Genomic DNA, 57548 nt, shown 5'->3' with positions numbered 1-57548 from the left:
ATTATCCTCTCGCAACGGTTACCTGAGCGCCGAACAACGGGCTATTGCGCCGATTCTGCAGCGGACGTTGCAGCAGATTGCCGCCGAGGTTCAGGGTGGTCGGAACGACTATGCCCAGATCATCACTGAGGCTAGCCAACGCCTCAGTGACGCGGGCATGCGTCCGGACTATCTAGACCTGCGCAACGCCGAAAACCTGGCACCCGTCAGCGACGATACGGCCGAACTGGTTGTGCTGGCAGCAGCCTATCTCGGCACCACCCGCCTGATCGACAACCTCGAATTCAGCCGCTCCTGAGCGGCTGAACCCTTCTCCTGCGGCGTTGCGTTGCTTGCCAATAGGACCACTATTGGCTGCACATCGCGCCTTGCATCTGCACCCTTGAGCACTCGCAGAGGGCGTGTGGAATTGATCAGCGCTTCCCTAGCGGCCCGCCAATTTGACGCCCTCCTCTCATACCAAAGAAGGGTTGTCTTGCCCCCCTCTGATGGCCGACGCTAAATAGCCTAAACTGACCGACCAACCCCAAGCGGTTTCGCCGGTCTGGAATCTCTGCTGCAGCACCGGACAGACCCTCTGCAGGGCCGGCTGACAAGAGACTGCCTGATTCAATAACAAGAGGGGAATACCCATGTACGCAATCGAAAACCACAAGGTGTCCGAGTCCGCTCGCGCGCACACGCATCTGGATGACGCGACCTATCAGCGTATGTACAAGCAGTCGCTTGAGCAGCCCGACCAGTTCTGGGCCGAGCAGGCCGAGCGCTTTCTGACCTGGGACAAGCGCTGGAGCAAGGTTCATGAAAGCGACCTGAGCAAAGGTCAGGCTGCCTGGTTTATCGACGGCAAGCTCAACGTTAGCGTCAACTGCATCGACCGCCACCTTGCCGAGCACGGTGACGAAATCGCCATCATCTGGGAAGGTGATGATCCGAGCGAAGATGCCCGCATCAGCTACAACGAACTGCACGATAAAGTCTGCCGTCTGGCCAACGTGTTGAAGGAACGCGGTGTCAGCAAAGGCGATCGCGTTTGCCTGTACATGCCGATGATTCCCGAAGCGGCCTACGCCATGCTCGCCTGCGCACGCATCGGTGCTGTCCACTCCGTAGTGTTCGGCGGCTTCTCGCCAGACGCCCTGCGTGATCGCATTCTCGACGCCGACTGCCGCGCGGTGATCACCGCCGACGAAGGTGTGCGCGGCGGCAAGACCGTGCCGCTCAAGGTCAACGTCGAAAAAGCCCTGAAGGACTGCCCCGACGTTCACACCGTGGTAACCGTCAAGCGCACCGGTGCTGACGTTGCCTGGGATGAAAAGCGTGATGTCTGCTACACCGAAGCGACCACCGCAGCGAGCAACCAGTGCGCCCCCGAGCCAATGGACAGCGAAGACCCGCTATTCATCCTCTACACCTCCGGCTCCACCGGCAAGCCCAAGGGTGTACTGCACACCACCGGCGGCTACCTGCTGATGGCGGCAATGACCCACTACTACGTGTTCGACTACGTACCGGGCGAAGTCTACTGGTGCACCGCTGACGTCGGCTGGATTACCGGCCACTCCTATATCGTCTATGGCCCACTGTGCAACCGTGCCACTACCGTGCTGTTCGAGGGCGTACCGACCTACCCGGACGCGTCCCGCTGCTGGCAGGTGATCGACAAGCACCAGATCAACATTTTCTACACCGCTCCAACCGCCCTGCGCGCGCTGATGGCCAAGGGCGATGCGCCGGTCAAGTCGTCCTCGCGCGCCAGCCTGCGCCTGCTCGGCAGCGTCGGCGAGCCGATCAACCCGGAAGCCTGGGAATGGTATTACCACGTGGTCGGTGAGCAGCGCTGCCCGATCGTCGATACCTGGTGGCAGACCGAAACCGGCGCAGCCATGATCACCCCGCTGCCAGGTTCAACCATGCTCAAGCCGGGCTCAGCCACCCGTCCGTTCTTTGGCGTCGAGCCCGCACTGTATGACCCGGAAGGCAACGAGCTCGACGGTGCGACCAGCGGCAACCTGGTAATCAAGCGCTCCTGGCCGAGCCAGATCCGCACCGTCTACGGCGACCATCAGCGCCTGATCGACACCTACTTCAACACCTACAAAGACGTTTACTTTACCGGCGATGGTGCCCGCCGCGATGAAGACGGTTACTACTGGATCACCGGCCGCGTGGACGATGTGCTTAATGTCTCCGGTCACCGCATCGGTACCGCCGAGGTGGAAAGCGCGCTGGTACTGCACGACGCGGTCGCCGAGGCAGCCGTGGTCGGCTGCCCGCACGACATCAAGGGCCAGTGCATCTACGTCTACGTCACACCAATGAACGGGATTACCCCAAGCGAGGAGCTGGTAAAAGAGCTGAAGGCCTTTGTTGCCGATCAGGTTGGTGCCTTTGCCCGCCCCGAGTTCATGCAATGGGCACCAGGCCTGCCGAAGACCCGCTCGGGCAAGATCATGCGTCGTATCCTGCGCAAGATCGCCTGCAATGAGCTGGACACTCTGGGGGATACCTCGACCCTGGCCGACCCGGCAGTGGTACAGGACCTGATCGCCAACCGGATCGCCCACGCCTGAGGGTGATCCAGCGTTCTGGTGCAGCCGAAAGGTTGTACCAGTGACGAGACAGCTTGTTCTGAATAGAGCGCCCCTCTATGCTTGTGCACTCGAAAAATAGTGCCTGCATAGAGGAGCCTGTTCATGCAAGAGGTCGTGATTGTTGCCGCCACCCGTACCGCCATCGGCAGTTTCGGGGGCCAGTTTGCCAAGGTGCCCGCCCACGAGCTGGGAGCCACCGTCATCCGCCGCTTGCTGGACGAGACTGAAATCGACCCTGCATCCGTCGACGAGGTCATATTCGGACAGGTGCTGACCGCTGGTTGCGGCCAGAATCCCGCTCGCCAGGCTGCCATCCACGCAGGCCTGCCGCACAGTGTTCCCGCTCTTACCCTGAATAAGGTCTGTGGCTCCGGCCTCAAAGCCCTGCACCTCGCCGCTCAGGCGATCCGCTGCGGCGATGCCGAGATCATGATAGCCGGTGGCCAGGAGTCCATGAGCCTGTCACCGCACATCATCCCCACCTCGCGCACCGGTCAGCGCATGGGCCACGGCCAGATGATCGACACAATGATCCAGGATGGCCTGTGGGACGCCTTCAACAACTACCACATGGGCATTACTGCCGAAAACCTGGTCGACAAGTATGGCCTCAGCCGTGAAGAACAGGACGCTTTCGCCGCAGCGTCCCAGCAGAAAGCCGTTGCCGCCCGCGACGCCGGCGTCTTTGACAAGGAAATCACCCCGGTCAGCATCCCTCAGCGCAAGGGCGATGCCCTGCTGATCACCCGGGATGAGCAGCCGCGCGCCGGGACCACCGCAGAAAGCCTCGGCAGCCTCAAACCGGCCTTCAGGAAAGAGGGCAGCGTTACCGCCGGTAATGCTTCTAGCCTTAACGATGGCGCCGCCGCCGTGCTGATGATGAGCGCCAGCAAAGCCGCCGAGCTGGGCCTGCCGGTACTGGCTCGCGTCGCCTCCTATGCCAACGCGGGCGTTGATCCGGCGATCATGGGCATTGGCCCGGTCTCCGCCACCCAGCGCTGCCTGGCTAAGGCAGGCTGGCAGGTTGCCGACCTGGACCTGATCGAAGCCAACGAAGCCTTCGCCGCCCAGGCGCTGGCAGTCGGCAAGGAGCTGCAGTGGGATGCAGACAAGGTCAACGTCAACGGTGGCGCCATCGCGCTGGGCCATCCGATCGGCGCCTCCGGCTGCCGTGTGCTGGTTACCCTGCTGCACGAAATGCTGCGCCGTGACGCCAAGAAAGGCCTGGCTACCCTGTGCATCGGTGGCGGCCAGGGCGTGGCGCTGGCATTGGCCCGCGACTGATCCCCGCCTCCCGCGGCGCCAATCACGGCGCCGCGCTTTTGTTTCTGTCTAGGCCCCCAGCTTATCTACACTGAACTGATCCGGGTCGGTCCGGTCATAGCCTGCGCAGCGCTCCTATTGCGGGAGTTCGCTCGGGCCTGCACCGCGCATCAGCCTGAATTGACGTTCAACCACATGAGCCCAGCATGGACAGCCAGATCAATCACTCTGCCTCCACGCCAGCCGATGTTCTTCTCATCGACGGCCTGCGTACCCCACAGATCAACGCCACGACGTTGCAGAGCAGCGGCTTCGGCCTGCTCGACCTGGCCGTGCAGTGCAGCGCACCGTTGCTGCTGCGCTGCGCAGTTACCCCGCATCTGCTCGACAGCCTGATCCTCGCGGCTGAAGCAGAGCCACAGGTACGGGATCTGCGCAAACGTCTGCGGCTGGACACCGATACCGCGTTATACCAGTGCGACCATGGCCTGTCTGCCGTTGCGCTGGCCAGCCAGCAGATCCGCAGCGGCGATGCCGATCTGGTGTTGGTACTCAGCAGCGACCTCAAGGCTACGCCTCAGAACGATCTGCTGACATCGGCTCAACGCCTGGCCCGGCTGTTTGATGTACAGGATGAGGACGCCAGCGCCTTTGCCGAGGCCAGTCGGCTGCGCGCCGACGACGCCGAACAGGGCGGCCTGACGAACCGACACCGTACAACCCTGTTCGACAGTCAGGGCCACGCCTGCACCGAGGACCAACCAGATGCGGTGGCCGGAGCCTGCGCCCTGCTGCTGGCCTCACCCAGAGGACTGCAGCGCCTGAAACGCACGCCGCTCGCCCACCTTGGTGCCAGCAGCCATGCGCAGGCACCCGCCGAGTACCCGACATTGGCCCCCTTGCTGGCCGCCACGCGCCTGCTGGGCCAGCAACAGCTGTCGCTGGCTGATATTGATCTGTGGGAGTTGCCGGAATCGCCTGCGCTCGCGTTGCTGAGCCATCTGGCCGCCTGGCAGGACGCGGATTTCTGCCACCGCCAGCTCGGACTGGAGCAGCCGGTCGGCCGCCTCGATCCCTGCAGCCTGAACGTCCACGGCGGCAGCATTGCCCTTGGCGCACTGAGCGCCACCGACGGCTGCCGCCAATTACTGCAGCTGGCCGACAACCTGCAACGCAATCACCTTCCGCGCGGTATCGTCTGCGAACAGCACGCAGGCGGCCACGCGCTGGCCTTGCTGATCACCCGCCCACAGGAGACCAGCGAATGACTCAAGCACCCGACACGCTCACGCTGCGTGAACGCGAACTCGGACCGTTCAACCACCTCGAATTGCAGCAGCCTGCGCAGTCGCCGTGGCAACACTGGCGCCTGCGCCGGGACGAACGTGATGTCGCCTGGCTGCTGTTCGACCATGCGGACAGCAGCGCCAACCTGCTGTCCTCAGTGGCGCTGATCGAGCTCGGGGACGTGCTGGCCAGCCTCCGCCGCGACATGCCAACCGCGCTGGTAATACGCTCGGCCAAACCATCAGGATTCTGCATGGGCGCTGACCTGAAGGACTTCCGTCAGCTCGACAACGAAGCCGATGCGGTACGGCAGCTGGTCGACGCGCACCTGCTGGCCCAGCAACTGATCGACCTGCCCTGCCCGACCCTGGCCGTGCTGCACGGCGAGACCCTCGGTGGCGGCCTGGAGCTCGCACTGTGCTGCGACATGCGCCTGGCGACGCCGGACACCCGCACCGGCCTACCGGAAATTCTGGTCGGCCTGCATCCCGGGCTGGGCGCCACAGCGCGGCTACCTGACCTGATCGACCCGCTGCTGGCGATGCGCATGATGCTGACCGGCAAGGCGTTGCAAGCAGAGCAGGCTCACAAGGCCGGCCTTATTGATCACGTCGCGGCAGAGCACCAACTCAGGCCGCTGATTGATGATGCGCTGGCCGGACGCCTGCCTCTGCACCGACGCAACCTTAAAGGCCGCCCCTTCCGGCTGGACTGGGTACGGCGCCTGGCTGCGGCAAACATGCGCCGTCAGGCCAGTGCCAAGGCCGATCCACGTCACTATCCGGCGGCAGAGGCCCTGATCGAACTCTGGCAGCGCCACGGCGGCAAGCCCGACCTGTTGCTGCATCGCGAGATCTACTCGTTCGCCCGATTGATCAACAGTCCGACCAGCCGTCACCTGATTCAGCTGTTCTTCCAGCGCCAGCGGCTCAAGGATTTGGCCGTTGCCAAGGAAAATCGCCGGCTCACCCACCTGCACCTGCTCGGCGACAGCGAAGACGGCATTCAGCTCGCGGCACTGGCCGCACTGGCAGGCCTACGCGTGAGTGTTGGCGGTTCGACCGCTGGCATGACGGCCTGTATCAAACAGATCAGCCAGCGGACCCGCAACGAGGAGCAACGACAACACGCACTGGATGCCCTGATCTTTGATCCGGAACACCACGGCGTAGCCGTGGCCGATGCCCTGATAGACGCCCAGCAGACTGCTTTAGAGCAACGGCGCGAGCAACTGCAGAAACTGGAGTCGCGGCTGCGGGCACAGGCACTGGTGCTCAGCTTCGCCGAGCCAGTCGAGCCACTGCGCGCCGCACTCGGCGATGCCGGGCGCCTATTGGGGCTGCGCTTCGCCGCGCCGTCCTACGGCGCGCTGGTCGAGATTGCCGCGCACAGCACCAGCCGCAATATCAGCCAGCAACAGGCCCGCCAGTTGGTCGGCCAGCTTGGCTGTCTAGCGTTACCGGTCAGCAGCCAGCCGGGGCTGCTGCTGCGCCGGGTCCTGGCCCCCTGGCTGCTGGAAGCCATGCTGCTACTGGAAGAAGGGATCAGCGCCGATGCCATCGACCAAGCGGCGCTGGCGTTTGGCTGCAGCCGCGGGCCGCTGGCGATTGCTGAAAGCTGGGGGTTGGGCGACTGCCTCGCTCTGTTCGAGCGTTTGCACAACGAACGCGATACGCCGTTGGCAGAACCGCCCTTGATTTTGCGCAACGCGGTCGAGCAGGGGCGCACATCGTTACATGCAAAAAAACGCAGCCACTGGAAAGGCAATAAGGGCAGAGCCGCAAAACTGAACGCGGAACAGGCTGACCGGTTACTGCTCAGTCTGCTCAACAGCGCCGTACGCGCCTGCCGCCAGGGCATTGTCAGCGACGCCGACATGCTCGATGCGGCACTGGTCCTGGCCGGCTATTTCCCGCCCTTTCGCGGCGGCCCTTTGTGTCACGCACGCGAGACAGGGCATGCGGCGATCATGCAGCGCCTGCAAAGCCTCAGCACCGACCTCGGCCCCCGCTTTGCGCCGGACCCCGGCTGGCAGCCGGTGACCGAGGAAACGGACGCAGGCCAACCCTTACAGGCCGGGTAGCGGCTGGGTCTGCTGCTCAGCCCTGACGAGCTTCTGTTCCATCTCCGCACGCATCTTCTCGGCCAGCGGTGCAGCCAGCAGGCGGCGCAGGAAGGTCGGGTTCAGCCCCTTGCTGTGACAGTAACGAAAGACTTCGTTAATGCTGGGGTAGGCGCTGTCACCCGGAGTCACGACCACCGTCTGCCCAGCGCAGACGGTACCTTCCTTCAACACCCGGGCGTAGGCTCCGCAGCGCTCTGCCTTGACGAAAGCCTTGGCAAAACGGCTGTCACCAACCCGTGCCGCCAACGTTGAACAGGGAATACGCGGCGCGGTGATTTCCAGCACAAGGTCACCCAAGTGCAATTGATCGCCAATCCGCAGCTCAGGCCACCAGTGGGACAAGGTCAGATTCTCGCCAAAAAAACCGGGTTCAAGCGGACGCTGCAACTGTTCGCTCCACCAATCCATGTCGGCCTTGCTATAGAGGTAAAGCGCCTGATCCAGCCCGCCGTGGTGCTTCATGTCGGCGATAAAATCACCGGCAATACCATCGATACCGATCAGCACATCACCGCTGCGCGCCCGCTTGAAATGCCCGGTGCGGGTAAGACGCTCACCAATACGAAGCGCCTGCGGCTCGGCAGCATTGATCGACAATAGGGTAACGGCAGCTTCAGTCATGGCGGGCATTCATCCAGAGAAGAGGAAAGCCGCCAGTCGACCGGATTTAGCCCGCAGCTGTCAACCACGCCGGTTACGCTGAACCAGATAATCCCGCGCCAGAAACAGAAAATGGGCACTGCCAATCAGCGGCAGCACCACCAGCATCAGATTCGCGGCTGGCGAGAGGCTCCACTGAGTGTAAAACGTCAGCAGGCTCGCTACCCCGAGCAGCAACATGATCACGATAGCGCGTGGTGACGCTACCTCACGCGCCGGTAACGCAACCTTGGACACCAACTGAATCAACGCCCAGATGCCGCACAGCCCGCCGAGCAACAACACGGTCAGTAGCCAGGCAAATGGCGTGTCCGCCTCGTCCGCAAAGGCCATCGGTAGCATCAATACACCCAACCCGATTAGCACTACCAGACTGCCGAAACACACCACCGCCTCCAGCAGATAACCCCTGCCGCTGGAGCGCAGCAGACGACGAAATGCGCTCTCTCTCATCCCCAAAAAACCTCCGCCAGCGCGAGCAGTGTCATGGCCATCAGCACCAGCGCACCCACACTAAAGGCGCGCCGACGGGTCGGCACATGGTTGCTGCCGGTTTGGACCCTTGCATGTATCACCCGGCTGGCAACGAATAACCAGGCCAGCAGTTGCGCCAGCACACCCGCAGCGCCCACACTCCAGAGCAACAGTACCAGCACGTAGAACAGCACTGGTAGTTCAAACTGGTTGCGGATGCAGTTGTTGATCTGCTGCACGGGCTCAGGCCAGGCATCATCATAGAGAGCACGACGCGCCTCATCGACCTCGCCGGCCGCCTGCGCGCGATTCTTGGCCCGGGCAAGGGTGATGTAGAGCCAGAATGTCAGGGCAATCTGCGCCAGTACGGGAAGGAAAACCAGCTTTTCAGGCATAAGACCGCTCTACTCGTTGTTGTGCTCAGCGCTGCGGAGCACGGTAACGCTGTCGCGCCTGCCTGTCGACCCGCGCCACCGACGCCATATCGCAGGCACCGAACGCCTGCACATTCTTGCGGCCATCAGCCAGGGTAAGATGGTTCGGCCCGCTGACCTCCGTGGGGTCGCGTACACCGTCATCCTCCCAGAAACACACCGCGCAGATTTCGTAGCCACCCTCACTGCTGAGGCTGAAATAACCGCAGCAGGGGCAGGCAAACATCGGTTCAACCTCGTCGTCGATCCGCTCGATCACCAGTCCTCTTTCGGTCAACGCCTCAAGTAGATAATCGTTGGTCACTCCATACAGGTCTTCGACCAGGCTGGCCTGCACCAGCGGATCAAGCTGACTGTCATTCGGATCGGCGGGCTCGACACCGCGGCAGACCAGAGTACGCAGCGCATCAGGCAGCGCCGCGACCTGTGGATCAGCTTCAGAGAACCCGCAGAAGAACCAGAAGGCAACGACCTCGGCGCGCTCAGACGCTTCCATCTCCGCCATCATCAACCTGGCCAACTGCTGTTTTGCCTGCGCCCGCTGCATTCGCCGTCTCCCTGAGAAACATTTTCTCCAGCTCAAAGCGTAGCAGGCTGACGCGGTGGAGATAATTCACGGGCCACGTCGGTCGCGACAAACGACTTATGGCGCCCCACCATAGAGTGTGTCGACCCCATGACGCAGCTCCATCCCCTGCCGCACAACCCGCGGCAACCGTCGAACCACCAGGGCGTAAGAGCGATCAATCATTCGTTGCAGCTCCCCTACCGGCACGCTGCCGTCGTTACGCACGGTATTCCAGTGCCGTTTGTTCATGTGATAACCGGGGCTGACTGCAGCAAACAAGTCACGCAGACCGACAGCCTCTTCCGGGTCGCATTTAAGGTTGATGCACTCACACCCATCGCGCCGGAATACCAGTGCAAACAACTTGTTCTGAACTTTAAAGACTTGGGCGTCCGGCCCGAACGGATAGTCCTCTAGCGCCTCAGGCTTGCTGTTCAGATAGCGCTGCAGATCCATCTGCACCTCTCAGTTGACCAATTTGGGAATATGCAGGGTGAAGCAGGTACCCTGCGATGAGGAAACAAAGTCGATCTCGCCGCCCATCTGCTGTATCAGGCCACGGGCAATGGCCAATCCCAGGCCGGTACCGCCGGTTTTGCGTCGACTGGAACCATCCGCTTGCGTAAAGCGCTCGAACACCCGGGGCTGAAACTCTGGCGCAATCCCCTCGCCCTGATCAGCAACAGCCACACACCATGAACCGCCGCCATCCTCGGCATAAACGGAGATGCTGACCGTCGCACCGACCGGGGAGAACTTCACGGCATTGGACAACAGATTATCCAGCACCTGACGGAAACGGGTGGCATCAACCCTGACCCAGGCCTCAGGATGAGGATTGTCATAGACCCAGCTGATCTGCTGGCGGGAGGCAAAACCGTGGTTTTCCTCCATAGCCGCCTGTAGCAGGCTGTCGAGCCGATGGGGTTGCATGTCGAGCATGAGCTGCCCCGCCACCAGTTTGTCGATATCCAGCAGATCATTAATCAGTCGCAGCAAGTGTTCGGCATTGCGCCGCGCCACACTGACCATGCCGTGTGCCTTGTCCGGCAACACACCCGTCGCACCACCGTCGAGCAGCCCAAGGGTACCTAGAATACTGGTCAGCGGCGTGCGCAATTCATGATTGATGGTAGAAATGAAGTCTGTTTTCAGCCGTTCATTCTCGGCCCACATCGCCTCGCGCTCGAGTTGCTGCCTGATCCCGTTGCTGCGCACATAGGCGATCAGCAAAAGGACCAACACCAGCACGGCGTAGAACGCAAGGCGCAGGGTGCTCGCTTCCCGCACGGGCTCGCGGTTCTGCACCACCAGCCGCCAGATTACCCCCGGCAGATGGATTCGCATCATATGCCGGGGCTGATCGTCGTCTATCAACTCACCGCCCCAGATGGCAATCGGTTCGCCGCCAACCTGTTCGCGCTGCAGCTGGATACGCAAATCCTGCCAACGCTGTTCGGTATCTAGCATCCCCAGCACCCTGTCAGCACTCATGACTGTACTGACCAGTCCCCAGTACTCACCATCCATGATCACTGGCGCCCGGTAGATCAAGGCAGTGCTACCCTGTATCAGTTGCAGCGGGCCCGCGAGCATAGGTTCCCGAGTTTCCATCATATGCTTGACTGCTGCCCACTGCTGCGGCGATTCACGGTAGTCCAGCCCGAGCGCGGCTTCGTTGCCCTCAAGTGGGTAAATCAGCTCGATTCGATTGTTCGGTGCAATTCCGATGTTTCGGATGTCGGTAGCGTCGGCGAGCATACTGGCCATCCAGCGCTCAAGGGCTTCCGGCTGGCGCAGCCCCTGCTGGCTTTTAAGGAAGGAAACCAGGCCTCGGGTCAGATAAATACCATCGCGCAAACGGGTTTCCAGTGCGCTGCGTACATCCGATGAGCGGATAATGAGGTCGTTCTCGATTTCCTCACGTTCCAGTGAGCGCAACTGCCAGGCCATGATTTCGACAATCAGCGCGCCCAGCACGGCCAACAGCAGCAGGCCGACCGCCAGGCGCCGAAACGGCTGACCTACCGTAGCCCCTAACGGCCATCTCATCGCGCCGCCTCAGGCAGGACGTACCCCCACTCGCGCGGTGTTAAAACAGATGCAATAGAGTCGGTAAACGACATCGGACAGTTTCCAGCGGTATCGGCATGGCCCTACTGTAAACCGAAACAGTCCAGCTGTGCTCAGTGCAGCCTCAGGTCGCGCCGGAAACGCGCAGGCGTCGTCGCCGTCCAGCGTCGAAAAGCCCGGTTGAAGGCACTTTGCTCGGAAAAGCCCAGCAGCAACGCCACTTCGCCCAGTTGCAGCGCCGGATCGGCCAGATACTGCTCAGCCAGCTGCAACCGGGTTCGCTCAAGTAGGCCTCGCCAGCTTAGCTGGCGCTGCGCCAGCCGTCGTTGCACGGATCGCACCGACAAATGCAGGTCCAGCGCCACCTGCTTCAGCGCCACCTCCCCTTCCGGCAAACGGCGCACCAGCGCGTGCTGCAACGCTCGATCAAAGCTATCGGCAGCCGGCTGAGCCAACATCAGGGCACGCGCCTGCTGATCCAGCTGCTCACGTCCCGCCGGATCGCTGTGGGGTAAAGGTCGCCCCAGCCAGGCAACCGGCAACGCTACCTCGGTCGCATTGGCAGCAAACCGAACGCGGCAGCCAAAAAAGGCATCATAGGCAGCACAGGCCGCCTCATCCGGAGCAGCGAAAACAAAGCTCACCTGCGCCATTGCCGACACGTCCGGCAGCAAGCGCCGCAGAAAGCTGACCAGCGCGGCAATAGCTACCGTATCAGCCAGCGCCCCGGTGGTCGCCTCGGCGCTCCAGTACATGACGACCAGCTCACCTTGCCGCCGCACTCGGACCAGTTGCTGACCATAAAACAGCTGCTCATAGCGCTGATAGACCTGCATGGCCTCACCCAGTGTTCGGCTGGCCAGAGTCAAATAGCCAAGCACACCAACATGACGCGGACGCACCTGGGCACCAATTTCCAGCGCCGGCACAGGTTCCCCCGTCGGCAGTTCAACGGCCTGCGCCAGCAGCGACTGCCAGAATGCCAGCGGTACCGCTTCGTCTTGACGCCGGCTATCGAGCAGTAGTCGCAACGCCGGTGCCGCCAACTGGTGCAAGTCGAGCCAGTCGGTCAGTTGCTGAACCCAGGCACCGGTAACCCGCATTGGTGTTGCCATGCCCTCTCCTGATTGGCGTATTTGGTCAAAAATTCGGCATAAATAGTCAATATGCAAGACTACTGGAGCCGCATCATGCGAGTCATTACAACAAGGAGCGCACGATGGAACACCTGACCGACGCCTTCAGCCAGGTACTTGCAGAAAGCGGCCTGAGCAGCCTGTGGCATAGCCTGCCTGCTTGGCTGGCGCTGGATGAGCGACAGCTGATCTTTGTCCTGGCCACTCCCGTATTCATCGGCCTTTTCGCCTGGGAATACCTGAAGATCCGCCATGATCACGCACTGGTCGATGCTGGTGAATCCGTGCGCAATTTCATGCTGGGTGCGGGCTACCAGACCACCGAGCTGCTGTTTGCCGGGCTTATCGCCTTCCCGGTCCACGCGCTGGCGTATCAGCATCGGCTGTTCGATATTCCACTGACGCTCACCAGCGCTCTGGCACTCTGGGTGCTCACCGATCTGTGCTTCTACTGGATGCACCGCAGCTCACATCGGGTGCGTTGGTTCTGGGCTGCGCATGTCACCCATCATTCCAGCGAGCGAATGAACTTCTCCACCGCCATGCGCCAGAACGCGACCAACATCTTCAACGGCGGCTGGCTGTTCTATGTGCCGCTATCGCTGCTGGGCTTCAACCCGGTGTGGATCGGCGTCTGCTACGCGCTGTCACTGGTGTATCAGTTCTTTATCCATACCACCCTGGTGGGCAAGCTGCACCCGGCGATCGAGTATGTGTTCAACACGCCCAACCATCACCGTGTTCATCACGCCCGCAACCCCGGCTACATCGACACCAACTTTGGCGGCGTCTTCATCGTGTTTGACCGCCTGTTCGGAACCTTTGCCAGCGAGCGCGCCAATCAGCCAATCGAGTACGGCATCACCCGACAGATTCACAGCAAGAGCCTCTTGGTGAACTGGCTGCACGAATACATAGACATCGCTCGCGACATGCGCAAACCGGGGCCACTTGGCCTGCGCCTCCAACATCTGTGGCGACCACCGGAATGGGAACGCCCTGCCCGCAGCGAGTGACCGCAGACGCGGTATACTCCGCGACCATGAAACTCGACCGTTTTATCAGCAACAACACCCCGCACAGTCGGCAGGCCGCTCGCCTGCTGATTGCCAGCGGCCGGGTAACGGTTGCCGATGAGCGCGTCTGCGACCCGCGCTTTGAGGTCGACCAATTCGTTGCCATCCGTCTGGATAACACACTGCTGCAATACCGGCCGGCGCTGTTCTTCATGCTGCACAAACCGGTTGGTTACCTGAGTGCCACCCGCGACCCGCAACACCCAACCGTACTGGAGCTGTTTCCTGCAGAGCTGCGCGAGGAGCTGCATATCGGTGGCCGCCTGGACCGCGGCTCCAGTGGGCTGCTGATTCTGACCAACGACGGCAGTTGGTCGAGGCGGCTGACCGAGCCTAGGGTCAAGCTGCCCAAGACCTATCGCGTCACGACACTGCGGCCTATCAGCAGCGACACCGCCGAGCGTTTTGCTGCGGGGATCTACATGACCACTGAGCAGCTAACCACCTCACCGGCGCAACTGGAGCAGCTCGGTGCGTGCGAATGCCGACTGACCATCTACGAAGGTCGCTATCACCAGATCAAGCGGATGTTTCATGCCGTTGGCAATCAGGTGGATACCCTGCACCGCGAAAGCATGGGTGCGATTCAACTAGACCCCGCGCTGCGGCCAGGGCAATACAGGGTCCTGACCGCAGCAGAAATTGCCTCGGTCGATCAACCGACCGCCGGTTCCAGATCCTCGTAGCAGTCCGGCACAAAGCGCGGTGTGCACAGTGCCAAAAACACCAGCGCCTGCTCACCGACGCAGCGGATACGCTGCGGGCAGCCAGCCGGAATGATCACCACATCACCGGCGCCCACCAGCCGCGCCGGCTGCTCTGCCAGCTCGAGCAGCCCCTCACCCGCCTCGATCAGATAACGTTCGGTCACCCCGTGCAACCGATGCCAACGAGTCTGTCCGCCCAGCGGCAGGCGCGCGCGAGCTACCGACAACAGCGGATCATCCGCCGCATTGGACAGTTCGTGGATATAACACCCTTCGTCGAAGTAATACTCGGCTGCGGGGTCGTAACAACGAATCAATGGCTGCATCAGCCCTCCAATGGATAACGCGCCAGCACCGAGTAACGCGAGCCACCGGGGCCAGGATCGCTGGCAAACAGGCAAAGCTCTGTCACCCGCCAGGGCGCCGACATCAGTCCCCGGTGCCGCTGCAGGAATCCTTGCAAAGGACCGCAGCCCGGGCCGCAGCGTGCCAGCGTGACATGCGGTACAAAGCGCTGTGGATCGGCGGCGCACCAGGGCGCGATCAGCTCGTCGACCTGCTCACGCAGCGCCTGCAGCGGCGCTGGCGCAACCACGCCGGCCCAGAGAATGTTAGGGCGCTGGGGCGAGCCGAAATAACCGACGCCGCGCAGCTGCAGTTCAAACAATGGAGCCCGCAGGGCCGTCAGCGCCAGCGACAGCTCAGCAGCCTGGGCTTCACTCAGTTGCCCGATAAAGCGCATGGTCAAATGCAGCTGCGCCCGACATTGCCAGCGCAGGCCAGCAATCGGCTCACTCAGTGACAGCAGTTGTTGGCACTGCGATTCAGGCACTTCCAGGCCAAGAAAAAGACGCGGCATTCAGCCCTCCGGAAATTGAGCGCCCCAGTCTAGCCGTCACACAACCAGGCAGCACGACAGCAAATAATTGACTATATCAACCAACCCCAATATAGTTGATATAGTCAACATTATTAAAACCCAGCAAATGCAACGACCATCGCTCAGCCACGCCCTGCAACAAGTAGCCCACGCCTATCGCAGCCACATGGTGCAAACCATCCGTGACGCCGACCTGCCATTGCCCGGAACCCACGTTCGTGCCCTCAAGGCTGTCTGCTACATGGAAGGCTGTACCGCCCAGCGCATCGCTCAGCGCATGCGCCGGGACAAGGCACAGATCACCCGGGTACTCAACGACCTGCTTGAGGCCGGACTGATCAACAAAGCAAGCAACCCGGCAGACAAGCGCAGCCAACTGCTGCACCCAACGCCAGCAGGCGAGGCAATGATGCAGCGCATTCAGCAATTGGAAGAGCAGACGCTGGGACGCATGACCCGTGACCTGACCCAACAAGAGGTCGAGCACTTTATCCGTATCGCCTGGCATATGACCCAAAATCTGGAAGGCGACCTGCCACCAGACAGCTGATTGGAGAATTATCCATGGCCAAACCCACACCACGGACCTTGCAAGTCCTCTGCAAGCAGCCAGTGACGCGCAACATGCTGCGCGTCACCCTTGGCGGCGACGGCATGCTGACCTTCCCTGACGATCAGGCCGGCGCCTATATCAAACTCATGTTCCCCGGCACCGACGGCTCCTCCAGACTGATGCGCACCTACACCGTGCGCGCCCAACGACCGGGCGAAATTGATGTCGACTTTGTCCGCCACGCCGACGGCGGTCCGGCCTCACGCTGGGCAGAGCAATGCAGTCCCGGCGATACCATTCTGATTGGCGGGCCTGGGCCACGTAAGCCGCTGCTGCAAGACGCCGACGGATTTGTTGTAGTCGGTGACATGACGGCCCTGCCGGCTATCAGTGTCAATCTGGAATCCCTGCCGGACAGCGCCTGCGGAGTCGCCGTACTGGAGGTGATCGATCCGGCGGATATTCAGCCATTGAACGCGCCAACCGGTATCGAGCTGATCTGGCGGGTCAACCCCAAGCCCGGCAGCAACCCTGCGGCGCTGGTAGAGCGTCTGCGCCAGATAGACTGGCCGGTAGGTCGTGTAAACGTGTGGGCCGCGTGCGAATTCGCCAGTATGCGCGCGCTGCGCCAGTTCCTGCGCGAGGAGCGCCAAATCGCCCGCGGCGACCTGTACATCTCAAGTTACTGGAAGCTCGGCGCCAACGAAGACCAGCACAAGCAGGAAAAGCGCGTCGACGCAGAACAGGACAATCAGCGCTCGACGTGACGCGCCAGCCGGTGCAGCAACGACTTGCGCACTGAGGGCCACTCGCTGTCGAGAATCGAGAACACCACGGTATCGCGCCGCGCGCCATCCGGTTCAAGTCGATGATTGCGCAGCACACCGTCCTGCTTGGCACCCAGCCGGGCAATTGCCGCGCGCGACTGATGGTTATGCCAATGGGTACGAAACTCCACTGCGACGCAGCCCAACACCTCAAACGCCTGTTGCAGCAATGCCAGCTTGCACTGGGTGTTAAGGGCAGTGCGCTGACAGCGCGAGGCATACCAGGTGTAACCAATCTCCAGACGTCGATTCGCCGCATCGGCGTGACAATATCGGGTCGTGCCGACGACCTGGCCGCTGGCGCGCTCGACGACCACAAAAGGCAGCGCACGACCGAGCTGCTGTTCTCGCAGCGCTTCGGCTACATAGCTCGCTACCGAATCGGCATCTGGCACCTGGGTGTACCACAGCTCCCACAGGCGGCCATCGCTGGCAGCTGCCACCAACGCGTCCGCATCGTCCGCGTGCAGCGGACGCAGCAGCGCCAGCTCGGTTTCCAGGGCTACCGCTTGCAACCAGTCAGTCATCAACGCGCTCCTCGGCCGCCACGCTGCGCCAGGGTTTCAACACAGTGATCGATAAACGCCCGCACCGGCGGCAGCATGCCGCGCGGCGTAGTGAAGACCATGTGAATCTGGCCTTCCAGTGCATGCCATTGGGGCAGAATGTGAACCAGCCGACCGGCACGAATCTCTGGCTCGCAAATATGTTCAGGCAACAACACCACGCCCTGCCCGGCGACCGCCGCCTCGCATATCAGCTGCAGATCACCACAACTGAAATGCGGAGCATGATGAAGATCGCAGGTCTCCCCTGCGTCATTGGCAAACTCCCAGCGATCCCGCTCCAGCATTTCACCAACCGATAAGGTTGGGAAGCGGCTGAGATCCTCCAGCTGCGCTGGCGCGCCACCCATTCGCTGCAATAGCGTTGGGCTGGCAGCCAGAATACGTGCGCCCACCCCAAGCGAACGCATTGCCAATGACTGATCGGTGTCGAAACGGGTTGCAACCCGGAAAGCGACATCAATGCGCTCGTTGATCAGGTCCACCCGCTGGCTGGACAACCGCACCTGCAAGCGCACTTCCGGATAGCGGGTCATGAAGTCGACCAGCGTGTCCCGTCCCAAGTACTCCAGCATGCCGGAGGACATGCTTACTCGAACCGTGCCGGACACCTCATCACGCGCTGTCATCGCCAGCGCCTCAGTCGCCTCCAGCCGCTGCAGTATTACTTCACACTCGCGATACAGCTCGCGCCCGAGATCGGTCACCCGAAAGCTTCGGGTAGAGCGCTCGATCAGCCGGGCTCCAAAGTGCGTCTCCAGTCGGGCAACGCGTTTACTGAGTTTGGACTTGCGCTCGCCAGTCGCACGCTCAGCGGCAGCAAAACCGCCAAACCGGACGACGCGGGCAAAGCACAACAGATCGTTCATATCCTGCATTGCACCCGCCAATAGCTTCCAAATTAGAAACAGTAAATCACGTATTCACGCACTACCGGAAAAGGCATCGACGCTTAGATAGGCATCAGTACCTCCAGCAGTCCATCGAGTAATCAGACGAAACGGCCCTAAAACTGGATCCCAGCAGTCGGATATCGACACCAACACCAATTATTGTTTCTAAATCAGAAACTCTGTGTCATCAAAATCCTAGCTACTGCGACAGTTTGTCGCTCCCATATAGTGAGTTCAATGGCCTTGAGTACTAAGGAAAGCGTCAATCCCACGGATCTCAAAGATCAACGCCAGGGAAACAGTTTCAAAACATTTCCCGAGTATACGTTGTAATCAGGGCCACGCTCACCATCAGGAGACGCCATCATGAAAAATCTTTCTGCATTGATCGTTGCTTCATTCCTTGCCTCCAGCCCGGCAGTCCAGGCAGACGACAGCCGTCACCGCCAGCTCAATGCGAGCGATCGCACTACCAGCCAGAGCACCAGCGACTATTTTCAGGATCTGATTGCCGCCCAGGCTCAAGCCAACCTGGACAGCGACGATCCGCAGCAAGCTTGAACAGCATAAAGCACAGCCTGTCGGCGGACAGGCTGTGAAGATCAACCGGCCAACCCAGCCTGATCCAGGCGCCAACGCAGCGTATCAACCCGGTCCTGGCCAAAGAACGGCTCATCACGGAAAACAAACGTAGGCACGCCCCAATGGCCAGCCTTCTCCAACGCTCGCTGATTGGCTTCGATTTCAGTGAGTTGACTTCCCTCGGCGATTGCCGCTTCCAGCTCACCCAGATTCAAACCGGCCCGCGCCACCGCATCTGACAACAATGAACCCTGATCCCAGCCTGCAACACCACCCCAGATCAGACGCGCCACCTCGGCGGCGAATTCACACCCGAGCCCACGTCGCTGGGCCTCAACGCCCAACGCGCTAAGCCGGTATATGTAGGGTTGATCCCGGGCCACCTGCAGGGTTTGACGATCTTGTACCACCGGGTCTGGCGATGGCCAGCCATGAGGCAGGCCCAAAAACTCAGCGCGACGCGCCCAGTCAAGCACGATGTAACGCGCACGCTTGGCGCTCTGCTCGGCAAACAGAATATCCGGGCTGCGCAGTGCGATGGGCAGCACGACTCTCAGGTTGACCTTGATACGGTAGTCACGTTGCAGCGCAAGCATGTCCGGGGTGGACAGGTACGAATAGGGGCTTCTGAAAGACCAGTACACATCAACCGCTTCCATTTGCGACTCCTGCTTATTGTTATTTTGCGGGTCGACCTGCTCAAGCAAGCAGGCGCAGCGATAGCATCAGGCCGACTGTAGCAGGCACCAGTACCAGCAACAGCACAGCCTGAGGATGCCGAGTGTGCCAAAGAGCTTTCCAGACCGCCCAGGGGGAGCAGGGGGAAGCTCCTTTCAGCCGCGGAAACAACACACTCTCCACCCCCGCGCGATCAAAAACGGCGTGCCCAGGCTGACCAAGAAATACCACCAGCTCAGGCGTTACCAGATGGCTGCGACTGTAGTGCACCTGATCCAGGGCAACGCGACATTGCCGCCCTTGCGCCTCAAGAAACAGCCATTCATCTGACACCCCTACGCGTTGCTGTGCCGCGGCCAACAGATCACGCATCATCAGCCATAATGACAATACCGCATACAGGGCCAGCACCAGCATTTGAACGCGCAGCTGCCAGGGACCGTCGAGCAGCAGCACCCGCAGCAACGCATAAGCCAGCGCAGCCACAACCAGCAGTATCAGCGGCACCTGCCATCGCAGACGACGCTTGAGCCTGTTCTCCAGCCAGTGAACCTGGCCACTCGGTATCGGTGCCGGTTTAGCTGCCACCAGCGGCGCGAGCGCGCGCCCGGACCAGCCAGCAAACTGCGCACGCGTCTGCTCGCGTTCGAGCAGCCAGGCGGCGGCAAACCCGGCGAGCAGCGACAAAACCATACCCGCGAGAAACAACCGGCCAAGCCATAGGTAACGAGTACGTTGATGCTGTGCCTGCAGCTCCAGCGACGTCAGGCTGGCGCTGCCCGTTTCGGCTAGCAGCGCCCCATGCACATCCATGCGGGACAGGTGTTGGCTCTGTGCATCAACAACCCATAGCAGATCGTTCCAAAGCTCGAACACCAGCGGGTCAACCAGCAGATCAGCAGCGACGCTGTCTACTACCTCACCTGCAGCGCTGAAACGATAAATCCGGCCATCGCGCATGCGATCATCCGCCAGATTGACCAACCAACCATCACCCTCAGCGGCAAACTGATGCGGCCACCGTAACGCTCCCTGGGGGCGCAGACTGACCTCCCGAATGACCTGACCGAAGGCCCTGCCATCACTTTCCAGCAACAGCAGCCGCCGGTTATTGGTATCAGCAACCCATAGACCCTCTTCGCTCAGGCGAATCTGATTGGGAAAGCGCAACATCCCATCGCCAGTGCGCTCAGGCTGGTCGGCACCAGCGGCAAGACGGTAGATGTAAAACCCGGGGGTATCGGCGACAAACAGCGTATCGTCAGCTGCCAGCGCCAGGTGAAAGGCACTATCCAGTGCGGGCAACCCGCGACCAAAGGGTTCACATGCTAGGGCCGGCAACTCACAGCGATAGAACCCTTCTCCTACCCTCGGTGCACGTTCACTCTGTTTCCGCAACCGCAGGTAGCGGGCCAACCAATAGCTCAACCGGGCGCGCTCGGGGCGGTGATAAAGCAGCAGATCACCATTGGCAAAAAAGGCGTGATCGCCTGTCGGGACCAGGCCGACATCAGCCAGATCAAGGTGCCGCTGCTCTCGCCCTGCAGCGTCCAACCAGATCAACTGCCGACCGAAGCGGACCGTCATCATTTCGCCCTGCGGCCGCAGAGAACCGTAACCGGGCACGTCCAGTCTGAGCTGATTCGCCCAGAGGTAGCCCAGCAGACACAACGCTGTGCACAGCACAACCACGCTTGCGGCAATCCATGACTTCCTGTCCATTTAGCATCTCGGTTTCACGCGCTCAGCCGCCAGCATCCCTCAAGCCGAATGCGAACGCAAACCTCGGGCTTTGCCGCAGGCGAAGGCTCGGCTAGAGTGGCCGATGCTGGCACCAAGACCGGCCCCTATCCAGGAGAACAATCAGTGAACAGAATCATTGCGCTACTCGCCCTGCTGGTCAGCACCACTTGTCTGGCCGATGACAGCCAGCCGCTGCCTTCCTGGCAAGACACTGCAGCACGTCAGCAGATTATCGCCTTCGTCAACGACGTAACCGATCCCGACTCAGCCCATCACATCCCGGCAAGTGAGCGTATCGCGGTATTCGACAACGACGGCACCCTGTGGGCAGAGCAACCGCTCTATAGTCAGTTGTTTTTTGTCGCAGACCGCATTCGCGCGCTCGCGCCCGAACACCCGGACTGGCAAACCGAAGAGCCCTTTGCGTCCATGCTCAAAGGCGACATCGCCGGCGCTTTCGGGTCCAGCCACGACGCCGCCGTTAAACTGGTCAGGGCCAGCCAGGCCGGACTCGATACCGACACCTTCGATCAGGTCGTACGTGACTGGATGCTGAACGCACATCATCCGGCCACCGGTAAGCCGTACAACCAGATGGTCTACCAGCCGATGCTGGAACTGTTGAGCTATCTGCAGAACAACGGCTTCAAGAACTTTATTGTTTCCGGCGGCGGTATCGACTTCATGCGCCCCTGGACCGAGTCTGTGTACGGCATTGCGCCAGAGCGCGTCATCGGCAGCCGCGTAGCCAAGCGCTTTGAACTGGTCGACGGCGCCGCCCGCGTGGTGCACGACGGCACGCTGGAATTCAACGACGACAAGGAGGGCAAACCGATTGGAATCAGCCAGCATATCGGCCGTCGCCCGATTGCTGCCTTCGGCAACTCCGATGGCGACCTGCAGATGCTGCAGTGGACCACCGCAGGTAGCGGCCCCCGTCTTGGCGTGATCGTCCACCACACCGACGCCGAGCGCGAGTGGGCGTACGATCGCGACTCGAGCATCGGCAAGCTGAGCGAAGCACTGGACCAGGCTCCGCAACGCGGCTGGGTCGTGGTCGACATGAAGCAGGACTGGAAGCAGGTATTTCCGGATTGAGCAGCCCCGAAGCGCGACCATAAAAAAACCCGGCGCAAGCCGGGTTTTTTATTGCTGCGAGCAACGAAGGTCGATCAGACCCCGCTGGTCTCGGCAGCTTCAACGTCCTTCATGGACAGCTTGATACGGCCGCGGTTGTCCACGTCCAGTACCAGCACCTTCACTTCCTGACCTTCCTGCAGTACGTCGGTCACTTTCTCGATACGCTCGTTGGCGATCTGCGAGATGTGAACCAGACCATCCTTGCCAGGCAGGATGTTGACGAAGGCACCGAAGTCGACAATGCGCTCGACCTTACCGGTGTAGACCTTGCCGATCTCGGCCTCGGCAGTGATGGCGTCAACACGCGCCTTGGCAGCGTTGGCGGCGTCCTTGCTGGCGGCGAAGATCTTGACCATGCCGTCGTCGGTGATGTCGATGGAGGCGCCGGTCTCGTCGCAGATACCACGGATGGTTGCACCACCCTTGCCGATCACGTCGCGGATCTTCTCGGGATCGATCTTCATGCTGAGCATAGTCGGGGCATTGGAAGAGATTTCCTTGCGCGACTCGGGCAGCACGTCGTTCATCTGCTTGAGGATGTGCAGGCGGGCTTCATGAGCCTGCTGCAGGGCGATTTCCATGATCTCTTCGGTGATGCCGTTGATCTTGATGTCCATCTGCAGCGCAGTAACACCCTTCTCGGTACCGGCAACCTTGAAGTCCATGTCGCCCAGGTGATCTTCGTCACCCAGGATGTCGGTCAGAATCGCGAACTTCTCGCCTTCCTTGACCAGACCCATGGCGATACCGGCAACCGGCGCTTTCAGCGGTACGCCAGCGTCCATCAGTGCCAGAGAGGCACCACAAACAGAGGCCATGGAGCTGGAACCGTTGGACTCGGTGATCTCGGAAACGACACGGATGGAGTACGGGAACTGCTCCATGTCAGGCATGACCGCCTGAACGCCACGACGGGCCAGGCGACCGTGACCGATTTCACGACGGCCAGTGCCGCCCATACGACCGCACTCACCTACCGAGTAGGGAGGGAAGTTGTAGTGGAACATGAAGGGCTCTTTGCGCTCGCCTTCCAGCATGTCGAGCAGCTGGGAGTCACGGGCAGTACCCAGGGTGGTCACAACCAGGGCCTGCGTTTCACCACGGGTGAACAGCGCGGAACCGTGAGTACGGTCCAGAACGCCAACCTCGATGTTCAGCGGACGAACAGTTTTGGTGTCGCGGCCGTCGATACGCGGGTTGCCGTTAACGATGCTCTCGCGAACAGTGCGGTACTCGATCTCGCCGAATACGTCCTTGATTTCACCGGCAGCGAACTTGCCTTCCTCTTCACCAGCCAGTGCAGCAATAGCCTGGTCACGCAGCTCACCGAGACGAGCGTAGCGCTCCTGCTTGTTGACGATGGTGTAGGCGTCAGCAATACCGGCACCGAATTGACCCTTGATGGCGTTAACCAGCGCAGTGTTTTCTGCCGGAGCCTGCCAGTCCCAAGCCGGCTTGCCAGCTTCAGCAGCGAACTCTTTGATAGCGGCAATGGCGCCCTGGAATTCCATGTGGGCGAACAGTACCGCACCCAGCATCTGGTCTTCAGTCAGCTCTTGCGCTTCGGATTCAACCATCAGTACCGCTTCTTCGGTACCGGCGACGACCATGTCCAGACGCGAGGTTGCCAGCTCTTCGTAAGTCGGGTTCAGCACGTAGCCGCGCTGATCGTCAAACGCAACACGGGCAGCGCCAATCGGGCCACTGAACGGAACGCCGGAAATCGCCAGAGCGGCGGAGGTACCGATCATCGCAGCGATGTCCGGATCGGTCGTTTTGTCGGTAGAAACGACGGTGCAGACAACCTGCACTTCATTCATGAAGCCTTCGGCGAACAGCGGACGGATCGGACGGTCGATCAGGCGGGAGGTCAGGGTTTCCTTCTCGGAAGGACGGCCTTCACGCTTGAAGAAACCGCCGGGAATACGGCCGGCGGCATAAGTCTTTTCGATGTAATGAACAGACAAAGGGAAGAAGTCGCGGCCCGCTTCGGGCTGCTTGGCGGCCACAACGGTGACCAGAACGCTGACGGCGTTATCGATACTGACCAGAACGGCACCGGAAGCCTGGCGAGCAACGCGGCCTGTTTCCATGGTGACTGTGCTATTGCCTAACTTGAATTGCTTGATTACCGGTTTCACGGTGTCTTCTCTCTCTTCTTTTTGCCTTTGGGGGAAACTCTGGGCATGGCCGGGGATCGGACCCGGCCATGTCCAAACGGGGCTGGTCTTAGCGACGCAGACCCAGACTGCTGATCAGAGCGCTGTAACGAGACAGGTCTTTCGACTTCAGGTAGTCCAGCAGCTTGCGACGCTGGTTAACCATGCGAATCAGACCACGGCGCGAGTGGTGATCCTTTTTGTTTTCCTTGAAGTGGCCTTGCAGCTTGTTGATGTTTGCAGTCAACAGAGCGACTTGGACTTCGGGAGAACCGGTATCACCTTCAGCACGCTTGTACTCGGCAACGATTGCAGCTTTTTCTTCAACACTCAGTGACATCTCAAATTTCCTCTGAGGTAACAGGCCGGGACCAGTGTCCCGTGTTTTAAATCGAGGAATGACCATGCCTGTTGACAGCCACCCTCGTGGCGACCCGCTATCGGGTCAACTCCATGCCGAATCATACTCCCGAATGCCCGGGGATTCAGCCCAATTCTATGCGACTACTTGCCCGCGCAGACCGCAGGGTCTCAGGGCTCGAAGCGCAGTAAGCGCTTGGGCGCTACACGCGCATCGTCAGTCATTTCGCCAATGCCGAGGAAACGGCCACTGGCATCGCGCAGCCGTACTTTCCCAAACGCCGGACTGCCGGGCACGCGTACCGCCTGACCGTGGTTCAGGTAGTAGGCCGTCTGCTCGGTGAGATCCAAAATCGGCCAGTCTTCCAGACCGCTGTCCATCGGCAGCAGCAGATGATCCAGCGCCTCCGGGCCGCCCTCGGCATGCAGTGCCTCAAGCGCTTCGAGCGTGACCGACTGGGTCAGGTCAAATGGCCCTGCCTTGATCCGACGCAGCGCCGCGACATGTGCGCCGCAACCGAGCGCCGCGCCAATGTCTTCAACCAGACTGCGAATGTAGGTCCCCTTGCTGCAGTGTACTTCCAGCTGCAGACGGTCTCCTTTCAGACCAAGTACCTTCAGCTCGCTGATGGTAATGGTGCGGGCCTTGCGCTCAATGGTTTCACCGGCGCGGGCCAGTTTGTACAGCGGCTGACCTTCATGCTTGAGCGCCGAGTACATTGGCGGCACCTGGTCAATCTCACCAGTAAAGCGCGGCAGCACGGCTTCAACATCAGCCAGTGCAACATTGACCGGCTTCATCTCCAGCACGTCACCTTCAGCGTCACCGGTAGCAGTGGTCATGCCCAAACGCGCCTCGGTGACATACGCCTTGTCAGCGTCCAGCAGATACTGGGAAAATTTGGTTGCCTCACCCAGGCACAGAGGCAGCACGCCAGTAGCCAACGGATCAAGGCTGCCGGTATGGCCACCCTTGTTGGCGTTGAACAGCCAGCGTACCTTCTGCAGGGCCGCGTTTGAGCTCATGCCCAGCGGCTTGTCGAAAATCAGGATGCCGTCGATGGAACGACGCTTGCTCTTCGCTCCCGCCACGCCTTACTCCTTGTCGCTCTCGTCGTGCTGACGATCCTCGGCAACCGCACGCTCGATCAGCGAAGACAGGTGCACGCCACGGCGAATGCTCTCGTCATACTGGAAATGCAGGCTAGGAATGGTGCGCAGCTTCATCGCGCGCCCAAGCAGCATGCGCAGATAGCCAGCGGCGTCCTTGAGGATCTCAAGGTTCAGGGCGATTTCCTCGGCGCTGTCGCGGTTCATCAGGGTGACGAACACCTTGGCGTGGGACATGTCACGACTGACCTCAACTGCGGTCACGGTGACCATACCTAGACGGGGATCACGCACCTCGCGCTGAATCAGTTGCGCCAATTCACGCTGCATCTGATCCGCCACACGCTGGGTACGACTGTATTCTCTTGCCATATTAACCATCTCAAGCGACAAACTCCGGGCTGCCAGGCAGACCGGAGTTTGTCGCGAATGTCAGGCGGCGAGCCGGAAGCCCGCCGCTGTGCTGTTACAGACTGCGCTGTACCTGAACACGCTCGAAGACCTCGATACGGTCACCGGGACGAACGTCGTTGTAGTTCTTGACGCCGATACCGCACTCCATGCCGTTACGTACTTCAGCAACGTCATCCTTGAAGCGACGCAGGGACTCCAGCTCACCTTCGTAGATAACAACGTCTTCGCGCAGAACGCGAATCGGACGATTGCGGTGCACGGTGCCTTCGATAACCATACAGCCGGCCACCGCGCCAAACTTCGGCGAACGGAACACATCACGCACTTCGGCGACACCCAGAATCTGCTCGCGCACATCGCTGCCGAGCATACCGGACAGCGCCTTTTTGACGTCGTCGATGATTTCGTAGATGACGCTGTAGTAGCGCAGGTCCAGACCTTCGGTCTCGATAATCTTGCGAGCAGCCGCATCAGCACGAACGTTAAAGCCGAAGATCACCGCGTTGGAAGCCAACGCAAGGTTCGCGTCGGTCTCGGTGATACCACCAACGCCGCCGGAAACGATCTTGACCTGCACTTCGTCGTTGCCCAGGTCGACCAGCGACCCCTGCAAGGCTTCCAGCGAGCCACGAACGTCCGCCTTGAGCACGACGTTGAGGGTCTTCTTCTCGTCCTGGCCCATGCTTTCGAACATGTTTTCCAGCTTGGCCGAGTGCTGACGTGCCAGCTTGATCTCGCGGAACTTGCCCTGACGGAACAGAGCGACTTCGCGGGCCTTTTTCTCGTCGACAACAACGTTGAGCTCGTCACCGGCATCCGGCGTACCATCAAGGCCGAGAATCTCGACCGGAATAGATGGACCGGCTTCCTTGATCGGCTGACCGTTCTCGTCGAGCATTGCCCGTACGCGGCCATAGTTGACGCCAGCCAGTACCACGTCACCCTGACGCAGAGTGCCGTTCTGAACCAGTACGGTCGCAACCGGGCCACGGCCCTTGTCGAGGCGGGATTCGACTACTACACCACGGCCTGGAGCAGATGGCTGAGCCTTCAGCTCAAGTACTTCGGCTTGCAGCAGAACCGCTTCAAGCAGCTCTTCGATACCGGTACCGGCCTTGGCGGAAACCGGAACGAACATGGTGTCGCCACCCCACTCCTCCGGAATAACCTCGCGGGCGGCCAGATCGTTCTTGATGCGATCCGGGTCAGCGTCTTCCTTGTCCATCTTGTTGATCGCAACAACGACCGGAACACCAGCAGCCTTGGCGTGCTGAATCGCTTCCTCGGTCTGTGGCATCACGCCGTCGTCGGCTGCCACAACCAGAATCACGATGTCGGTCGCCTTGGCACCGCGGGCACGCATAGCGGTAAACGCCGCGTGACCGGGAGTATCCAGGAAGGTAACCATGCCGCGATCGGTTTCGACGTGGTAGGCGCCGATGTGCTGGGTAATGCCGCCAGCTTCGCCAGACGCAACCTTGGCGCGACGGATATAGTCGAGCAGCGAGGTCTTACCGTGGTCAACGTGGCCCATGACGGTAACAACCGGGGCGCGGCTGACTTCTTCACCTTCGTGAACCATGGATTCAACCAGCTTGTCTTCCAGATCGCTCTCGCGAACCTGCTTGACCTTGTGGCCCATGTCTTCGGCGACGATGGAGGCGGTGTCCTGATCCAGCACCTGGTTGATAGTCACCATGGTGCCGTTCTTGAACATGTACTTGATGACTTCGGCCGCCTTGACCGACATCTTCTGCGCCAGTTCGGCAACAGTGATGGTCTCACCAATTACAACTTCACGAACAACCGGACCGGTGGGTTTTTCAAAGCCATGCTGATTGCGCTTCTTGCCAGCTTTCAGCTTGCCACCGCCACCACGACGACGGGTTTCGGCTTCTTCATCAACCGAAATGCGCGGAGCGTGACGCGCCTTGTCTTTTCCACCATGACCGCCCGCACGCTTGCGACCGCGCTCTTCTTCCTCTTCGCGCGCCTTACGGCGGCTTTCTTCTTTCTTCTTGTGGTGCTCAGCAGCAGCCTGTGCAGCCTCAGTCGGTTGCGGGGCCGGAGCCGCCTCTACCGCAGCCACGGCCGGTTGCGCGACGGTAGCGGCCGCAGCCGCTTCTGCCTGACGCTTGGCCTCTGCCTCGGCTTCAAGACGCGCAGCTTCCTCAGCCTGGCGCTTGGCCTCAGCCTCGGCTGCTTGCTGACGGGCCTCTTCAGCGGCACGCAACTGCTCCAGCTCGCGCTGACGCTCGGCTTCCAGATCAGCCGGCTCGCGTTTGACGTAAGTGCGCTTCTTACGCACTTCGACGTTAACTGTCTTGCTGCCGGCTACCTTCAGGGTGCTAACCGTTTTGCGCTTGAGGGTAATCTTGCGCGGCTCGGAGCCGGAATCACCATGGGCGCTCTTCAGGAACGCCAGCAGGGTTTGTTTCTCATCATCGCTGACCGCCTGGGCAGGGCCAGTCTGCGAGAGTCCCGCTTCTTGCATCTGTTGCAGCAGGCGCTCTACCGGAGTACCTACCTCATCAGCCAATTGTTTGACCGTCACTTCCGCCATTCACTTCTCTCCTCAGTCGGGTCCGTGCGTCACCGCAGGGGGGATCTCGTCGATTCCGACCGGTTATTCAAACCAGGGGGCGCGGGCTGCCATGATCAAAGCCGCAGCACGCTCTTCATCGATACTGTCGATGTCGAGCAGGTCGTCAACGGACTGCTCGGCCAGATCTTCCATCGTCAGGATGCCATTGGCCGCCAGCTGGAAAGCCAGCGCGCGGTCCATACCATCCATATTCAGCAGGTCGTCAGCCGGCTGCGCTTCTTCAAGCTTCTCCTCGTTGGCGATCGCCTTGGTCAGCAGACGGTCCTTGGCGCGTGCCCGAAGCTCATTAACGATGTCTTCATCGAAACCGTCAATTTCGAGCAGCTCTTCCATCGGCACATAGGCCACTTCTTCCAGCGTGGTGAAACCTTCCTCAACCAGCATCTGTGCCACTTCTTCATCGACATCCAGCTCGTCAACGAAGTTACGCAGTACGTCGCCAGTCTCGGCTTCCTGCTTGGCACGGATGTCATCTTCGGTCATTACGTTCAGGGTCCAGCCGGTCAGCTGACTGGCCAGACGAACGTTTTGACCATTACGACCAATGGCCTGGGCCAGGTTGTCTTCTGCAACCGCCAGATCAATGGTCTGGGTATCTTCGTCCAGAATAATGGACGCTACCTCTGCCGGCGCCATCGCGTTGATGACGAACTGGGCCAGATTGTCGTCCCACAGAACGATATCAACGCGCTCGCCACCGAGCTCGCCGGACACCGCCTGGACTCGTGAACCGCGCATACCGATACAGGCACCTTGCGGATCAATGCGTTTGTCCTTGGAGCGGACGGCGATCTTGGCGCGCGACCCCGGATCACGGGCAGCCCCCATAACCTCGATCAACTCTTCGGCGATTTCCGGCACCTCGATGCGGAACAGCTCGATGATCATTTCCGGGCAGGCGCGGGACAATACGAGCTGCGGGCCGCGATTCTCGGTGCGGATGTCCTTGAGCAGGGCACGGATACGGGTGCCGGTGCGGAAGGTTTCACGCGGGATCATTTCTTCGCGCGGCAACACGGCCTCAGCGTTGTTACCCAGATCAACGATAACGTTGTCGCGGGTCACTTTCTTGACAGTGCCGCTGATGATCTCGCCCAGACGGTCGCGGTAGGCGTCAACGACCTGCGCGCGCTCTGCTTCACGGACCTTCTGGACAATAACCTGTTTAGCGATCTGCGCGGCAATACGGCCAAACTCGACCGACTCGATTTTCTCTTCGACTTCGTCGCCGATCTTCAGATCCGCATCACGTTCCTGCGCCTGGTCCAGCGTCAGTTGAATAGCCGGATCGTCGAAGTTTTCGTCTGCCACGACCGCCCAACGGCGATAAGTGTCGTAGTCGCCGGTATGACGGTTGATCGACACGCGCACATCCACTTCGTCTTCGTAACGCTTCTTGGTCGCCGTTGCCAGTGCCAGCTCAAGCGCTTCAAAGATTACCCCGGGTGGAACACCCTTTTCGTTGGAAACGGATTCCACAACCAGCAACACTTCTTTGCTCATCGTATGCCTCGCCTAACGCCGTCCATTGGGCTTATGCAGCCCGAAATTTGTTCAATACCGCGGAATGATGTTGCCCTTATCGATCGAATCGATGGGCAGTAGGTACTCGTGCTCGTCCACTTGCAGGATGACTTCATCACCCTCCACTCCGCGAATCACACCCTGAAAATTGCGGCGGCCCTCATAGGGGGTACGCAGCCTGATCTTTGCTTGCTCACCGGCGCAGTCTGCATATTGCTGCAGGGTAAACAGCGGGCGATCCATGCCCGGAGAAGAAACCTCCAGGGTATAGTCACCGGAAATCGGGTCCTCGACATCCAGCACAGCGCTGGCCTGGCGGCTGACGGCGGCACAAGCGTCCACGCTAACGCCGTCCGGATGGTCGATATATACGCGCAGCAGGGTGTGCTTCCCCTGGGACAGATATTCAATACCCCAGCAGGTATACCCCAATGCCTCGACGACCGGGACCAGCAGGGCCTCCAACTCAGTCACTTTGCCGGACACGCTCACCGCCTATATTTGCCGCATGAATAAAAAATGGGCCTTAAGCCCATCGTGAGTCTGGCCGCTTCGCGCAGGCGAAGCCCAGAGACCGTTAACATCGCAGCCTGCACAAAAATAAAACCGCGATAGAAACCTAACAAAAAGCCCCTTAAAAGGGGCCTTTGATACTGGTTGCGGGGGCAGGATTTGAACCTACGACCTTCGGGTTATGAGCCCGACGAGCTACCAGACTGCTCCACCCCGCGTCGAATCTAGGGCGTGAATTATACGTCTGCCGAGCCAACAAGACAACCGGCACACCCATTCACCCCTGAAAAAGAAACAGGGGCCTGAGCATTCAGACCCCTGTAGATGGTGCGGAAGATGGGACTCGAACCCATACACCCTAAGGCACTACCCCCTCAAGATAGCGTGTCTACCAATTCCACCACTTCCGCAAAACTTTTACTGCCAGCACCGACGCTTATTCGACTGCCGGCGGAACCTCTTCGCCGACCGTATCCGGCACATCCAGCGGAGCAACATCCTGCTCCAGAACCGGAACATCTTCATCGATCAGGGCCGGAGCCTGCTGTTCGACCTGCAACGCCGGAGCCGGCAAACCAGCCTCAACAGCAGCATCAGCTTTATGGCTGGCGTAATACGCCAGACCCAGCGAGGTCAGAAAAAACACCGTTGCAAGAACCGCGGTTACGCGACTCAAAAACGTACCGGAACCCTGACTGCCAAATACGGTAGCAGAGGCACCGGAGCCAAAGGAGGCGCCAGCTTCTGCACCCTTACCCTGCTGCATGAGTACCAGGCCAACCACGCCAATGGCAACCAGCAGGTGCAGCACTACAATCACGGTCTCAATCATTACACTCGTCCAGCGGCGCGAGCGATCGCACCAAACTCTTCTGCGTTCAGAGAGGCTCCACCAATGAGCCCCCCATCGATATCCGGCATTGCGAACAACGCTTCGGCATTCTCTGCCTTAACACTGCCGCCGTACACGATGCGAACCTCCTGAGCCTGCTCATCATCAAGCATGGCCAGTCGCGCCCGAATCATTGCGTGCACATCCTGAGCCTGCTCAGGCGTTGCCGTCAAGCCCGTGCCGATAGCCCATACAGGCTCATACGCCACTACACCTTCAGCCAAACCACCCACGCCAAAGGCATCCAGAATCACTTGCAACTGCCGACCAACCACATCAGCAGTTCGACCTTCATCACGCTCTGCCTGGCTTTCGCCAACACACAGAACCGGCCGAAGACCACACGCCAAGGCCGCTGCAAACTTACGACGAACGATTTCATCCGTCTCACCAAACAGCGTCCGACGCTCGGAGTGCCCAACCAACACATAGGCACAACCTGCATCACGCAGCTGAGCGGGAGATATCTCACCGGTCAACGCTCCAGGCTCAGCCTGAGTTGCGCAGTTCTGGCCGCCCACCTTTACCGGGCAACCCTGCAACTGATCGACACAGCGATCAACATACAGCGCCGGGGGAGCAATCATCAGCTCAACCCCTTCAGGCCATTCCTGCTCTACCAGAGCTTTCAGCAAGGCATCTACAGACTGCCGTGAACCGTGCATTTTCCAGTTGCCGGCAACTAGCGGACGTCGCATGCCATACCTCTCTACCCAAGCGGGCGCCAATCTTAACCAAGTTGCATCAGCGACACAACCGCCTTTTTCATCCGTTTAATATCTGCGCAACAACATCTGCCAGAGCAGCCGCTTCGCGCTCAACCTGCGCGGCATCCTGCCCCTCAACCATCACCCGCACCAGCGGCTCGGTGCCAGACAAACGCAGCAGCACACGCCCGGCCTCACCGAGGCGCTGCTCTGCCTCAACTACCGCCGCCTTGACAGCAGACTGCTCCAGCGGCGACGTGGCGCCAGGTGCATAGCGCACATTGATCAGTTTCTGGGGGCACTTGTGCATGCTGGCACACGCCTGTGCCAGCGTCCTGCCGGAGCTCTGCAACGCCTTGAGCACCTGCAGTGCGGCAATGATGCCGTCACCAGTGGAGGTATGGTGCAGACAGACAATGTGCCCGGACGACTCACCACCAACAATCCAGTCACGCTCGCGCAGCTGAGCCATAACATAACGGTCACCGACATTCGCCCGAACGAACGGAATATCTCGCTCGCGCAGCGCCAGTTCAAGCCCGAGATTGGTCATCAGCGTTCCCGCCACGCCGCCCCTCAGCAAGCCACGCTCATGGAGATCCAGGGCAATGATGTACAGCAGCTCATCACCATCCACCTCGTTGCCGGCATGATCCACCATCAGCACTCGATCGCCATCGCCATCAAAGGCGATGCCCAGATCAGCCTCGTGCTCAACCACAGCCTGACTCAGGGCCGCCATATGCGTCGAGCCGACACCTTCATTGATGTTCAGACCATCCGGGCTAGCACCGATCACCTTGACCTCAGCGCCCAGCTCGCGAAAGACGCTCGGTGCCACCTTGTAGGTCGCGCCGTGAGCACAGTCCAGAACCAGTTTGAAGCCCTTAAAGCTGGTACTGGTAGGCACACTGCTTTTGCAGAACTCGATGTATCGCCCGGAGGCATCCTCGACCCGCGAGACCTTGCCGAGCTGCGCCGAGTCGACAACCGTCATTGGCTCGTCCACCAGACGCTCGATCTCTAACTCCAGGCTATCGGGCAGCTTGCTGCCAACCGCCGAGAAGAACTTGATGCCATTATCATAGAAAGGATTGTGCGAGGCACTGATAACGATGCCCACATCAGCCATGAAGGTACGCGTCAGATAGGCGATTGCCGGCGTCGGCATCGGTCCGAGCAATTGCACATGAGCACCTGCGGCCGAAAGCCCCGCTTCCAGTGCTGACTCGAACATGTAACCCGAAATGCGCGTGTCCTTACCAATAATGACCCGGCACCCACCATGGTGACGAAACGCAGTACCAACCGCCCATCCAAGCTTAAGCATGAACTCCGGCGTAATCGGCGAGCTGCCAACCCGACCCCGGATACCATCAGTGCCAAAGTAGCGTTTTTCCATGAACAGACTCTACTGCTTGAGATTTTTAGGATCGGCGGGCGCGGTTGACCACTTCCACCATGCGAACCACATCCGCGGTCTCGGCAACATCATGCACGCGCAATATAGCGGCACCCGCTTCTGTCGCCAGGGCAGCCAATGCGAGGCTGCCATACAAACGCTGATCCACCGGACGGTCCAGCGCCTGCCCAATCATGCTTTTGCGCGATACGCCAACCAGCACGGGCAACCCCGACGGCCGCAAATCACGCAAGTGCGCGAACAACTGGAGGTTATGTTCCAGCGTTTTGCCGAAGCCAAACCCAGGATCAAGAATCAGCCGCTCCCGAGCAATTCCAGCCTCTTCGCACGCTTCAACCCTTGACTGCAGATAGGCATTCACCTCATCCAGCACACTGGCATAGCGCGGAGCCAACTGCATCATGTCTGGCTCGCCCTGGCGATGCATCAGGCACACCGGCAGACCGGTCGCCCGCGCTGCCTCAAGCGCACCTGGGCGCTCAAGTGCCCGCACGTCATTGATCATCCCGGCGCCAGCCGCCGCAGACGCAGTCATCACCTCAGGTGTGCTGGTATCAACCGAAATGACAACATCAAAGCGCGCAGCAATGGCCTCGACCACCGGTACCACGCGCTGCAACTCTTCCGCAACGGAAACCGGCTCGGCACCCGGGCGCGTCGACTCACCACCAACATCAATCAAGGCAGCGCCAGCCGCAATCATATGCTCTACATGCTGCAAGGCAGCATCAAGGCGATTGAAGCGACCACCATCAGAAAAGGAGTCTGGCGTAACATTGAGGATACCCATAATTCGGGTATGAGAAAGATCAAGCTCCCGAATGCCGCAAGGCAAACGGGAGCTTATGCTGTCAGAGAACATTCGGGCCTCAGTGCTCCCCGGCAGGTCCGCCGATGGGGCCAGAACCCTTGGAACCATCAACCTGACTGGACGTCGTGTCGTCTGGCGTGATCACCGCTCCCGGCCCGGACTTGTCGTCACCTTGCCAGTCTTTAGGCTCGCGGGGCACACGACCGGACATGATGTCGTCAATCTGCTGGGTGTCGATGGTCTCGTACTTCATCAGCGCCTCGGCCATCATGTCCAGCTTGTCGCGATTCTCCTCCAGCAAACGACGCGCAGTCGCATAGCTCTCATCGATAATGCGACGCACCTCTTCATCGATCTGCTTGGCGGTTTCGCCAGACACACCAGCCAGCCCACCACCATTGGAACGTCCCAGGAAGCCTTGATCCTCGTCCTCAGCGTACAACAGAGGACCCAGCTTTTCAGACAAGCCCCACTTGGTGACCATGTTCTTGGCCAACTGGGTGGCACGCATGATGTCGTTTGACGCCCCCGTGGTGACCCCATCAAACCCGAGGGTCATTTCTTCCGCAATACGACCGCCAAACAGCGAGCAGATCTGACTGATCAGCGCCCGCTTGGACAAGCTGTAACGATCCTCTTCCGGCAGGAACATGGTCACCCCGAGGGCGCGACCACGCGGGATGATGGTGACCTTGTAGACGGGGTCATGCTCAGGCACCAGGCGACCGACAATCGCGTGGCCGGACTCGTGATAGGCCGTGTTGAGCTTTTCCTTGTCCGACATGACCATCGACTTGCGCTCGGCGCCCATCATGATCTTGTCCTTGGCCATCTCGAACTCGTTCATCTCGACCAGACGCTTGTCGGCGCGGGCAGCAAACAACGACGCTTCGTTGACTAGGTTGGCCAGATCGGCACCGGAGAAGCCCGGCGTGCCGCGTGCGATCAGGGACGGATTCACATCCTCACCCAGCGGCACCTTGCGCATGTGCACCTTGAGAATCTGCTCGCGACCACGGATATCCGGCAGCCCCACTACCACCTGACGGTCGAAGCGGCCAGGACGCAGCAACGCAGGGTCAAGCACATCAGGACGGTTGGTCGCAGCAATTACGATGATGCCATCGTTGGGTTCAAAGCCGTCCATTTCGACCAGCAACTGGTTCAGCGTCTGCTCGCGCTCGTCATGCCCCCCCCCCATTCCGGAACCCCGGTGGCGACCGACGGCATCAATCTCGTCGATAAAGATAATGCACGGCGCGTGCTTCTTGGCCTGTTCGAACATGTCACGCACACGGGACGCACCTACACCGACAAACATCTCGACAAAGTCGGAGCCGGAGATAGTAAAGAAAGGCACCTTGGCCTCACCGGCCACAGCTTTGGCCAGCAGGGTTTTACCGGTACCGGGCTGACCGACCATCAGGACGCCACGGGGAATATGACCACCCAGACGCTGGAATTTGCCCGGGTCACGCAGAAACTCGACCAGCTCACGCACATCTTCCTTGGCCTCGTCGCAACCGGCAACGTCAGCAAAGGTGGTTTTAACCTGATCTTCCGACAGCATGCGCGCCTTGCTCTTGCCGAAGCTCATAGGGCCGCCGCGGCCACCGCCGCCGCCCTGCATCTGACGCATGAAGAACATGAAAATGGCGATGATGATCAGGATCGGGAAGCTGGCAATCAACAGCTGGGTCCAGATGCTCTGCTGCTCCGGCTGCTTGCCTTCGATGATGACATCGTTGTCCAGCAGGTCACCGATCAGGCCATTATCCTGAATAGCCGGACGAACCGTCTTGAAGGCTTCACCGCTGCGCTCGCGACCGGTAATGATATAGCCGTCCACCGTCACGCGCTCGACCTGGCGGTTCTCTACCAGCTCCAAGAACTTGGAGTAATTCAGCGTATCCGGTTCCTTGGTACCGCTGAAGTTGTTCATCACGGTGACCAGCACTGCTGCAATGATCAACCACAGGATGAGGTTCTTCGCCATGTCGTTCAATTCGCTACCCTCTTGCCCCGCTGCACGACCGCGGGCGCCTTGCTGAGTCTTTTAACCACCTGCCAACATTACACCAGTTTAGGCCACCTCGGCATTGGCTTCAGTGTAACCCGCTATGTAACACCAGCCTCACTGACCGCCGCAGCGGGCTCCGGTTCCGGCTCGCGGAAATCGCATCACCCCTCGCCGCCCTTGTAACCACGGGCCAGCAGATAGGTTTCACGCGAGCGCCCACGCGACGCATCGGGCTTGCGCGTTACCAGCTTGTCAAACTGTCCACGCATCTCGCGAAAGTATTCGTCAAAGCCTTCACCGTGGAACACCTTGATCAAAAAGTCCCCACCGGGACGCAACACACGCCCAGCCATGTCGAGAGCCAGCTCGCACAAATACATGGCCCGAGGCTGATCAACCGCGGGCGTACCACTCATATTGGGGGCCATATCGGAAATAACAAGGTCCACCTGGGAATCGCCGATTGCAGCCAGAATAGACTCGAACACCGCATCCTCGGTGAAGTCCCCCTGAATAAAGGTCACATCAGGAATACTGTCCATGGCCAGGATATCCGAGGCAATGATCCGCCCCTTCTCGCCAATCAGGCGGGAGGCGACCTGCGACCATCCTCCCGGCGCAGCGCCGAGGTCAAGTACCGTTATCCCCGGCCTGAGAATACGGTCACGCTCCTGAATCTCCAGCAGCTTGTAACTGGCGCGCGAGCGATAGCCATCCTTCTGGGCCTGTTTTACGAACGGATCGTCAAAGTGCTCTTTGAGCCAACGCTTGCTTGTCTTGGACTGTGCCACGGAATACCTCGTGCAGCGGGCCACGCCGCCGGTTAAACTAGTGCATCAACACTCATTGAATCTTCATACGGAACATTATGGCGCTCAGCTCCGCACAGAAAAAAGACCTCAAACGCATCGGCCATCATCTCAAGCCGATCGTTATCATCAGCGAACAGGGCGTCAGTGAAGGCGTTCTGGCCGAACTGGACCGCGCTCTGAACGACCACGAACTGATCAAGATCAGAGTTACCGTCAGCGACCGCGATGCCAAACAGGCACTGATCGCCGAGGCCTGCGGCCAAACAGGCGCAGAACTGGTCCAAGTGATTGGCAAGATGGCGATCCTGCTGCGCAGGGCCAAGAAGCCCAACGCCAACCTGTCCAACCTGAAGCGCTTTCAGGGGCTCTAAAAAAGCAACGGGGCCACTCGGCCCCGTTTGCCTTACTTCTCGCCCGTTGACTCATCCGGTCGCGGCTGCACTGCCAGTACCAGTCCGGCAAACGCCACTACCAGGTAACTGATCATCGCCATCAGCGGCTGACCGACTTCGCGAAACAGAAAAAACGCGCCCACCGCTACGATCGCCAACACCATCACCTGAGCCCGCAAATCCTGCCAGATCGCGCTACGCATGCGCAGTGCCAGCAAAACCAGCTGCGCCAAGATAGCCGCCGCACTAAGGCCCAGCACCGCCGGCCGCAACATAGCTGCGGCGTCATCCACCAGCAGCGGCGCCAGCCCGGACTGCTCCAGCGCCGGTAGAAAAACAAAGTGCAGACTCCAGACCGAACCAACCCAGAGGGTCAGCAACAGCTGCCAGGCCACGCGACCACCATCACGACGATCGCTACCGACAGCTGCCCGGGTCACAGGTGCTGGACCTCGACAATTTCGTACTCAACCACGCCACCCGGCGTCTTCACCGCAACGATCTCGCCTTCTTCCTTGCCGATCAGAGCGCGGGCGATAGGCGAATTGACCGACAGCTTGCGCTGCTTGATGTCCGCTTCGTCGTCACCAACGATCTGATACACCACCTCTTCATCGGTATCGACGTTGGCGATGGCTACCGTGGTTCCGAAGATGACCTTGCCGGTATGCGGGATGGTGGTCACGTCGATCACCTGCGCATTCGACAGGCGACCTTCGATGTCACGGATACGGGCCTCAACCATACCCTGCTGCTCACGGGCAGCATGGTACTCGGCGTTTTCCTTCAAATCGCCCAGCTCACGCGCCTCGGCAATAGCCTGAGTGATCTGCGGACGCAGCTCACTCTTAAGGTGCTTGAGCTCGGTTTCAAGGGCTTCGGCGCCCTGTTTGGTCATTGGATACTTCATGACTCAGATACCTTTGTGCAGATCCTGGAGGCGACGCACTGCGCGCTCCGGGCCGAATTTCAGAGCGGTACAGACAGCCTCACCGCCCGCTAGCGTAGTGGTCGAGTAGACCTTGTGCTGCAGTGCATTGCGACGGATGGAGTAGGAGTCCGCAATGGACTGCCGGCCTTCAGTGGTATTGATGACCAGATCGATCTCGTCGTTCTTGATCATATCCACAATGTGCGGGCGACCTTCAGTCACCTTGTTCACACGACGAACCGGCAGATTGGCGGCTTCAAGCACCTTGGCGGTACCGGCGGTAGCAACCACCTCAAAGCCCAGCTCAATCAGATCACGAACGACATCAACCGCGAACGGCTTGTCGTCTTCGCGCACACTGATGAATACCGTGCCACTGGTCGGCAGCACTTCACCGGAGCCCAGCTGGGACTTGGCAAACGCCTCACCAAAGCTGTCACCAACCCCCATGACTTCACCGGTAGACTTCATTTCCGGGCCGAGAATCGGGTCAACACCCGGGAACTTGGCGAACGGGAACACCGCTTCCTTGACGCTGAAGTACGGCGGCACCACCTCTTCGGTGAAACCCAGCTCCTGCAGCGTCTTGCCTGCCATGACACGGGCAGCAATCTTGGCCAGCGACTGACCGATGCACTTGGACACGAACGGCACCGTACGGGAGGCGCGCGGGTTAACCTCAATGACGTAGATGGTCTCGCCCTGCACCGCCATCTGGACGTTCATCAGGCCGACTACGCCCAGCTCCAGTGCCATCTTGCGCACCTGCTCGCGAATGTCGTCCTGAATATTCGCCGGCAGCGAGTACGGCGGCAGTGAACAGGCAGAGTCACCGGAGTGCACGCCGGCCTGTTCGATGTGCTGCATGATCGCGCCGATCACCACATCCTTGCCGTCGGATACCGCATCAATGTCGACTTCGATCGCGCAATTGAGGAAGTGATCCAGCAGTACCGGGCTGTCGTTGGACACCTTGACCGCTTCACGCATGTAGCGCTTGAGCTCTTCTTCCTGGTAGACGATTTCCATCGCCCGGCCGCCCAAAACATAAGATGGGCGTACCACCAGCGGGTAACCAATACGCTTCGACAGCGCCAGCGCTTCGTCTTCGCTGCGCGCAGTGGCGTTCGGCGGCTGACGCAGGGCCAGGCGCTCGACCATCTGCTGGAAGCGCTCACGGTCTTCGGCGCGGTCGATGGCCTCAGGACTGGTACCAATGATCGGCACACCCGCTTCTTCCAGCGCGCGAGCCAGTTTCAGCGGGGTCTGACCGCCGTACTGGACGATCACACCCTTGGGCTGCTCGACGCGGACGATCTCAAGCACGTCTTCCAGGGTCACCGGCTCGAAGTACAGACGATCAGAGGTGTCGTAGTCGGTTGAGACGGTTTCCGGGTTGCAGTTGACCATGATGGTTTCGTAACCATCTTCACGCATCGCCAGCGCGGCGTGAACGCAGCAGTAGTCGAACTCGATACCCTGGCCAATGCGGTTCGGGCCACCACCGAGCACCATGATCTTGTCACGGTCGGACGGATTGGACTCGCACTCTTCCTCGTAGGTCGAGTACATGTACGCAGTGTCGGTAGCGAACTCTGCCGCACAGGTGTCAACGCGTTTGTAGACCGGCAATACATTCAGCTTGTGGCGATGGCGACGCAGGTTCTTCTCACTGACAGCCAGCAGCTGCGCCAGGCGCAAGTCGGAAAAACCCTTGCGCTTGAGGCGGAACATCAGGTTGTAGTCGATATCCGCCAGCCCCAGCGTTTTGACTTTCTCTTCGTCTTTGATCAGATCTTCGATCTGCACCAGGAACCAGGTATCGATCTTGGTCAGATCAAACACCTGCTGCAGCGTCATGCCAGCGCGGAAGGCGTCAGCCACGTACCAGATGCGGTCAGCACCGGGCACGGTCAGCTCACGGGTCAGCTCGGTCATCACGTCATCCGCAGCCGGATCGACCTTAGGGTCGAAGCCGCAGACACCCACTTCGAGGCCGCGCAGCGCTTTCTGTACGGATTCCTGGAAGGTACGACCGATTGCCATGACCTCACCGACAGACTTCATCTGAGTCGTCAGACGCGCGTCAGCGTTGGGGAATTTTTCGAAGGCGAAACGCGGGATCTTGGTCACCACGTAGTCGATGGACGGCTCGAAGGACGCCGGCGTACGACCACCGGTAATGTCGTTCTGCAGTTCATCCAAGGTATAGCCGACAGCCAGCTTGGCGGCGATCTTGGCGATCGGGAAGCCGGTTGCCTTGGAAGCCAGGGCGGACGAGCGAGACACCCGCGGGTTCATTTCAATGACGACCATGCGGCCAGTATCCGGGCAGATACCGAACTGCACGTTAGAGCCGCCGGTTTCAACACCGATTTCACGCAGCACCGCCAGCGAGGCGTTACGCATGATCTGGTATTCCTTGTCGGTCAGCGTCTGCGCCGGAGCGACTGTGATGGAATCACCGGTGTGCACACCCATCGGATCGAAGTTTTCAATCGAGCAAACGATGATGCAGTTGTCCTTTTTGTCGCGGACCACTTCCATCTCGTACTCTTTCCAGCCGATCAGCGACTCGTCGATCAGCAGCTCATTGGTCGGCGACAGATCCAGACCACGGTTGCAAATTTCTTCGAACTCTTCGCGGTTATAGGCAATACCGCCACCGGTGCCGCCCATGGTGAAGGACGGACGGATGATGCACGGGAAGCCAACCTGCTCCAGCACGCCATAGGCTTCAGCCATGCTGTGCGCGATACCGGAACGCGGGCACTCAAGACCGATAGCCTTCATCGCCTTGTCAAAGCGTGAGCGGTCTTCTGCCTTATCGATGGTATCGGCATTCGCACCGATCATTTCCACACCGTACTGCTCCAGTACGCCGTGCTTTTCCAGATCCAGCGCACAGTTGAGCGCGGTCTGGCCGCCCATGGTCGGCAGCAGCGCGTCCGGACGCTCCTTCTCGATGATCTTGGCAACCGTCGGCCATTTGATCGGCTCGATATAGGTCGCGTCGGCCATGGCGGGGTCGGTCATGATGGTCGCCGGGTTGGAGTTGACCAGAATGACGCGGAAACCTTCTTCCTTCAGAGCCTTGCAAGCCTGGGCGCCGGAGTAGTCAAACTCACAGGCCTGACCGATAACGATAGGGCCGGCGCCGAGGATCAGAATGCTTTTAATGTCTGTACGTTTTGGCATAGTCGTTTACAAATCCTAGGGTGTACCGGGGTTCAGGCGCGTTTTTTCATGGCGTCGATGAAACGGTCGAACAGCGGTGCCACATCGTGCGGCCCCGGGCTCGCCTCAGGGTGCCCCTGGAAGCTGAATGCCGCTTTGTCGGTGCGCTCGATCCCTTGCAGGGTGCCGTCGAACAGCGACTTGTGGGTCGGTCGCAGATTGGCTGGCAGGCTGTTCTCGTCAACCGCGAAGCCGTGGTTCTGGCTGGTGATCATCACCACCCCGGTATCCAGATCCTGGACCGGGTGGTTAGCACCATGATGGCCGTGCCCCATTTTCACCGTCTTGGCGCCGGAGGCCAGAGCCAGCAGCTGATGACCGAGACAGATACCGAACACCGGAATGTCGGTCTCCAGAATTTCCTTGATCGCGGCGATGGCGTAGTCGCACGGCTCCGGGTCACCCGGCCCGTTGGACAAAAAGACACCATCCGGGTTCAGCGCCAGCACCTCGGAGGCGGGCGTCTGTGCAGGCACCACCGTCAGGCGGCAACCGCGAGCGACCAGCATGCGCAGAATGTTGAACTTCACACCGTAGTCGAAGGCAACAACGTGATGAGGCAGATCGGCGTCGCTCAGCTCAGGATGGCTGTCGGTCTCGAGATTCCAGACGCTGGAGCGCCACTGATAACGTTCCTTGACCGACACTTCCTTGGCTAGGTCCATGCCCTTAAGGCCCGGAAAGCTGCGCGCCAGCTCAAGTGCCTTTTCCTCGGAGATATCATCGCCAGCCAGCAGACAACCATTCTGTGAGCCCTTCTCGCGCAGGATACGCGTCAGGCGGCGAGTATCAATGCCGGCGATGGCGACAATATTGTTATCCCGCAAATACTCATCCAGCGACTGCTTGCAGCGCCAGTTACTGGCCAGCAATGGCAGGTCACGAATAACCAGACCGGCCGCCTGGACGGCGTCGGACTCAACATCCTCAGGGGTAACACCGGTATTACCGATGTGCGGGTAGGTCAGCGTCACGATTTGACGCGCATAGGAGGGATCGGTAAGGATCTCCTGATAACCGGTCATGGCCGTATTGAACACGACCTCGCCAACACTGGAACCGTCGGCGCCGATGGACTCACCACGAAAAATGCTGCCGTCGGCGAGTGCGAGAATGGCTGGCTTGGACAAGAAAACCTCCGAAAGAACTGACACATTTCACCAAACGCGGGCTGCACAAAAGCGGGAATGTAGTGCTGAACACAACATCCCGCTTGCAAAGGCATTGTCAGATACGCGCTGAATAGACAGATTAGCGCAATAGTTTAACCACTTGAGGTCAAAATATCCACACCGCAACCGCCCCTCACGCACCAACAAGGATCACCACCACAGCCCTGCAATCTCTTCATTCTTAAACAACTCTGTGTTACAACAGCCGCTGAAGACCGACGGGCAGGAGCCCGCAGCAGACGGCGCAGACCGTCAAACCGGGCGCCTCTCAGCCCCCGGCATACACAAGAACAAGACAAAAAAGGACTCGGGGACTCTCACCATGCCAACGCTCTTGAAACGCCTGCTGGTGCTGCCACTGCTGCTCATCGCCTCACTATCCCATGCCGATCCGCAGCAGCTACAACAACTGCACGAATTCCGCAGCGAAGCCTTCAAGGCCGGAACCTACCTGCTGATCGACAACAACCTCTACGAACGCGTTCGCGAACCCGGCAACCGCGAAATTTACAATGGCGCGCTGCAGCAGATGGACTCACTGCTGCGCCAGATGAACAACCCGGGCAACCTGCGCCAACTGTACAGCGACTTCGTTAAGCTGATTCGCGAACTTGAGGACCTGCCCGATGGCGAGGAGTACTACAGCCTGGCCACGGTGAACCGCATCATGATGGCGCACGGCAAGCTCGAGAACGCCGCCGCCGAACTGTACGAAGCCGAAGTCCCGGGCAGCCCGGCCAACCTGGTCGCCCTGCAGCGTCAGAGCATCGATATCAGCCGCATCCTGCTGCTGTACGAGAACAACATGTTCAGCTCCGTTGGCGTGTACTTCCTGCCGAGTAGAGAGGGTCTGTTCGGCGAACTCGACACCCGAATCAGCGAGGGCTCAAATCAGCTCAAACAGCTCATGCCGGATCACAAGGACACCTTTGATCGACTGGACAAGCAGTACAGCTTCATCCAGCCGCGCCTGATCAACTACCATTCTGACTGGGTACCCACCATCGCCGCGTTCTACCTGACCAAAAACACCCAGACCCTGGACGACCTCTCCCGCGAGCAAGCAAGCCTCGCCGAGGCCAGCGCCAGTACCAACTGAGTTTTCCGGCACAAAAAAAGGGTGGCCAGTTGGCCACCCTTTTTTTGTGCCGAACTCGCATTCAGCCCTTCAGGCCAAGCACGTCCTGCATATCAAACAAACCCGCAGAACGGCCATCCAGCCACATAGCTGAGCGGACCGCTCCCTTGGCAAACGTCATCCGACTGGACGCCTTATGGGTAATCTCAACGCGCTCACCCTCGGTCGCAAACAACACAGTGTGATCACCAACCACGTCACCGGCGCGAACCGTCGCAAACCCGATGGTCTTGGGATCACGCGCACCGGTCTGCCCTTCACGCCCATAGACCGCGACATCGGAAAGATTGCGACCCAGCGCATCGGCCACGACCTCACCCATGCGCAGCGCCGTTCCGGAGGGAGCGTCGACCTTGTGACGGTGATGCGCCTCAATGACCTCGATATCAGCATCATCCCCCATCACCCGCGCAGCCATGTCCAACAACTTGAGGCAAAGATTGACACCAACACTGAAGTTGGGCGCAAAGACAATTGAAATATCCTTTGCCGCCTCTGCCAACACCGCCTTTTCCTCTTCAGAAAAGCCGGTGGTACCGATCACCATCGACTTACCTGCAGCACGGCAGACCTGAAGATTGACCAGCGTCGTCGTCGGATGAGTGAAATCAATCAATACATCGAAGTCATCAACCACTTGCTTGAGATCACCACTGATCGCAACGCCCAGGCGGCCGACACCGGCCAACTCACCCGCATCAGCGCCCACCAGCGAGCTGTCAGGACGCTCAATCGCCGCCGTCAGCGCAGCGCCCTCAACCTGACCAATGGCTTCGATCAGCGTCTTGCCCATGCGCCCGGCAGCGCCAATTACCGCAATCCGTCTCATGTTGCGCCCTCGGCTCAGAATTTCATGTCTTCGAAGAAGTTCTTCACACCGTCGAACCAGCTCTTGGCCCGCGGCGACTGACTGGAACCCTCTTCCTCAAGAGTCTGACGCAGCTCCTCTAGCAGCTCGCGCTGACGCTTGGTCAGATTCACCGGGGTTTCTACCACCACACGGCACAACAGGTCGCCGGCCGAACCGCCACGCACTGGCGTAACGCCCTTGCCACGCAGGCGGAACAACTTACCGGTTTGCGCCCCTTCCGGGATCTTCAACTTGACCCGGCCATCCAGGGTCGGCACTTCCAGCTCGCCACCCAGCGCCGCGTCGACGAAGCTAATCGGCACTTCACAATAGAGATTCTTGCCATCACGCTGGAATATCTTGTGCTCACGCACCGAGACAACCACATACAGGTCGCCTGCCGGCCCGCCATTGACGCCAGCCTCACCCTCACCAGCCAGACGGATACGGTCACCGGTATCAACACCAGCCGGGACCTTGACCGACAGATTCTTTTGCTTCTCGACGCGACCGTTGCCGTGACAATCCTTGCACGGATCGGTGATCATCTTGCCGGTACCATGACAGCGCGGGCAGGTCTGCTGCACCGAGAAGAAGCCCTGCTGCATACGCACCTGACCATGACCACCACAGGTGGTACAGGTTGTCGGTGTGGTGCCCTTCTTGGCACCGCTGCCATCACAGGTTTCACAGGCAACCAGCGTCGGCACACGAATGGTTACCGTAGTACCACGCACAGCCTCTTCCAGGTCCAGCTCCAGGGTGTAGCGCAGGTCACTGCCGCGCTGGACACTGGAACGACCACGACCACCGCCGCCACCAAAGATGTCGCCGAACACGTCACCAAAAATATCGGAGAAGTTGGCACCGCCGCCAAAGCCGCCAGCACCACCGCCCATATTCGGATCCACGCCGGCATGACCATACTGGTCGTACGCTGCGCGCTTGTTGGCGTCGGTCAGAACTTCATAGGCCTCGGTCGCTTCCTTGAACTTCTCTTCCGCATTCTCGTCATCCGGATTGCGATCCGGATGGTATTTCATCGCCAGGCGGCGATAGGCCTTTTTCAGCTCGGCCTCGCTGGCGCCCTTTTCGACACCCAGCACTTCGTAATAATCACGCTTGGACATGTGTTCGATTTCCCTCAGAGAGACACTCGGCACAAACGGCAACGCGGGAGAAGCTCCCGCGTTGCCTGGCAGAGTGGTCGGACCGCACGCGAACGTACTGCCCGAACCGGTTCATCAAGGACTTACTTGTTGTCCTTGACCTCTTCGAACTCGGCATCGACCACGTCATCGGCATCATTGCCGGACTCGGCACCTGCCGCCCCTTCGGCCTGACCCGCCTGAGCCTGCTCCGCGTACATCTTCTGAATCAGCGGACCGGATGCTTCAGACAACGCGTTGATCTTGGCCTCGATCTCTTCCTTCTCACCGGTCTTGATCGCCGCTTCCAGATCAGTCAGCGCCGTTTCAATGGCCGCCTTCTCTTCGTCAGTCGCCTTATCACCCGCCTCGGTCAGCGTCTTGCGAGTAGCGTGGACCAGTTGATCGGCCTGATTGCGCACTGTCACCAGCTCTTCAAACTTGCGATCTTCCTCAGCATTGGCCTCGGCGTCGCGCACCATCTTCTCAATTTCATCGTCCGACAGACCGGAGGACGCCTTGATCACGATGGACTGCTCTTTGCCAGTCGCCTTGTCTTTGGCAGACACGTTGAGAATACCGTTGGCATCGATGTCGAAGCTGACCTCAATCTGCGGCACACCACGCTGCGCCGGCGGAATGTCAGCCAGATCGAAGCGACCCAGTGACTTGTTCTGAGTCGCCTGCTTACGCTCACCCTGCAGCACGTGAATAGTCACGGCAGTCTGGTTGTCGTCAGCAGTCGAGAACACCTGCGACTTTTTGGTCGGGATGGTGGTGTTCTTCTCGATCAACGTGGTCATCACGCCGCCCATGGTTTCGATACCCAGCGACAGCGGGGTAACGTCCAGCAGCAACACGTCTTTAACGTCACCAGCCAGAACCGCCCCCTGAATGGAAGCACCGATGGCAACCGCTTCGTCCGGGTTAACGTCCTTGCGCGGCTCTTTATTAAAGAACTCGGCAACGGTTTTCTGAACCAGCGGCATGCGGGTCTGACCACCAACCAGAATCACGTCGTTGATGTCAGACACATCCAGCCCCGCATCCTGCATGGCGATGCGGCAAGGCTCGATGCTGCGCTTGATCAGGTCCTCAACCAGCGACTCCAGTTTGGCACGGGTCACCTTGACGTTCAGGTGCTTCGGACCGGACGCGTCTGCAGTGATGTACGGGAGGTTAACGTCAGTTTGCTGGCTGGAAGACAGCTCGATCTTGGCCTTTTCGGCCGCCTCTTTCAGGCGCTGCAGGGCCAGCGGATCGTTGTGCAGATCAACGCCGTTTTCTTTCTTGAATTCGTCTGCCAGATAGTCGATCAGACGCATGTCGAAATCTTCACCACCCAGGAAGGTGTCACCATTGGTAGCCAGCACTTCGAACTGGTGCTCACCATCAACTTCGGCAATTTCGATAACGGACACGTCGAAGGTGCCGCCACCCAGGTCGTACACAACGATGGTGGAATCGCCACGCGCCTTGTCCATGCCATAGGCCAGAGCGGCTGCAGTGGGCTCGTTGATGATCCGTTTGACTTCCAGACCGGCGATACGACCAGCATCCTTGGTGGCCTGACGCTGACTGTCATTGAAGTAGGCCGGAACGGTGATAACCGCTTCGGTAACCGGCTCACCAAGGTAGTCCTCGGCGGTCTTCTTCATTTTCTTCAGTACTTCAGCAGACACCTGCGGCGGAGCCATCTTCTCGTCATTCACCTGAACCCAGGCGTCGCCGTTGTCAGCCTTGACGATCTTGTACGGCACCAGTTTGATGTCCTTCTGAACGACGTCTTCTTCGAAACGACGACCGATCAGGCGCTTGACCGCGTACAGGGTGTTCTGCGGGTTGGTAACCGCCTGACGCTTGGCCGACTGGCCAACCAGGGTTTCACCATCGTTGGTGTAGGCGACGATCGACGGAGTGGTACGACCACCCTCAGCGTTCTCGATCACCTTGGCAGAACCGTTTTCCAGAATAGAGACACAGGAGTTGGTGGTCCCCAGGTCGATACCGATAATCTTGCCCATATGTTTCTCTCCAAGTCGTGCTACCGCGCTCAGTCAGCGGCATTGTTTATCTGTGCATGAGCCCTTGATGGGGGCTGCAAAATCAATTTCAAGCCTGCTCGTCAATCGAGGGTGCCGCGCCAGCCGCAGGCGCCTTGCTGACAACTACCATGGCCGGACGCAGCAGACGCCCGCTCAGGGTGTAGCCCTTCTGAAACACCTTGAGCACGGTATTGGGCTCAACGGCGGTGCTTTCTTCCATCGCCATGGCCTGATGCAGCTCAGGATTGAAGGGTTCGCCCTCGGGCAGAACCGGCACTACCTGGAATCGCGCCAGGGTGTCGGCAAACATCTTCAGGGTCAGCTCAATGCCTTCGCGCATCGGCTTGATCGCCGGATCATCCGCACTGGAAAGCTCCAAACCGCGCTCCAGACTGTCGACGATCGGCAGCAGGTCATTGGCAAAACGCTCCAGCGCAAATTTGTGCGCCTTCTCCACATCCTGCTCGGCCCGACGACGTGCGTTCTGCACGTCGGCAGCAGCCCGCAGAGCCTGATCCTGAGCGGTAGCCAGCTGTTCCTCCAGACTTGCTACACGCGCTGCAAGATCACCCTCGGGAGTCGCAACGGTCTGATCAACCATGTCGTCCTGATCCTGCAGATCCGGTCTCTGTTCCTCTGCCATGTCTTTCTCCTGTCATAGGCTGGGCGTGTGTTTGCGCGCAATCGCTGTACACGCAGTCAATATCGAACGACCGGTGCAACCGATCGGGTCTGGCAACCTATATGGGGACTGTCCACACGGCTTCAAGGGTCAATTTGCACAGGGATACAACAGAGGCGGGAGGGACTTGTCGTCCCGAAGCGAACTACTGTATAAACAACCAGAACAATTTTCTTCAGGAGCACGCGCCATGCTGGTCCATCTCGCGGTCAATAACTACGCCATCGTCGACAACCTTGAGCTCGAACTGGGTGGCGGCATGAGTGTAATTACCGGCGAAACCGGGGCCGGCAAATCCATCATGCTCGATGCACTCGCCCTGACTCTGGGCGACCGGGCAGACAGCGGCGCGGTGCGCCCCGGTGCGGACAAAGCCGACATTCTTGCCACCTTCGACATTCGCGACATCCCGGAAGCCCGCCAATGGCTTGCCGAACGCGACCTTGCACAGGACGACGAACAGGTCATCCTGCGTCGGGTGATCACCGCTGAAGGTCGCTCGCGCGGCTACATCAATGGCTCCCCCTGCCCCCAGCAGGATCTGCGCGCCCTTGGTGAAATGCTGATAGACATACACAGTCAGCACGAACACCAGTCACTGCTGAAAACCGATACCCACCGCCGCCTGCTAGACGAATACGCCGGCGCCGGCGAGCTGGCGCGCCAGGTGCAGCTTGCCGCCCAACGCTGCCGTCAAACGGAAAAAGCGCTGCGCCAGGCCAGCCAGCAGAGCGAAGATCAGGCAGCACGCCAGCAATTGCTCACCTACCAACTGGACGAACTGGACAACCTCAGCCTGCAGGATGGCGAACTGGACGAGCTGGAAGCAGAACAGCGCCAACTGGCCAGCGCCGACCAGATCCTGCATTCCTGCCAGCAGATCATCAACATCTGCAGCGAAAACGACTCCGGCAGCGTCCTTGAAGCGCTCACCGCCAGCCTAGGCAGGCTCGACGCATTCAAGACTCACAGCAGCCAACTGGGCGAAGCCAGTGACCTGATTGCCAGCGCGCAGATTCAAATTGAGGAAGCCGTTGGTGAGCTGACCCGCTACCTCGATCACTTCGAGGCCGACCCGGAACGCCAGCAGTATGTGGAGGAGCGTCTGAGCGCCATCTTTGAATTGGCCCGCAAGCACCGCGTCCAGCCACAGGAGCTGCCCGCGCTGCAGCAACAACTGATCGACGAACTGGAAGGCCAGCAACAGCAAGCCGCCGACGCCGAGCGCCTGCAGGAAGAACTGATTGCCTACCAGGCCCACTTTCGCCAACTGAGCGAAAAGCTATCAGCGCAACGCAGCAAGGGCGCAGCCAAACTCGCCAAGGCAGTAACCCAGGAAATTCAACGCCTCGGCATGCCAGGCGGACGCATTGAGCTGCAGCTGACTCCGCTGGACGCAGACAGCTACCCAATTACCGGACTGGAGACCGTCGAGTTCCTGGTCAGCGCCAATCCGGGGCAACCCGCCAAACCGCTGGCCAAGGTTGCCTCAGGTGGCGAACTGTCTCGTATCAGTCTCGGCATTCAGGTCATCACCGCGCAGACCTCGCGCGTCCCGACGCTCGTATTTGATGAGGTGGATGTCGGCATCGGCGGTCCAACTGCCGAAATCGTCGGACAATTGCTTCGCCAGCTCGGTGCTCGCGGCCAGGTACTGACCGTCACCCACCTGCCACAGGTCGCCGCACAGGGCCATCAGCACTTGTTTGTACGCAAGCAGCAGACACGCAACAGCACCCGCACCTGCATCGACCAGCTTGACGACAACGCCCGCGTACAAGAGGTCGCCCGCATGCTTGGCGGCGTCGACCTGACCGACGAATCGTTGGCCCACGCCCGCAAACTGCTTAGCGTCACGCACTGAATAGCCATAAAAAAACCGGGCAGAGCCCGGTTTTCTGGCACAAGATCAGCGCTTACTTACCGCCGGCCTTGCGTACATAAAGCACCAGATTATGGTCGACCAGCTCATAACCGTGCTCTTTGACAATCTCGCGCTGACGCCGCTCGATTTCAGGGTCGAAGAACTCGACCACTTCGCCAGAGTCGACACAGACCATGTGGTCGTGATGCTCACCATCAGCCAGTTCAAACACGGCGTGGCCGCCGTCGAAATTGTGGCGCACTACCAGTCCGGCAGCTTCAAATTGCGTCAACACGCGATAGACAGTAGCCAGGCCAACGTCTTCGCCCGCCTCCATCAACGCCTTATAGACGTCCTCAGCGCTCATGTGGCGGTCGCTTGAACCGTCGAGCATTTGCAGGATCTTAACCCGAGGCAGAGTCACCTTCAGGCCAGCTTTGCGGAGTTCTTGATTTTCAACCATGTCACTATTCTCGTTCAGCGCTTCGCAGGGCGGGATGAGTCGGGTATGATCGTGGCAATACAGCCATTCCAAAGATAGCGGATGTTAGCACGTGACGCGAAAAAGCTTTAATCGAATCCTTTTCATGCTGTTATGCAGTGTCTCTATCGGTCTTCTCGGAGGCTGTGGCTTCGTCCCCGGCATCTACAAGATCGACATCCAGCAAGGCAACGTAGTCACTCAGGAAATGGTTGACCAACTACGCCCTGGCATGACCACCCGCCAAGTGCGCTACATCATGGGCACCCCACTGATTCAGGACACCTTTCACCCCAATCGCTGGGATTACCTGTACAGCCTGGAGTCCGGCCACAGCGAGCGTGTACAGGAGCGCATCAGCCTGAACTTTGAAGACAACCGTCTGGTTGGTCTGTCCGGCGACTTTATGCCGGGTCAAAGCCAGGACGAGGAAATCATGAATTCTGACACCGTCGAAACCTACCCGGTTGACCTCGGCCCGCCGCTCGGCACCGGCGAGTAAGCGACAATCCGGGGAAGCCACCTGCGCTTCCCCGCTCTACTCTTCTCTACTTCACTTCCTACTCGTCAGCTTTTGCAGCCTTGGCCTTGGCCGCGCGCTGCTTGCGAACTTCTTTCGGATCGGCAATCAGCGGACGATATATCTCAACCCGCTCTCCCGATTGCAGCACGCGCTCAGCAGGTTTGGGCACGGCCTTGCCGAAAATACCCAACGGAGCGCTATCGATATCCAGCTCGGGAAAGTGCTGATCAAGGCCCGACATTCGCACTGCATCAAGCACGCTGGTGCCCTCTGGCACATTGAGCGTCACGATCTTTTGCTTGTGCGGCAGCGCATAGGCCACCTCCACCACCATAGTCTGCTCAGCCACCCCAAGTCTCCTTGGCGCGCTCACAGAACGCATCCACCATCGCGTTGGCAGCCTGATTGAACAACGGCCCCAACGTCGCCTTGACCAGAGCTCCGGCATATTCGAAATGCAGGTCCAAAGTAATCTTGCAGGCGGAATCGCCCAGCGCCTTGAACTCCCAGGCACCACGAAAATCGCTGAACGGGCCATCCACAAGGCGCAGCGTGATGCGCTCCCCCGGCACCAGGGCATTGCGGGTAGTAAAGGCCTGACTCATACCGGCCTTGGCAATGTCCAGACGGGCACACATCTCGGTGTCGGTCTCACTGAGAACGGTCGCACCGGAGCACCAAGGCAGAAACTCTGGATAATGTTCCACCCGGTTAACCAGGTTATACAGATGGCTCGCAGGGTATGGCAGCAGAGCCGAGCGCTGAATGTGGGTCATGCAATCTTCACTTGGTCAGTTCGGTAACGAGGATAATCAGGATCCCCGTCGGGGCCACATAGCGTAACAGCGAATAGATCAGCGGGAACAGGCGACGATGCTTGAGTGCCAGCTCATCACGAAATACCTCGCGATCCAGCACCCAGCCCGCAAACAGTACAAACAGCAGCCCGCCGAGCGGTAGCATGATACGACTGGTCAGATAATCGATCGAGTCAAAGAAGGTCATCCCGCCTTCGCTGGTCCAGCGGAACAGGTGCCAGCCATCGGCGTCGGAGACAAAGAAGCGGGCGTCAGCCAACAGGTTAAACGACAACACCGTGCCCAGACCAACCACCCAGCACAGCAGCGCAATTACCGTCGTGATCCAGACCCGGCTACGGCCGGTGCGCTCAACCCAGAACGCGACCGCCGGCTCCAGCATGGAAATCGCAGAACTCCAGGCCGCGACGGTAACCAGCACAAAGAAAACCACGCCGAATAGGTTGCCACCGGCAATATTGCCAAAGGCGATTGGCAGCGTGACAAACATCAGGCCCGGCCCCTCATTCGGCTGCAGGCCCGCCGCAAAGACCACCGGGAACAATGCCATGCCCGCCGTCAGCGCCACGATAGTATCGAGCAACCCGACCGTCAGGACGGTTGACCCGATCGACGCCTTGCGCGGCATATAGGCACCAAACACCATGATCGACCCGACACCCACACTCAGCGTGAAAAACGCATGGCCCATCGCTGCAAGAATGCCATCCGGCACCTTCGCCAGATCAAACTCAAAAAGGAAGTGCACGCCTTCCATGAAGTGCCCCGTTGTCAGGCTGTAGCCTAGCAGCGCCACCAGCAGCACGAACAACATTGGCATCAGAATACGCAACGTGCGCTCAAGCCCGGCCACCACACCTCGTGCGATAACCCAGCCCGTCAGTAGCATGAACAGCGAATGCCAGACCGTAAGCCGCACCGGATCACTGACCAGACTGTCAAAACGCTGGCCAGCCCCATCACCATTGATGCCGGCAAACTCGCCGCGCAGCATCCCGACGATGTAATCCAGTGCCCAACCCGCCACAACACTATAGAAAGAGAGAATCAATAACGCGCCGGTCATCCCCATCACCGCAGCCCACGACCAGGCCGAAGACGCATTCGAGTAGCGCGCCAGTGTTTTCAGGGTATTGACCGGGCTCTGTCGCCCGCGACGCCCCAACAGGGTTTCGGCCAACATCACCGGCAAGCCGATCAGGCAGATACAGATCAGGTAGACCAGAACAAATGCCCCACCGCCATACACCCCCGTCATGTAAGGGAACTTCCAGATGTTGCCGAGGCCTACGGCAGATCCCGTCGCCGCAAGAATGAAGACCCAGCGGCTAGCCCAGATCCCGTGGATGGAGACAGTGTCTTTGCTCATGAAAATTCCCGGAGTACCCGAAAAAAGGAACGCATTGTCCAGATTTTAACCAGCCACCACAAGGTCAAATCCCTGCGACCAAGAAACGCAGAAGCCTGCAAATCCGTCGATACACTATAGAAAACTACAGGTATACTGGCGCGCCTATGAGCAAGCAAAAGAAATCTCCGGCCAACAGCGGCACCATCGCGCTGAACAAAAAGGCCAAACACGACTATTTCATCGAGCAGCGCTTCGAAGCCGGCATCGCCCTGACCGGCTGGGAAGTGAAGAGCCTGCGCGAGGGCAAGGTGCAGCTGGTTGACAGCTACATCCTGCTCAAGAACGACGAGGCCTTCCTGCTCGGCGCACACATTACACCGCTGAAAACCGCCAGCACCCACGTGGTTGCCGACCCAACGCGCACACGCAAACTGCTACTGCACGCCCGCGAGCTGGACAAGCTGGTCAATGGCGTGCAAGCCAAGGGCTTCGCGTGCGTACCGTTGGCGCTCTACTGGAAAGGCCATCTGGTCAAATGCGAAATCGCTCTGGTACGCGGCAAAAAGGACTTCGACAAGCGTCAGTCCGAGAAAGAGCGTGACTGGGATCGTGAGAAGCAGCGCGTCGTCCGTGAAAACCATCGCTAATTTTTTTTCGAACCCCGGTGAACTTTCCAGCAACCGGCCCGTCATACCTTATGACAGGCTGGTCTGCTCCACCAGCCGGTTTATGGTTTAAAGCATGTAACGCCCTGTACCCTGCTAGTCAGGGTATTTTTTTGCCTGCAGCATGGACGCTGTTACTGCGGGAACCTTTCGCGTACAATCGCGTCTTAGTAACAGACCTGAAAGATTTGGGGCCGATTTGGATTCGACGACGGTTACAAAACTTGAGGGGCATGCCGAGCTGGTAGCAGAACTCGTAAATTCGCTGCTGCAAACTTATAGTTGCCAACGACGACAACTACGCACTAGCCGCTTAAGCCGGCTAGCAGCCTCTAGGGGATGCCTGTAAACCCGAAGATTTGGCTGTCAGATAGAACAGGATCGCCGCCAAGTTTGCTGTAGACGTAACGGCTAAAACTTATACAGCTCGCTCCAAGCACCCTGCCACTCGGGCGGCGCGGAGTTAACTAAGTAGAGATGGCTAAGCATGTAGAACCGATAGCGGCGGACTGGCGGACGGGGGTTCAAATCCCCCCGGCTCCACCAAATGCAAGTTTTCACATGTACCCACATGGCTGAAAACACCCCCTGAAAGCCCGCCCCGTGCGGGCTTTCTTGTATCTACACGTTCCCCAGTAAATCCACACAGCATTGCGCTTCGTGTATCCCTGCTTGTATCCTTTGGAAAAAATTGAACCGCAGGGATACAAACATGAAGCGCAGCGAGATAAGACGCCGCCCCCTGGCAGATACCGTGCTCGCCAGTCTCGAACCGGAAGCGAAGGAATATCGCGAACTGGACAGCGATGGCCTGTACCTCCGCGTGAAACCAGACGGTTCGAAATCCTGGCAGCTGCGCTACAAGAAAGCTGACGGCAAGTGGTCATGGCTCGGATTGGGCGGCTACGGCACCGGCGCCCACCAGCTAACCGGGGAGCAAGCCCGTCGGAAAGTTCGTGAACTGCGCGATAGCACCGGGAAGGACGGCAGCATCTTGGCCACCAAGCGTGCGAAACGCGCCGCCGAAATAGAAGCCGCAAACAACACCTTCGAGCACCTGGCCCGCGAATGGTACGCAGCCAAATCCAAAACCTGGAGTGAAGGCACCGCAGTCCGCACCATTGGCGCACTTGAAAAGCACGTATTCCCCGTATTCGGCAAACGCCCCTACACCGGCATCCTGCCAATGGAATGGATGGAGTTCCTGCGTGCGATGGAGCAAACAGGCATCATCGAGCAGACGAGTCGCGTAAGGGGCATGTGCCGGGAGATCTACGACCTGGCTCGCGTTACCGGCCGGGCCACGCACAACCCACTCGAAGGGCTGCACAAATTTCTCCAGACCAAACCGGTGGAGAACTTTGCTCATGTATCCCCAGAGGAACTCCCTGCCCTGCTGCGAGCCGTTCGCTCGTACCCTCACGCGCCTGATGTACGCATCGGCCTGCAGCTGCTCGCAATGCTCGCCTGCCGGCCATCCGAGCTGCGCGAAGCGCGTTGGGCAGAGTTCAACCTCGACGCGGGCCTATGGCTCATTCCGGCCGAGCGCATGAAGCGCCGCCGTGAGCACCTCGTGCCACTACCATCGCAAGCCATTGCGCTGCTGCGCGAGCTGCATAACATAACGGGTATCGGTGCCCTGCTCTTTCCTGGCAAAGGCCGAAGCACCAAGCCGCGCAGCAACACCGTTTTTCTCATGGCGCTCCGCCGCCTCGGCTATGAAGGCCGTCAGACCGGCCACGGCTTCCGCCACCTGGCCAGCACCATCCTCAACGAAAACGGTTTTGACTCACAGCACGTCGAAGCCCAGCTCTCCCACGTCAAGGAAGGCGTCCGCGGCGTCTACGACAAGAGCACCTATCTGGAACAGCGCAAGGTGATGATGCAGTGGTATGCCGATTACTTGGACAGGCTTGCAGTGAGCAACGTGACAACACTCAAGCGCGCATAGAGGCCCCAGCGCCCCTTTAGACATGGAAGAACATCGATGACTGGAGAGAAACTAGATAGCTCGCCCATACAGTGGGCACCAGGTATGGAGATCACCTCCACGGAGCACTACAACGCTTTAGTCGACGGACTTGCGCAGCGGCTGCTTAGGGATAGCTCTCCGGACCAGTTGGCCGTGATTGCAGCTCAGCATTTGATTTACGCAGATACACTGAGCGAGTCGCTCGTCAGCATTAAAGAGAACATGAGAGCCGCGAACGAGCTCATTGCCAGGCAACGCGAAATAATTGACCTCTTGACGATTGAAAGCAGATCGAAGCTGACAGTGGGCCAAACCGCGCGCATGGCGCGCATCATACTGGATGCCAAAGACAAGCAAAGAGCCAGGAAAGCGGCCTTAGCCAGCCACAAGGAGAATCATGCAAGCAAGGCGAAAGCACTCGCTGACTGGGACGCAAATGGCACTATGTTCAGTAGCAGAAGAGCCTTCGCGGAACGCTGCCACACCCAATATGGCGTGACCAGTAGTGACACCGTTTACAGATGGCTGTTAAAGCACCGCCCAGAAAAGAAAGACAAAGCCTCGCCAACCTGAGTTCAGACGAATGTGTAGTGCGCTAAGCGGACCACGTAGTGCGCTCTGCACACTACGCATAATTCTGTGAGGCGGCTTCTTATCATTCGTCCCGTAC

General features: G+C 59.5%; 55 protein-coding genes, 2 tRNA genes, 1 other RNA gene and 1 pseudogene (1 of these 59 running past the window's edge). 19 read left to right on the top strand and 40 right to left on the bottom strand.

What is annotated here, in order from left to right:
• The 5 genes from panC to C1949_RS15255 form a co-directional block, all read left to right on the top strand.
• Positions 1-298, top strand: partial view of a pantoate--beta-alanine ligase gene (panC, locus tag C1949_RS15275; RefSeq protein WP_104739334.1) — the final stretch only. It extends 554 nt beyond the left edge of the window; 298 of the gene's 852 nt are visible here — the last part of the coding sequence; its start codon lies beyond the left edge, outside the window; the stop codon is at positions 296-298.
• A 334-nt stretch (positions 299-632) separates the two neighbouring features.
• Positions 633-2573: an acetate--CoA ligase gene (gene acs / locus C1949_RS15270; protein WP_104739333.1), complete on the top strand. Its 1941-nt coding sequence runs from the start codon at positions 633-635 to the stop codon at positions 2571-2573.
• Positions 2574-2696: 123 nt separating this feature from the next.
• Complete coding sequence (locus tag C1949_RS15265; protein ID WP_104739332.1) at positions 2697-3878, top strand: acetyl-CoA C-acetyltransferase; 1182 nt, start codon at positions 2697-2699, stop codon at positions 3876-3878.
• 185 nt (positions 3879-4063) lie between these two features.
• The gene (locus tag C1949_RS15260) at positions 4064-5125 is read left to right on the top strand and encodes an acetyl-CoA C-acetyltransferase (RefSeq protein ID WP_104739331.1); all 1062 of its coding nucleotides are present in this window, start codon (positions 4064-4066) and stop codon (positions 5123-5125) included.
• Complete coding sequence (locus tag C1949_RS15255; protein WP_104739330.1) at positions 5122-7227, top strand: enoyl-CoA hydratase-related protein; 2106 nt, start codon at positions 5122-5124, stop codon at positions 7225-7227. Before C1949_RS15260 ends, C1949_RS15255 begins: the two co-directional genes overlap by 4 nt.
• Here C1949_RS15255 and C1949_RS15250 read toward each other — a convergent pair.
• From C1949_RS15250 to C1949_RS15220, 7 genes are all read right to left on the bottom strand, one after another.
• Positions 7213-7890, bottom strand: coding sequence for an MOSC domain-containing protein (locus C1949_RS15250; RefSeq protein WP_104739329.1), 678 nt, complete (start codon positions 7888-7890; stop codon positions 7213-7215). The genes C1949_RS15255 and C1949_RS15250 overlap by 15 nt on opposite strands.
• A 60-nt stretch (positions 7891-7950) precedes the next feature.
• Positions 7951-8382, bottom strand: coding sequence for a hypothetical protein (locus tag C1949_RS15245; protein ID WP_104739328.1), 432 nt, complete (start codon positions 8380-8382; stop codon positions 7951-7953).
• Positions 8379-8798: an MAPEG family protein gene (locus C1949_RS15240; protein ID WP_104739327.1), complete on the bottom strand. Its 420-nt coding sequence runs from the start codon at positions 8796-8798 to the stop codon at positions 8379-8381. The genes C1949_RS15245 and C1949_RS15240 overlap by 4 nt, the downstream gene beginning before the upstream one ends.
• A 25-nt stretch (positions 8799-8823) precedes the next feature.
• Positions 8824-9384, bottom strand: coding sequence for a CPCC family cysteine-rich protein (locus tag C1949_RS19715; protein ID WP_229744471.1), 561 nt, complete (start codon positions 9382-9384; stop codon positions 8824-8826).
• Between the two features lie 96 nt (positions 9385-9480).
• Positions 9481-9861, bottom strand: a complete 381-nt coding sequence (locus C1949_RS15230; RefSeq protein WP_104739326.1) for an MmcQ/YjbR family DNA-binding protein — start codon at positions 9859-9861, stop codon at positions 9481-9483.
• Between the two features lie 9 nt (positions 9862-9870).
• Complete coding sequence (locus C1949_RS15225) at positions 9871-11457, bottom strand: sensor histidine kinase (RefSeq protein ID WP_104739325.1); 1587 nt, start codon at positions 11455-11457, stop codon at positions 9871-9873.
• A gap of 134 nt (positions 11458-11591) precedes the next feature.
• Positions 11592-12593 (bottom strand): helix-turn-helix domain-containing protein, encoded by a 1002-nt coding sequence (locus C1949_RS15220; RefSeq protein ID WP_104739324.1) that lies wholly within the window; start codon positions 12591-12593, stop codon positions 11592-11594.
• A gap of 104 nt (positions 12594-12697) precedes the next feature.
• On the opposite strand from C1949_RS15220, the gene C1949_RS15215 reads away from it, so the two are divergent.
• Both C1949_RS15215 and C1949_RS15210 read left to right on the top strand, forming a co-directional pair.
• Positions 12698-13630: a sterol desaturase family protein gene (locus C1949_RS15215; RefSeq protein ID WP_104739323.1), complete on the top strand. Its 933-nt coding sequence runs from the start codon at positions 12698-12700 to the stop codon at positions 13628-13630.
• Positions 13631-13656: 26 nt separating this feature from the next.
• On the top strand, positions 13657-14376 hold the full coding sequence (locus C1949_RS15210) for a pseudouridine synthase (protein WP_104739363.1): 720 nt from the start codon (positions 13657-13659) through the stop codon (positions 14374-14376).
• Here the strand turns inward: C1949_RS15210 and C1949_RS15205 are convergent.
• Entirely contained in the window at positions 14346-14723 is a 378-nt protein-coding gene (locus tag C1949_RS15205) for a cupin domain-containing protein (protein WP_104739322.1), read from the bottom strand. The genes C1949_RS15210 and C1949_RS15205 overlap by 31 nt on opposite strands.
• Entirely contained in the window at positions 14723-15256 is a 534-nt protein-coding gene (gene thpR, locus C1949_RS15200; protein WP_104739321.1) for an RNA 2',3'-cyclic phosphodiesterase, read from the bottom strand. The genes C1949_RS15205 and thpR overlap by 1 nt, the downstream gene beginning before the upstream one ends.
• A 127-nt stretch (positions 15257-15383) precedes the next feature.
• Here thpR and C1949_RS15195 point away from each other — a divergent pair, with 127 nt between their 5' ends.
• Complete coding sequence (locus C1949_RS15195) at positions 15384-15827, top strand: MarR family winged helix-turn-helix transcriptional regulator (RefSeq protein WP_104739320.1); 444 nt, start codon at positions 15384-15386, stop codon at positions 15825-15827.
• A gap of 14 nt (positions 15828-15841) precedes the next feature.
• A complete protein-coding gene (locus C1949_RS15190) occupies positions 15842-16597 on the top strand; it encodes a siderophore-interacting protein (protein ID WP_104739319.1) in 756 nt (251 codons plus the stop codon).
• Here C1949_RS15190 and C1949_RS15185 read toward each other — a convergent pair.
• Both C1949_RS15185 and C1949_RS15180 read right to left on the bottom strand, forming a co-directional pair.
• The gene (locus C1949_RS15185; protein ID WP_104739318.1) at positions 16582-17184 is read right to left on the bottom strand and encodes a GNAT family N-acetyltransferase; all 603 of its coding nucleotides are present in this window, start codon (positions 17182-17184) and stop codon (positions 16582-16584) included. The two genes, C1949_RS15190 and C1949_RS15185, sit on opposite strands and share 16 nt — an antisense overlap.
• The gene (locus tag C1949_RS15180; protein WP_211287177.1) at positions 17184-18092 is read right to left on the bottom strand and encodes a LysR family transcriptional regulator; all 909 of its coding nucleotides are present in this window, start codon (positions 18090-18092) and stop codon (positions 17184-17186) included. The genes C1949_RS15185 and C1949_RS15180 overlap by 1 nt, the downstream gene beginning before the upstream one ends.
• Before the next feature lie 390 nt (positions 18093-18482).
• Between C1949_RS15180 and C1949_RS15175 the strand changes: the two genes are divergently transcribed.
• Entirely contained in the window at positions 18483-18677 is a 195-nt protein-coding gene (locus tag C1949_RS15175) for a hypothetical protein (protein WP_104739316.1), read from the top strand.
• 41 nt (positions 18678-18718) lie between these two features.
• Here the strand turns inward: C1949_RS15175 and C1949_RS15170 are convergent, their stop codons facing one another.
• Together C1949_RS15170 and C1949_RS15165 are read right to left on the bottom strand one after the other, a co-directional pair.
• Positions 18719-19357 carry a 2-hydroxychromene-2-carboxylate isomerase gene (locus tag C1949_RS15170; protein WP_104739315.1) on the bottom strand — a complete coding sequence of 213 codons (639 nt, stop codon included), beginning with the start codon at positions 19355-19357 and terminating at the stop codon, positions 18719-18721.
• A gap of 40 nt (positions 19358-19397) precedes the next feature.
• On the bottom strand, positions 19398-21098 hold the full coding sequence (locus C1949_RS15165) for an NHL repeat-containing protein (RefSeq protein WP_146040335.1): 1701 nt from the start codon (positions 21096-21098) through the stop codon (positions 19398-19400).
• A 144-nt stretch (positions 21099-21242) separates the two neighbouring features.
• Between C1949_RS15165 and C1949_RS15160 the strand changes: the two genes are divergently transcribed.
• A complete protein-coding gene (locus tag C1949_RS15160; protein ID WP_229744472.1) occupies positions 21243-22217 on the top strand; it encodes an HAD family hydrolase in 975 nt (324 codons plus the stop codon).
• Between the two features lie 74 nt (positions 22218-22291).
• On the opposite strand, the gene pnp is transcribed toward C1949_RS15160, so the two are convergent.
• The 15 genes from pnp to rlmE form a co-directional block, all read right to left on the bottom strand.
• The gene (gene pnp / locus C1949_RS15155; RefSeq protein WP_104739312.1) at positions 22292-24400 is read right to left on the bottom strand and encodes a polyribonucleotide nucleotidyltransferase; all 2109 of its coding nucleotides are present in this window, start codon (positions 24398-24400) and stop codon (positions 22292-22294) included.
• A gap of 88 nt (positions 24401-24488) precedes the next feature.
• Entirely contained in the window at positions 24489-24758 is a 270-nt protein-coding gene (rpsO, locus tag C1949_RS15150) for a 30S ribosomal protein S15 (protein ID WP_088276391.1), read from the bottom strand.
• A 191-nt stretch (positions 24759-24949) separates the two neighbouring features.
• Positions 24950-25870: a tRNA pseudouridine(55) synthase TruB gene (gene truB, locus C1949_RS15145; protein ID WP_104739311.1), complete on the bottom strand. Its 921-nt coding sequence runs from the start codon at positions 25868-25870 to the stop codon at positions 24950-24952.
• Positions 25871-25873: 3 nt separating this feature from the next.
• A complete protein-coding gene (gene rbfA, locus C1949_RS15140; RefSeq protein WP_104739310.1) occupies positions 25874-26260 on the bottom strand; it encodes a 30S ribosome-binding factor RbfA in 387 nt (128 codons plus the stop codon).
• A 94-nt stretch (positions 26261-26354) separates the two neighbouring features.
• A complete protein-coding gene (infB, locus tag C1949_RS15135) occupies positions 26355-28865 on the bottom strand; it encodes a translation initiation factor IF-2 (RefSeq protein WP_104739309.1) in 2511 nt (836 codons plus the stop codon).
• 63 nt (positions 28866-28928) lie between these two features.
• A complete protein-coding gene (nusA, locus tag C1949_RS15130) occupies positions 28929-30410 on the bottom strand; it encodes a transcription termination factor NusA (RefSeq protein ID WP_104739308.1) in 1482 nt (493 codons plus the stop codon).
• Positions 30411-30461: 51 nt separating this feature from the next.
• The gene (gene rimP, locus C1949_RS15125) at positions 30462-30917 is read right to left on the bottom strand and encodes a ribosome maturation factor RimP (protein WP_170063092.1); all 456 of its coding nucleotides are present in this window, start codon (positions 30915-30917) and stop codon (positions 30462-30464) included.
• Between the two features lie 168 nt (positions 30918-31085).
• Positions 31086-31162, bottom strand: a tRNA-Met gene (locus tag C1949_RS15120).
• Positions 31163-31269: 107 nt separating this feature from the next.
• Positions 31270-31354: transfer RNA gene (locus C1949_RS15115), tRNA-Leu, on the bottom strand.
• A 26-nt stretch (positions 31355-31380) separates the two neighbouring features.
• On the bottom strand, positions 31381-31776 hold the full coding sequence (gene secG / locus C1949_RS15110; protein ID WP_104739307.1) for a preprotein translocase subunit SecG: 396 nt from the start codon (positions 31774-31776) through the stop codon (positions 31381-31383).
• Positions 31776-32534 (bottom strand): triose-phosphate isomerase, encoded by a 759-nt coding sequence (tpiA, locus tag C1949_RS15105; protein ID WP_104739306.1) that lies wholly within the window; start codon positions 32532-32534, stop codon positions 31776-31778. Before tpiA ends, secG begins: the two co-directional genes overlap by 1 nt.
• 67 nt (positions 32535-32601) lie before the next feature.
• On the bottom strand, positions 32602-33945 hold the full coding sequence (gene glmM / locus C1949_RS15100; protein ID WP_104739305.1) for a phosphoglucosamine mutase: 1344 nt from the start codon (positions 33943-33945) through the stop codon (positions 32602-32604).
• 25 nt (positions 33946-33970) lie between these two features.
• Positions 33971-34828, bottom strand: a complete 858-nt coding sequence (folP, locus tag C1949_RS15095; RefSeq protein WP_104739304.1) for a dihydropteroate synthase — start codon at positions 34826-34828, stop codon at positions 33971-33973.
• 7 nt (positions 34829-34835) lie between these two features.
• On the bottom strand, positions 34836-36773 hold the full coding sequence (ftsH, locus tag C1949_RS15090) for an ATP-dependent zinc metalloprotease FtsH (RefSeq protein WP_104739303.1): 1938 nt from the start codon (positions 36771-36773) through the stop codon (positions 34836-34838).
• 185 nt (positions 36774-36958) lie between these two features.
• Positions 36959-37588 (bottom strand): 23S rRNA (uridine(2552)-2'-O)-methyltransferase RlmE, encoded by a 630-nt coding sequence (rlmE, locus tag C1949_RS15085; RefSeq protein WP_104739302.1) that lies wholly within the window; start codon positions 37586-37588, stop codon positions 36959-36961.
• Between the two features lie 77 nt (positions 37589-37665).
• Between rlmE and C1949_RS15080 the strand changes: the two genes are divergently transcribed.
• Entirely contained in the window at positions 37666-37980 is a 315-nt protein-coding gene (locus C1949_RS15080; RefSeq protein WP_104739301.1) for a YhbY family RNA-binding protein, read from the top strand.
• A 32-nt stretch (positions 37981-38012) separates the two neighbouring features.
• Here the strand turns inward: C1949_RS15080 and C1949_RS15075 are convergent, their stop codons facing one another.
• The 4 genes from C1949_RS15075 to carA are packed head-to-tail and all read right to left on the bottom strand — an operon-like array spanning position 38013 to position 43299.
• The gene (locus C1949_RS15075; protein ID WP_104739300.1) at positions 38013-38441 is read right to left on the bottom strand and encodes a DUF4149 domain-containing protein; all 429 of its coding nucleotides are present in this window, start codon (positions 38439-38441) and stop codon (positions 38013-38015) included.
• On the bottom strand, positions 38438-38911 hold the full coding sequence (gene greA, locus C1949_RS15070; protein ID WP_104739299.1) for a transcription elongation factor GreA: 474 nt from the start codon (positions 38909-38911) through the stop codon (positions 38438-38440). Before greA ends, C1949_RS15075 begins: the two co-directional genes overlap by 4 nt.
• Positions 38912-38914: 3 nt before the next feature.
• Positions 38915-42130, bottom strand: a complete 3216-nt coding sequence (gene carB / locus C1949_RS15065) for a carbamoyl-phosphate synthase large subunit (protein WP_104739298.1) — start codon at positions 42128-42130, stop codon at positions 38915-38917.
• 32 nt (positions 42131-42162) lie between these two features.
• Entirely contained in the window at positions 42163-43299 is a 1137-nt protein-coding gene (carA, locus tag C1949_RS15060) for a glutamine-hydrolyzing carbamoyl-phosphate synthase small subunit (RefSeq protein ID WP_104739297.1), read from the bottom strand.
• Positions 43300-43663: 364 nt separating this feature from the next.
• Between carA and C1949_RS15055 the strand changes: the two genes are divergently transcribed.
• Positions 43664-44440, top strand: coding sequence for a hypothetical protein (locus C1949_RS15055; RefSeq protein ID WP_104739296.1), 777 nt, complete (start codon positions 43664-43666; stop codon positions 44438-44440).
• A 61-nt stretch (positions 44441-44501) separates the two neighbouring features.
• Here the strand turns inward: C1949_RS15055 and dapB are convergent, their stop codons facing one another.
• From dapB to grpE, 4 genes are all read right to left on the bottom strand, one after another.
• Positions 44502-45308, bottom strand: a complete 807-nt coding sequence (gene dapB / locus C1949_RS15050; RefSeq protein WP_104739295.1) for a 4-hydroxy-tetrahydrodipicolinate reductase — start codon at positions 45306-45308, stop codon at positions 44502-44504.
• Between the two features lie 14 nt (positions 45309-45322).
• Positions 45323-46459, bottom strand: a complete 1137-nt coding sequence (gene dnaJ / locus C1949_RS15045; RefSeq protein WP_104739294.1) for a molecular chaperone DnaJ — start codon at positions 46457-46459, stop codon at positions 45323-45325.
• 122 nt (positions 46460-46581) lie between these two features.
• On the bottom strand, positions 46582-48501 hold the full coding sequence (gene dnaK, locus C1949_RS15040) for a molecular chaperone DnaK (RefSeq protein ID WP_104739293.1): 1920 nt from the start codon (positions 48499-48501) through the stop codon (positions 46582-46584).
• 88 nt (positions 48502-48589) lie between these two features.
• Positions 48590-49165: a nucleotide exchange factor GrpE gene (gene grpE, locus C1949_RS15035; protein WP_104739292.1), complete on the bottom strand. Its 576-nt coding sequence runs from the start codon at positions 49163-49165 to the stop codon at positions 48590-48592.
• Positions 49166-49394: 229 nt separating this feature from the next.
• Here grpE and recN point away from each other — a divergent pair, with 229 nt between their 5' ends.
• Positions 49395-51068 (top strand): DNA repair protein RecN, encoded by a 1674-nt coding sequence (recN, locus tag C1949_RS15030; RefSeq protein ID WP_104739291.1) that lies wholly within the window; start codon positions 49395-49397, stop codon positions 51066-51068.
• A gap of 52 nt (positions 51069-51120) precedes the next feature.
• On the opposite strand, the gene fur is transcribed toward recN, so the two are convergent.
• Positions 51121-51531 (bottom strand): ferric iron uptake transcriptional regulator, encoded by a 411-nt coding sequence (fur, locus tag C1949_RS15025; protein ID WP_104739290.1) that lies wholly within the window; start codon positions 51529-51531, stop codon positions 51121-51123.
• A 124-nt stretch (positions 51532-51655) separates the two neighbouring features.
• Here fur and C1949_RS15020 point away from each other — a divergent pair.
• A pseudogene (locus tag C1949_RS15020) lies at positions 51656-52009 on the top strand (outer membrane protein assembly factor BamE); the annotation flags it as partial.
• A gap of 100 nt (positions 52010-52109) precedes the next feature.
• On the opposite strand, the gene C1949_RS15015 reads toward C1949_RS15020, so the two are convergent.
• The 3 genes from C1949_RS15015 to C1949_RS15005 are packed head-to-tail and all read right to left on the bottom strand — an operon-like array spanning position 52110 to position 54259.
• A complete protein-coding gene (locus C1949_RS15015; protein ID WP_104739288.1) occupies positions 52110-52421 on the bottom strand; it encodes an RnfH family protein in 312 nt (103 codons plus the stop codon).
• On the bottom strand, positions 52414-52848 hold the full coding sequence (locus tag C1949_RS15010; protein WP_104739287.1) for a type II toxin-antitoxin system RatA family toxin: 435 nt from the start codon (positions 52846-52848) through the stop codon (positions 52414-52416). The genes C1949_RS15015 and C1949_RS15010 overlap by 8 nt, the downstream gene beginning before the upstream one ends.
• 7 nt (positions 52849-52855) lie before the next feature.
• Positions 52856-54259, bottom strand: coding sequence for a sodium-dependent transporter (locus C1949_RS15005; protein WP_104739286.1), 1404 nt, complete (start codon positions 54257-54259; stop codon positions 52856-52858).
• 146 nt (positions 54260-54405) lie between these two features.
• On the opposite strand from C1949_RS15005, the gene smpB reads away from it, so the two are divergent.
• The 4 genes from smpB to C1949_RS14985 all read left to right on the top strand — a co-directional run bounded on the left by smpB (position 54406) and on the right by C1949_RS14985 (position 57451).
• Positions 54406-54888 (top strand): SsrA-binding protein SmpB, encoded by a 483-nt coding sequence (gene smpB / locus C1949_RS15000; RefSeq protein WP_104739285.1) that lies wholly within the window; start codon positions 54406-54408, stop codon positions 54886-54888.
• A gap of 208 nt (positions 54889-55096) precedes the next feature.
• Positions 55097-55452, top strand: a transfer-messenger RNA (tmRNA) gene (gene ssrA, locus C1949_RS14995).
• 166 nt (positions 55453-55618) lie between these two features.
• The gene (locus tag C1949_RS14990; RefSeq protein ID WP_104739284.1) at positions 55619-56857 is read left to right on the top strand and encodes a tyrosine-type recombinase/integrase; all 1239 of its coding nucleotides are present in this window, start codon (positions 55619-55621) and stop codon (positions 56855-56857) included.
• A gap of 36 nt (positions 56858-56893) precedes the next feature.
• A complete protein-coding gene (locus C1949_RS14985) occupies positions 56894-57451 on the top strand; it encodes a hypothetical protein (protein WP_104739283.1) in 558 nt (185 codons plus the stop codon).
• Positions 57452-57548 lie beyond the last annotated feature (97 nt).

This window comes from Halopseudomonas oceani (assembly GCF_002903165.1).
Lineage (GTDB): Bacteria > Pseudomonadota > Gammaproteobacteria > Pseudomonadales > Pseudomonadaceae > Halopseudomonas > Halopseudomonas oceani.
Note: the sequence above shows the minus strand (reverse complement) of the source record. Positions and strands in the feature narration are given on the sequence as shown.

Coding starts and splice junctions, on each gene's coding strand:
- acs (WP_104739333.1), top strand. CDS start 633: ATGTACGCAATCGAAAACCACAAGGTGTCCGAGTCCGCTCGCGCGCAC.
- C1949_RS15265 (WP_104739332.1), top strand. CDS start 2,697: ATGCAAGAGGTCGTGATTGTTGCCGCCACCCGTACCGCCATCGGCAGT.
- C1949_RS15260 (WP_104739331.1), top strand. CDS start 4,064: ATGGACAGCCAGATCAATCACTCTGCCTCCACGCCAGCCGATGTTCTT.
- C1949_RS15255 (WP_104739330.1), top strand. CDS start 5,122: ATGACTCAAGCACCCGACACGCTCACGCTGCGTGAACGCGAACTCGGA.
- C1949_RS15250 (WP_104739329.1), bottom strand. CDS start 7,890: ATGACTGAAGCTGCCGTTACCCTATTGTCGATCAATGCTGCCGAGCCG.
- C1949_RS15245 (WP_104739328.1), bottom strand. CDS start 8,382: ATGAGAGAGAGCGCATTTCGTCGTCTGCTGCGCTCCAGCGGCAGGGGT.
- C1949_RS15240 (WP_104739327.1), bottom strand. CDS start 8,798: ATGCCTGAAAAGCTGGTTTTCCTTCCCGTACTGGCGCAGATTGCCCTG.
- C1949_RS19715 (WP_229744471.1), bottom strand. CDS start 9,384: ATGCAGCGGGCGCAGGCAAAACAGCAGTTGGCCAGGTTGATGATGGCG.
- C1949_RS15230 (WP_104739326.1), bottom strand. CDS start 9,861: ATGGATCTGCAGCGCTATCTGAACAGCAAGCCTGAGGCGCTAGAGGAC.
- C1949_RS15225 (WP_104739325.1), bottom strand. CDS start 11,457: ATGAGATGGCCGTTAGGGGCTACGGTAGGTCAGCCGTTTCGGCGCCTG.
- C1949_RS15220 (WP_104739324.1), bottom strand. CDS start 12,593: ATGGCAACACCAATGCGGGTTACCGGTGCCTGGGTTCAGCAACTGACC.
- C1949_RS15215 (WP_104739323.1), top strand. CDS start 12,698: ATGGAACACCTGACCGACGCCTTCAGCCAGGTACTTGCAGAAAGCGGC.
- C1949_RS15210 (WP_104739363.1), top strand. CDS start 13,657: ATGAAACTCGACCGTTTTATCAGCAACAACACCCCGCACAGTCGGCAG.
- C1949_RS15205 (WP_104739322.1), bottom strand. CDS start 14,723: ATGCAGCCATTGATTCGTTGTTACGACCCCGCAGCCGAGTATTACTTC.
- thpR (WP_104739321.1), bottom strand. CDS start 15,256: ATGCCGCGTCTTTTTCTTGGCCTGGAAGTGCCTGAATCGCAGTGCCAA.
- C1949_RS15195 (WP_104739320.1), top strand. CDS start 15,384: ATGCAACGACCATCGCTCAGCCACGCCCTGCAACAAGTAGCCCACGCC.
- C1949_RS15190 (WP_104739319.1), top strand. CDS start 15,842: ATGGCCAAACCCACACCACGGACCTTGCAAGTCCTCTGCAAGCAGCCA.
- C1949_RS15185 (WP_104739318.1), bottom strand. CDS start 17,184: ATGACTGACTGGTTGCAAGCGGTAGCCCTGGAAACCGAGCTGGCGCTG.
- C1949_RS15180 (WP_211287177.1), bottom strand. CDS start 18,092: ATGAACGATCTGTTGTGCTTTGCCCGCGTCGTCCGGTTTGGCGGTTTT.
- C1949_RS15175 (WP_104739316.1), top strand. CDS start 18,483: ATGAAAAATCTTTCTGCATTGATCGTTGCTTCATTCCTTGCCTCCAGC.
- C1949_RS15170 (WP_104739315.1), bottom strand. CDS start 19,357: ATGGAAGCGGTTGATGTGTACTGGTCTTTCAGAAGCCCCTATTCGTAC.
- C1949_RS15165 (WP_146040335.1), bottom strand. CDS start 21,098: ATGGACAGGAAGTCATGGATTGCCGCAAGCGTGGTTGTGCTGTGCACA.
- rpsO (WP_088276391.1), bottom strand. CDS start 24,758: ATGTCACTGAGTGTTGAAGAAAAAGCTGCAATCGTTGCCGAGTACAAG.
- rbfA (WP_104739310.1), bottom strand. CDS start 26,260: ATGGCAAGAGAATACAGTCGTACCCAGCGTGTGGCGGATCAGATGCAG.
- infB (WP_104739309.1), bottom strand. CDS start 28,865: ATGGCGGAAGTGACGGTCAAACAATTGGCTGATGAGGTAGGTACTCCG.
- nusA (WP_104739308.1), bottom strand. CDS start 30,410: ATGAGCAAAGAAGTGTTGCTGGTTGTGGAATCCGTTTCCAACGAAAAG.
- secG (WP_104739307.1), bottom strand. CDS start 31,776: ATGATTGAGACCGTGATTGTAGTGCTGCACCTGCTGGTTGCCATTGGC.
- tpiA (WP_104739306.1), bottom strand. CDS start 32,534: ATGCGACGTCCGCTAGTTGCCGGCAACTGGAAAATGCACGGTTCACGG.
- glmM (WP_104739305.1), bottom strand. CDS start 33,945: ATGGAAAAACGCTACTTTGGCACTGATGGTATCCGGGGTCGGGTTGGC.
- folP (WP_104739304.1), bottom strand. CDS start 34,828: ATGTTCTCTGACAGCATAAGCTCCCGTTTGCCTTGCGGCATTCGGGAG.
- ftsH (WP_104739303.1), bottom strand. CDS start 36,773: ATGGCGAAGAACCTCATCCTGTGGTTGATCATTGCAGCAGTGCTGGTC.
- C1949_RS15080 (WP_104739301.1), top strand. CDS start 37,666: ATGGCGCTCAGCTCCGCACAGAAAAAAGACCTCAAACGCATCGGCCAT.
- greA (WP_104739299.1), bottom strand. CDS start 38,911: ATGAAGTATCCAATGACCAAACAGGGCGCCGAAGCCCTTGAAACCGAG.
- carB (WP_104739298.1), bottom strand. CDS start 42,130: ATGCCAAAACGTACAGACATTAAAAGCATTCTGATCCTCGGCGCCGGC.
- C1949_RS15055 (WP_104739296.1), top strand. CDS start 43,664: ATGCCAACGCTCTTGAAACGCCTGCTGGTGCTGCCACTGCTGCTCATC.
- dapB (WP_104739295.1), bottom strand. CDS start 45,308: ATGAGACGGATTGCGGTAATTGGCGCTGCCGGGCGCATGGGCAAGACG.
- dnaJ (WP_104739294.1), bottom strand. CDS start 46,459: ATGTCCAAGCGTGATTATTACGAAGTGCTGGGTGTCGAAAAGGGCGCC.
- dnaK (WP_104739293.1), bottom strand. CDS start 48,501: ATGGGCAAGATTATCGGTATCGACCTGGGGACCACCAACTCCTGTGTC.
- grpE (WP_104739292.1), bottom strand. CDS start 49,165: ATGGCAGAGGAACAGAGACCGGATCTGCAGGATCAGGACGACATGGTT.
- recN (WP_104739291.1), top strand. CDS start 49,395: ATGCTGGTCCATCTCGCGGTCAATAACTACGCCATCGTCGACAACCTT.
- fur (WP_104739290.1), bottom strand. CDS start 51,531: ATGGTTGAAAATCAAGAACTCCGCAAAGCTGGCCTGAAGGTGACTCTG.
- C1949_RS15010 (WP_104739287.1), bottom strand. CDS start 52,848: ATGACCCACATTCAGCGCTCGGCTCTGCTGCCATACCCTGCGAGCCAT.
- C1949_RS15005 (WP_104739286.1), bottom strand. CDS start 54,259: ATGAGCAAAGACACTGTCTCCATCCACGGGATCTGGGCTAGCCGCTGG.
- smpB (WP_104739285.1), top strand. CDS start 54,406: ATGAGCAAGCAAAAGAAATCTCCGGCCAACAGCGGCACCATCGCGCTG.
- C1949_RS14990 (WP_104739284.1), top strand. CDS start 55,619: ATGAAGCGCAGCGAGATAAGACGCCGCCCCCTGGCAGATACCGTGCTC.
- C1949_RS14985 (WP_104739283.1), top strand. CDS start 56,894: ATGACTGGAGAGAAACTAGATAGCTCGCCCATACAGTGGGCACCAGGT.